The organism is Amycolatopsis viridis (assembly GCF_011758765.1).
GTDB classification, from domain to species: Bacteria; Actinomycetota; Actinomycetes; order Mycobacteriales; family Pseudonocardiaceae; genus Amycolatopsis_E; species Amycolatopsis_E viridis.
Map to the genome: position 1 here is coordinate 5,225,149 of NZ_JAANOU010000001.1, position 55,499 is coordinate 5,280,647.

Genomic DNA, 55,499 nt, shown 5'->3' on the forward strand with positions numbered 1-55,499 from the left:
CCGGCGTCATGTTGCTCCGCCGCAACCCGTGCAGCGAACCGGCCGCCGACGGCAGGTCCGGGGTGCGTTCGCCGTCCAGGTACGGCAGCAACGTCAGGCCCCCGGCCCCCGGCAGCGCGGACAACGCCAGCCGGTCCAGGCCCGCCAGGTCGGTGCCCAGCATGCCGGCCGCCGCGGTCAGCACGCGCGCCGCGTTCAGCGTGCACGCCAGCGGCAGGAACCGGCCCGTGGCGTCCGCGAACCCGGCGACCAGGCCGGACGCGTCCGCCGGTGCCGTCCCGCTCACACCGAACACCGTCCCGCTCGTGCCCAGCGACACCACCACGTCCCCGTCACCGAGGCCCAGTGCCAGTGCCGCGGCCATGTTGTCGCCGGTGCCCGCGGACACCAGCGCACCTGCGGGAGTGCGTCCCGCCGCCTCCGCCGGACCCAGCACCCGCGGCAGCTCCGGGTCGCGGCCACCGAAGGCGTGCTTGAGGATGTCCCGGCGGTACACCCCGCCAGCGGGCGAGAAGTAGCCGGTGCCCGACGCGTCACCGCGGTCGGTGACCGCGTCACCACCGGTCAGGCGCCAGGTCAGCCAGTCGTGCGGCAGCAGCACGCGCGCGACCCGGTCGGCCAGCTCGGGCTCGTGCTCCGCCAGCCACCGCAGCTTGGTGACCGTGAAGCTGGCGACCGGCACCGACCCGACCGCCTCCGCCCACGCGGCCGGCCCGCCCAGCTCCCGCACCAGCTCCCCGGCCGCCCGGCTGGACCGCGTGTCGTTCCACAGCAGCGCCGGGCGCACGACCTCGCCGTCCTCGTCGACGGTCACCATGCCGTGCTGCTGACCGCCGACACCGAGCGCCGCGACCCCGTCCAGCAGCCCGTCGCTCGCCTCGGTGAACGCCCGCCACCACTCGCGCGGGTCGACCTCGGTCGCGTCGGGGTGGGCCGCCCGGCCGGCGCGGACCACGGCGCCGGTCCCGGCGTCGCAGACGACGATCTTCGTGGACTGCGTGGAGGAGTCGATCCCGGCCACGAGTGTGGGCTTGCCCGTCATGCGTCCTCCCGGAGTGCGGCAACCAGCACTTGCACACTCAACACGAAATCCGGTGACTAGAGAGCCCGTACCCGCCGGATGGCGGCCGGGAGCGCGGCGACGATGCCGGACGCCGACACCGGCACCCCGCGCGCCGCGAACTCGCCGGCGAGCGAGTGCACGTGTGCGGCGCACCCCGCGGCCAGCCACGGATCCAGGCCGCCGGCCAGGAGCGAACCGATCAGGCCGGACAGCACGTCGCCGGACCCGGCGGTGGCCAGCCACGATCCGCGCGCCACGTTCACCAGCACCCGCCCGTCCGGGTCGGCGATGATGGTGACGTTGCCCTTGAGCAGCACCACCGCATCGAACTTCGCCGCGGCCTCACGCACCGACGCCACGCGGTCCTCGCCCGGGGGGCGTCCCATCAGCCGTTCGAACTCGCCCGCGTGCGGGGTCAGCACCAGCGGCGTGCCGGGGTCGCGGGCGTCCAGCACGTCCGGCCGGTGGGCCATCAGCGTGGTCGCGTCGGCGTCCGCGCAGACCGGCACCCCGGCGCCGAGCACGTGGGTGAGCACGTCGTGCCCCTCGCGACCGGTGCCGATCCCCGGCCCGACCACCCACGCCTGCACGCGTCCGGCGTCGGTCACCGACCCGGTGGCGATGACCTCCGGCCACCGGGACCGCACCACGTCGGCCGCCGGGCCGGCGTAGCGCACCATGCCGGACGTAGCCAGCACCGCGGACCCGGTCGCCAGCACCGCCGCCCCCGGGTAGGTTGCCGAACCGGCGGCGACACCCGTCACGCCCTGGCTGTACTTGTTGTCCTCCGGGCCGGGCACCGGCCAGGCGAGACCGACGTCGACGGCGTCCAGCTGCCGCAGGTCCGGGTCGTCGAGCTCCAGCCCGATGTCGACGAGCTCGACCCGCCCGCAGCGGGACGGGTTGAGCACGTGCACCGGCTTGCGTGCGCCGAACGTCACCGTCCGGGTGGCCGTGACCGCCTCGCCCGGCACCGCCCCCGTGTCCGGCTCGACACCGCTGGGCAGGTCGACCGCCAGCACCGGCGCGGCGATGCGCGCGACCAGCTCGGCCGCGTCCGGACGCAGACCGCCGTGCGCGGACAGGCCGACGATGCCGTCGATCACCAGGTCGGCGGACGCCAGCACGGCCGGACCGTCCTCGGCAGACACCACCCGGCCCCGCGCGCGGCGCAGCGCGGCCAGCCCCGCGGCGTGCGCCTTCCCCGGCTGGAGCAGGATCGCGGTGACGCTCACGTTGCGCCGCCGCAGGAACGCGCCGGCCCACAACGCGTCACCGCCGTTGTTGCCCGCCCCGACCAGAAGCGCCACACGGCGGCCGGACACCTTCCCGGTGTGCTCGGTCAGCATCTCGGCAGCGTGCACGGAGACCGCGAACGCGGCCTTGCGCATCAGCGTCCCGTCCGGGGTGACGGCCAGCAGCCGTTCCTCGGCCGCGCGGATCCGGTCCGTCTTCCAGAAGCCTCGCATCGCTCGAATCTAGCGGCGCGCAGCGCCTCCGGTGCGGTTGGTCTACTCGACCGTCACCGACTTCGCCAGATTCCGCGGCTTGTCGACGTCGTACCCACGGGAGCGCGCGATCTCGGCCGACAGCACCTGCAACGGCACCGTCGAGACCAGCGGCTGCAACAGTGTCGGCACCGCCGGGACCTCGATCAGCTCGTCGGCGAACGGGCGCACCGTGTCGTCGCCCTCCTCGGCGATCACGATGGTGCGCGCGCCGCGGGCCTGGATCTCGCTGATGTTGGACACCAGCTTGGCGTGCAGCACCGCGCGGCCCTTCGGCGACGGCATGACGACGACGACCGGCAGGCCCTCCTCGATCAGCGCGATCGGGCCGTGCTTGAGCTCACCGGCGGCGAACGCCTCGGCGTGCATGTACGCCAGCTCCTTGAGCTTGAGCGCACCCTCCAGCGCGACCGGGTAACCGACGTGCCTGCCGAGGAACAGCACCGCTTTCGAGTCGGCGATACCGCGGCTCACCGCACGCACCTGGTCCACAGTGGACAGCACCTTGTGCACGGCGGCCGGCATGGCCTCCAGCTCGGCGAACTCACGCGCCACCTCGTCCGGGTACTTGGTGCCCCGCGCCTGCGCGAGCGCGAGGCCGACGAGGTAGTTCGCCGCGATCTGCGACAGGAACGTCTTCGTCGCGGCGACACCGACCTCCGGGCCGGCGTGCGTGTAGAGCACGGCGTCGGACTCGCGCGGGATCTGGGCACCATTGGTGTTGCACACCGCCAGCACGCGAGCCTTCTGGTCGCGGGCGTGGCGGATCGCCTCCAGCGTGTCGGCCGTCTCGCCGGACTGCGACACGGCCACGACCAGTGTGTCGCGGTCCAGCACCGGGTCCCGGTAGCGGAACTCGCTGGCCAGCTCGACCTCGACCGGCAGGCGGCACCAGTGCTCGATGGCGTACTTCGCGACCAGCCCGGAGTGGTAGGCCGAACCGCAGGCCACCACGAACACCTTGTCGACCTCACGCAGGTCCTGGTCGGACAGGCGCTGCTCGTCGAGCACGACGCGACCGCGGTCGAAGTGCCCGCGCAGCGTGTTCGCGAGCGCCTCCGGCTGCTCCTCGATCTCCTTGAGCATGAAGTAGTCGTGGCCGCCCTTTTCCGCGGCGGAGAGGTCCCAGTCGACCGTGAACGGCTTGCCCTGGGCGGGTTCACCGGCGAAGTCGGAGATGTCGTAGCCGTCCCGCGTGATGACCACGACCTGGTCCTGGCCCAGCTCCACGGCCTCGCGGGTGTGCTCGATGAACGCCGACACGTCGGAGGCGACGAAGTGCTCACGCTCGCCGACACCCACGACCAGCGGGGACGACCGGCGGGCCGCGACGATCATGTCCGGCTCGTCGGCGTGGGTCACGACCAGCGTGAACGCACCCTCCAACCGGCGGCAGACCGCGCGGACGCTGGCCGGCAGGTCACCGGCGGTGGGGCCGTCGGCGTAGGCACGGGCCACCAGGTGGGCGGCGGTCTCGGTGTCGGTGTCGCTGGTCATCTCGACACCGTCGGACTCCAGTTCGGCGCGCAGGGCGGCGAAGTTCTCGATGATCCCGTTGTGCACCACGGCGACGCGCTGCGTGGCGTCGCGGTGCGGGTGCGAGTTGCGGTCGATCGGCGCGCCGTGCGTGGCCCAGCGGGTGTGGCCCATGCCCGCGGTGCCGGCGAACCGGCCGAGACCGGTGTCGGCGAGGGCGCCCTCCAGGTTGGCCAGGCGGCCCGCCTTGCGTTCGACGGTCAGCGCTCCCGTGCCGTCCAGCACGGCCACACCGGCCGAGTCGTAGCCCCGGTACTCCATCCGGCGAAGCCCGCCGAGCACGACGTCCAGCGCCTGCCGGTGACCGACATATCCCACGATTCCGCACACACCACCAGCCTAACGAGGGATGCGCGTGCCGCTCCCCCGGCTCGTCTCCGCCTCGGTGAAACCGCGCTTCCGATGGATGTTGCGCGGCCGGGGCGGGGCGGGCTGCCCTAAGCTGCCGACCATGGTCAGCAAGCCCAAGGAGCTGCTCGAAGAGCTGTCGCACGCGGGACCGCACGAGGTGCTGCGCGGCAACCTCGCGCTCGCCGGATTGCCGGGTGTGGTGTTCACCCCACGAACCGGCCTGAACCTGCCGGCGGTGGCGTTCGGCCACGGGTGGCTCCAGCCGCCGGGCCGGTACCGGGGGCTGCTGAGCCACCTGGCGAGCTGGGGCGTGGTCGCGGCCGCACCGGCGACGCAGCAGGGTCCGCTGCCGTCGCACCGCCTGCTGGCCGCCGACCTGCGCACCACGCTCGACGTGCTCACCGGGGTGCGACTGGGGCAGGGCGACCTCAGCGTCGACGCCGAGCGGCTCGGGCTGGCGGGGCACTCCACCGGCGGCGGCGCGGCGGTGCTGGCCGCCGCTTCGCGAGGTGTCCGGGCGGTGGCGACGTTCGCCGCCGCGCAGACCCTGCCGTCGGCGAGCGCGGCAGCGGTGAAGGTCACCGCACCGGGGCTGCACCTGGCCGTCGACGGCGACCTGGTGGCCCCCGCCGGCGGCAACGCCGAGGCGATCGCCCACGCCTGGGGCGGACCGGTCCAGTTCCGCAAAGTCGACAAGTCGACTCACCTCGGGCTGACCGAGGGCAGTCACTGGAGCCAGCGGCTGCTGCACGGCAAGCCGAACCACCGGACGCAGGTGCTGGTCCGCGCACTGTTCACGGCGTTCTTCCTGACGCACCTCACCGGGACCGACAAGTACCGCCCCCTGCTGGAGTCGGACGTGAAACGCGCGCCGATCGGCTTCGAGCGCGGCCCGGAGCCGGTGGCCGCCTAGACAAGGCGATCGCTGACCGCTCGCCACGCAGTCACGGCGGCCCCTGGCCCCTCGATGAGCAGGCGTGGCGAGCGCTTGGCCGCTCGCCCGAAGGCGCGGCGGCCCGTGACGCACCTGGGTGGCCCGGTCCGGGCTCCCGCCAGGGTGGCCGGCTGCGCCGTGGTGAGCCCGGCTGGTGGGACCGTGCGCTGCGCCCGGTACCGGGCGGAGTGCCCGTGCCCGCGGGTACGCGGCAGGCGTGCCCAGGGCACGACCCGCGAAACGTGGTCAGCCACCCGAGCGTGGCCGGGCCAGCCGCCCACCACGCGCCCCGGCGAACCGCGGACCCGGCTGGCGGCGGACGCGAGGGCACGCCCCCTGGGCGGGGTCCGCGGGAACGGGTCAGCCGAGCCAGTCCTTGGTCGAGTAGTCGTCCTCGGCGTCCTCCATGCGGGCGTGGCGGCCTCGGCGGGCCGGTGGCCGGGGCGGGGACGCGTGCCGGTTGGTCGGCTCGGTGGACATCTCCGGATCTTCGAAGGCCATGCCGAGCGCGGCGTTGGGATCGGGCTTCTCCCGCAGTTCCCAGCCCGCGGCGGTCTTGGCGCGGGCGGCCTGCTCGACCAGGCGTTGCACGGTGGCAGCGGCCGCCGCCGTGAGGTCGCCGGTGCGGGTCCGGCTGTCCGCGAGGCTCGCTGCGACGCGGCGGCTGATCAGGTCCTGCCGGGCGACCCGCTCGGCGGCGATCGCGTCGAGCTTGGCCTGGAACTCACTCACCTCCGGCTCTCCTCGTCGTCCAGGGAGCCGTTGATGCGGCCACCGGAGTGGGCGGTGCCGAAGATGCCACCGTCGATGCGGTAGGCGCGGGACGTCCGTTCGTGGTCGTCGCTGTCCTGGTTGCCACCGGCCGCGGGCAGGCCGCCGAGCATGCTCATCGCGCTCGGATCGCCCGGCACGCCGCTGCCGACCGGATCGAGCCCCGGCGCGGCACCGAGAGTGGCACCGGATTCCGCAGGTGCCGTGGAGTGGCTCAGCGAGCCGGTGTGCCCGAGCCCCCCGCTGGTCGAGATCCCGTCCGTGACACCACCGAGCTCGTGCACCGGGGCGGTCCGATCGGGGCCGCCACCGAAGCCGTGACCGGTCGGCGTCGGGACGGCCGCCGCGGCAACCGAATCGGGCGGAACGCCGAGACCACCACCGCCAGCGGGAGACGGTCCGGGACCGCCGGGCCCGGGCAACGGCCGGGTTGCAGCAGCCTCGCCACCGGCGTCCGCAGCTGTGACGTCCACAGCCTCGGCGGCGCTCACAGCACCACCAGTGGCACCCTCCCCGGAGTCTGCGGCACCAGCAGCGCGCCGGGCACCGACCAGGCCAGGCACCTCGTACGAGTCGCGCGCGCCGCCACCACCAGCGGCACCAATCCCCGGATCCGCGGCGCCGGCAGCCCCTGCCCGGCCGGGCACGTCATCCGAGCCACCACTCACGGGGTGCGCGACGCCAGCGGCATCCCCAGCCCCCACTGGGCCACGCACGTCGAACCCGCCGCCGGTGCCCGGATCTGCGCCATCAGCAGCGCCCCAGGCCCCCACTCGGCCGGTAACCCCGCCAGCGTCCACCGTCCCGGCCGCCCCGTCGGCGGCCGGGAAACCGCCAGGGGTGCTGACGTCGTGCGCACCGGCGACGCCGAGCGGCGGCTGACCCGTGCCGTTGACGACACCGCCCGGCCCCGCGCGGTACGCAGCCTCGGTCAGGCGGCCGCCACGCGGGTCGGCCGGCCCGGCGGCGGGGTCCGGCTTCTCGCCGAGGGTGTACGTGGTGGGGGTGGCCGTGCCGTCGTCGACGGTGACCACCGTGGGACCGGTCTCGCCTCCCGGGCGTTCCGCCGTGATGTGCAGGGCACCGTCGTCGATGTGGATCTTGCCGTCGGCGCCGGGCGTGTAGGCGGGGCGGACCGGGTCGGCCGCGCCCCAGTCGAGCTGGTAGTCCTTCGCCACGCCGGGACCGGAGTCGATCTTGATGTTCATCCGGCCGGTCCGGTCCGGCTCGGTCATCTCCAGCGTGCTGTCGCCCCGCTGAACCGTCAGCGTGTCCAGCTCGTCCGCCGCCGCCGGAGCGGTCACCGGTGGGATCACCGGTGGCGGAGCGGCCGGCACGGCCGGTGGCGGAGTCGTGGGCGGCGCGACCGGCGGCGCACCCGCACCGCCGCCGCCCCCGCCAGCCGTGCCACCGCCGTTGCCCATCCCAGGTCCTGATCCGGGGGAACCCCGCCCGGAACCACCGCCGGAACCGCCGCCGGATCGGGGCGGCGCAGCCTCGCCGACTCCCGCGAACGGGTTGTCCGGCACCTTCTGCAGTTCGGTGTTCAGCGCCGACCACTGGCTCGCCACGGCGACGCGCGTGTTTTCGCACATCGCCTGCAACTCGCCCACCAGCCCGGCGAACCAGCCGCAGAATTCGGCCAGCCAGCTCTTCGCCCAGGCCTGCACCGCGTCCAGCAGCTCGTCCGACAACCCGAAGTAGGCAGAGCTGACCAGCTGAGCGGCCAGCGGCGACTGCTGACCGGCCAAGAACGGGATGAAGTGCCTGAAATCGTCCGCGCTCGCGTTGCGGCCCAGCTGGGCGATCCGCACGAGCCGGTCGGTGTCCTGCGCCGTGAGACCCTGCTCCGGCGGCCACGACTGGAACGAATACTGCAACACCCAGGATGCCTTGTCCCGGCACGACCCGGCGATCGCAGCGACCGTCCGGTTGATCACGTCGGCCGCGTGGTCGAGCGCCTGCTCGACCACCTTGACCCCGTCCCCGAACTTCGCCCAGGACGCCGCCGCGGCGTTCTTCCCATCGCCGTCCCACTGACCGAACAGGCCTTGCACCGCCGAGTTCTGCGCCGGCGCGGCGTCGGCCACCGACTCCCGCACCTGCACGATCTCACCCGCCCCGGCGGTGAACTTGTCGAACGGGATGTCGCGCTGCTCGTCGTACCGGTCGATCAGCTCCTGGAGCCGGAACTCGGGCAGGCCCGGCGCGGCGACCGCCCGTGCCGCGCTGTACACCGGCAGCCAGGTGCGGAAACAGTCCAGCCCAGGCACTCCGGTGTCCAGGATCTCGTTCGAATTCCGTGCCCCCGGGCTCGTTTCCGACCCCTTGAGCGAGTCGAGCCGCGCCTTGCCGTCGTCGACCGCGCGCTGCTGCTCCTCGCGCAACGCGGTCATGTTCGCGTCGTGGCGGCCCTGCGCCTCGGAGTAGGCGTCATAGGCGAAGGGGCCGTCCTTCAGGTCCCGCTCGGTGAAGCCGAACCGGTCCGCAAAGGACTTCAGCAGCTCCTGCTTCTCGTTCTTGTTCTGGAACCCGTAGACCACCGGGTCGACGTTGTCGATCGCGTCGAAGTAGCGCACGAGGAGGGTCCGTTTGGTGTCGTCGTCGATCTTCGGATCGTCGACGAGCTGCCTCACCTCCTGGATCGTCGGCAGCCGCTCCGCCATCAGCTCGCCGCCTTCCGGACGTCCGACCCGGACTGATCGTCCGCCCCGTGGTAGGACTTGCCCGCGCCGGCCAGCCGGTCGGCGAACTCACCCGACGCGCGCACGTAGCTGTCCACACAGGCCACCAGGCGCTGCACACCCGCCTGGTAGCCCGCGAAGGACTCGTGGTGCTTGCGGCCGAAGTCCTCGGCCCGGATCTGCACGTCCTTGAGGTTGGGCAGCGTGTACTTCAGCTGCGACCCGGGCTCGTCCCGGACCGTTCCCGCCGCGGCGGTCACCTGCTGCGGATCCACCTCGTACCCGGCCACGACCACTCCCCCTCGCTCGGCGTCGTGCACCGAATGTACCGAGCGGGTACGACAGTTCGCAGTCAGTTCAGGAGACGGACGACACGACTCCGGCCAGCCGGTCGGCCGCGGCCTGCGCGATCTCCTGCGCCGGTGCCTCGACCATCACGCGCACCAGCTGCTCGGTGCCGGAGGGCCGCAACAGGACGCGGCCCTCGTCGCCCAGCTCGGCCTCCACGGCCTCGACCGCCTCGCGCACCACGTCGGACTTCGCGACCGTCGCCTTGTCCGAGACACGCACGTTGACCAGCACCTGCGGCAGCTTGCGCATCACCCCGGCGAGCTCGGCCAGCGGCTTGCCGGTCGAGGCGACCCGGCTCATCACGCGCAGCGCCGTGAGCAGGCCGTCGCCGGTGGTGGCGAGCGCGGGGAACACGACGTGACCGGACTGCTCGCCGCCCAGCGCGTAACCACCGGAGCGGAGCTCCTCCAGCACGTACCGGTCGCCGACCGCGGTCGTGCGCAACGTGACGCGGTGGTCCCGCATGGCCAGGTGCAGGCCGAGGTTGCTCATCACCGTCGCGACCAGTGTGTCGTGCGCGAGCTCGCCGGCCTCGGCCATCGCGAGTGCCAGGATCGCCATGATCTGGTCGCCGTCCACCAGCTCGCCCGAGGCGTCCACCGCCAGGCAGCGGTCGGCGTCGCCGTCGTGCGCGATGCCCAGGTCGGCGCCGTGCTCGACCACCATCGCCTGCAGCACCTCCGGGTGCGTGGACCCGCACCCGTCGTTGATGTTGATGCCATCCGGCTCGGCGTGGACGGCGATGACCTCGGCCCCGGCCTTGCGGTAGACCTCGGGCGCGGCGAACGACGCCGCACCGTTGGCGCAGTCGACGACGATGCGCAGGCCGGTCAGCGGGTGCGGGGTGGCGGCCAGCAGGTGGTCGGTGTAGCGGTCGACGGCATCCGGGACGTCGCTGACCCGGCCGATGCCGGCACCGGTCGGGCGGGGCGCGTCGCTGGTCAGTCCGGCTTCGATCTCGTCCTCGATACCGTCCGGCAGCTTGTGCCCGCCGGAGGCGAACAGCTTGATCCCGTTGTCCGGCATGGGGTTGTGCGACGCGGAGATCATCACGCCGAGGTCGGCCTCCAGCGCGCCCACCAGGTAGGCGACGGCGGGGGTCGGCTGGATCCCGACGCGCAGCACATCCGCGCCGGCCGAGGCGAGCCCGGCCACCACGGCGGCCTCCAGCATCTCGCCGCTCGCGCGGGGGTCGCGGCCGACGACCGCGACCGGGCGGTGCGAGCGGTCGTGCGCGGCGAGCACGCGGGCCGCGCTGGCCGCCACGGACAACGCCAGCTCGGGCGTCAGCTCCCCGTTGGCCAGACCACGAACCCCGTCGGTGCCGAAAAGGCGAGCCATCTCATCCTCTCCTCGAGCCGAGCAACCCCGACAACCTAGCGTCCTGGAGCGTCGACGGTAGCGCTCCCCCACACCGTCGCCGGAGGGGTGCATCGCGCTGGCCGAACGCGGTTTTCGCACGTTACATAATGCGCCCGCCTGTCACATGGGCGGGAACGACGAAGGCGCCCACCCGGAACGGATGGGCGCCTTCGAAACGGCCTGGGCGCAGGTCAGCGCTTGCTGTACTGCGGAGCCTTGCGGGCCTTCTTGAGGCCGTACTTCTTGCGCTCGGTGGCCCGCGCGTCCCGGGTGAGGAACCCGGCCTTCTTCAGCGCGGGACGGTCGTCGGCGTCGACCTCGACCAGGGCGCGGGCGATCGCCAGGCGCAGCGCGCCGGCCTGACCCGAGATGCCGCCACCGGTGAGGTTGCCGAAGATGTCGAACGAGTCCGGCTTCTCGACGGTCACCAGCGGCTCGCGGATGAGCTGCTGGTGGACCTTGTTCGGGAAGTACTCCTCGAGGCTGCGCCCGTTGAGCTTGAACTTGCCGGTGCCGGGGACGAGCCGCACGCGGACGACGGCCTCCTTGCGACGGCCGACGGTCTGGGCGGAGCCACCGGCAGCGCGCGACGGCCGCGGCGCGGCCGGCGTCTCGCTGGTCACGACCGCCTCGGTGGCCTCGGGGGCCGCGGGGGCCTCGGTCTCGGTGCTGGTCACAGACACTTCCTCACTCACTTGGCGACCTGCGCGATCTTGGTGATCTGGAACGGCTGCGGCTGCTGCGCGGCGTGCGGGTGCTGCGGGCCGGCATAGACCTTCAGCTTCTTCGCCTGAGCGCGACCGAGCTTGTTCTTCGGCAGCATCCCCTTGACGACCTTCTCCAGCAGCCGGTCCGGCCGGGTGTCGAGAAGCTCGCCGAAGGAGCGCTTGCGCAGACCGCCGGGGTAACCGCTGTGCCGGTACGCGAACTTCTGGTCGCGCTTGTTACCGGTCAGCCGGACCTTCTCGGCGTTCACGATGATGACGAAGTCACCGGTGTCCACGTGAGGTGCATACGTGGGCTTGTGCTTGCCGCGCAGCAGCGTAGCGACCTCGGTCGCGAGCCGGCCGAGCACGACATCCTCGGCATCGATCACATGCCAGGCACGGGTGACATCGCCAGGCTTAGGGCTGTACGTGGGCAAGGGTCTACCTCGTGGTCAACGGTGCGTTTGGGGTCGAGTGCGTACCCAGCGCGGACGCTTGCTGCACGCACAACGACATATAAAGATACCCGCCGGGTTCGGCGACCTTGTAGGCGGGGTGTCCCCGGCCTACATACTAGGGTTACGCGGAGTCGACGACGTCGACAACACGGCAATCACCTGGAGGGGACCATCCGCGTGTCCGCGCGTGCGAAAACCAGCCTACCGAGGTTCATCGCCGTGCTCGCCACGGTGGGCCTGCTCACCGGGTGCGGCAGCGCCCAGGCCGGCAGCCCGGTCGCCAACGGCGAGGACGCGGCCGCCTACGTCAGCGCGAAGTTCGACGACACGCTGAACGCCCTGTCCGACCAGTTCGACGCCAACGACAGCCGCAAGACGCGGCTGGACCAGGTCGTGCGGTTCGACCAGAAGCGGCTGAACGCGACGGTCACCGCGGTGCAGCTGGGGCACCCCCCGGCCCGGCTGAGCCGCAACCACTCGAACCTGGACTCGAACTCGTACCTGGACGTCTACCACCCCGCCCACAGCTCGGTCGAGTACATGCTGCTGGGACCGGTGTACGCGAGCCTCGCGCCGACGCCGTGGGTGCAGCTGCCCTACCCCGAGGTCGCGTACAGCGAGTGCGTCTGGGCCGGCGCACAGACGGTGTGCAAGATGCTGGGGGCCGTGCAGGACTCGGTGCAGGCCGGAGGGGCCGCGAAGAGTGCCAACCGCAAACCCGACGGCAGCGTCGAGCTCGTCGCCGAGGTCACCCTGACGGCGTTCATCCACAACGACGTGGTGACCTTCCCGGCGGCGATCGCGAACGAGCTCACGCCCGAGATGCGCAACCAGACGCTGCGGACCCGGGTCGCGCTCGACCCGGGCGGCAAGCTCACCGAGATCCAGATGGCGGGCAAGATCAGCGGCAACGGGCACGAACTGGAGATCGACTACCACTACCGGCTCGACGGCACCCCGAGCGACGTCGACCTGCCCAAGATCCCCGACCCGTCGCAGGTCACCGTGCTCTCGGACAGCGCCGCGGTGGACGACTTCTACGACCGCCTGGGCGACATCCAGGAGCAGGGCAAGTGAGCGCGCACGAACCGGGACCGGCTCCCGTGGGTGCTCACCTGCGCACGGGTAACGGCAGGTGGGACGGGGCGGGGATGGCGGGCACGGGCCGGAACCGCAGTTCCCGGCGAGTGGGGTGAACGCTCGATGAACCAGCCGGAGCGGCCGAACCAAAACAGGTGGAGCACGCCGGGGACTCCGCAGACCGGGGGTGCCCACGGGTCGCCGAACACACCCGGGCAGCAAGGTGGTGCGCCGCACGGCCAGGCCACACCGCCCGCGCAGCCCGGCACCTACCCGGTGCCGGGGCAGGCGGGGCCTGCCGGATCGCCGCCCGCCGGGCAGCCGGCGGCTTGGGGCCGACCGGTTCAGCCGAGCGGCGCATCCGGCTCCGGCAGCGGACCGGTGCCCCAGCCGTGGAGCCAGACCGGCCCGCCGGGCACCACCAGCGGACCCCTACCCCAGCCCTGGAGCCAGACCGGCCCGCCGGGCACCACCAGCGGACCCCTACCCCAGCCCTGGAGCCAGACCGGCCCGCCGGGCACCACCAGCGGACCCCTACCCCAGCCCTGGAGCCAGACCGGCCCGCCGGGCACCACCAGCGGACCCGTACCCCAGCCCTGGGGCCATGCGGGGCGTGCCCCTGGCCAGGTCGGCGACCCGCGCAGCGGGCCGCTTCCGCAACCCTGGAACCAGGCGAGCCCGCCGCCCTGGGCGCCGCCCGCCACCCCGGCCCAGCAGCCTCCAGCCGGGGCAGGTGAGCAGCCGTGGCAGTCGACCTACAGCGGGTTCGGCGCGTTCGACGAGCGGAAGCCGAAGCGCTCGCGCAAGCCGGTCCTCATCGGCGTGGTGGTCGTCGTTCTGCTCGCCCTGGGCGGCGTCGGCGCGTGGCTGCTCGGCGCCTTCCAGGGTGACACCCTCGACCAGGCCGCGGTGCAGGACGGGGTCGCGCAGATCCTGCACGAGGACTTCGGCGAAGGCGATGTCGCGAACGTCCAGTGCCCCGACGACCAGCCGGTGAAGACGGGCACCACCTTCGACTGCGGGGTGACCGTCGCGGGGCAGCCGAAGAAGGTGACGGTTCGCGTCCTCAACGAACAGGCTCAGTACGAAGTGGGCATGCCGCGCTGACGACGAAGGGCCCCGGCGCGAGCCGGGGCCCTTTCGCAGAGCGGAAATCAGCCGCCGAACATCCTCGTGACACCTTTGTCCGTGTCCTGGTAGCCGTCCGCGATCTGCGGCAGCGCGGTGGCGATTCGAGCCAGCAGACCCTTCAGGTCCTCCAGTGCGACGTTCCAGTCGTGCTGGCACCTCAGGTAGGCATCGGTCGCCTCACCCCACCACGTGTCGGTCAGCGGCTTGATGTCCGACTTCAGCTTCTCGAACAGGTTTTCCAGCTCACCACCGGTCTTGTTGCAGTCCTCCGCCGCCTGGTGGATGGTGGCGTAATCGACCTTGATCGGGCCCGACATGATTGTCCTTTCTGGTCAGGGAAGTCTCAACGGGAATGACGACGCACAGGCCGGGATCACATGCCCTCGAGAGCGGCCTGGAGCGGGCTCAACTTCTGCTGAACTTCCTCGTCATGCTGCTCGTACTTGATACCGGACTTCTTCAACAACTCTGCGATATCGTCGAGCACGCTGTTCAACTTGCTCCCCTTCTCGCCGAACGCGTCCATGACCTCGGTGAAGACCTTGGCCGCACGCCCGGTCCAGCCCGCGTGGGTGGCCTCGATGTTGCGGGCCAGCTGCATCAGGTTCTGGTCCATGGCCAGCTTGGTCTCGGAGATCTTCAGGTGCGCATCCGCGAACTGTGCCGGGTCGCCGGCGAATCCGTCCATCAGGAGATACCCCCTTCGTCGTGGTGTCGTCCGCAAGGGCCCCAACCGCCTGCGGACCTCCGACGATGACCTTGCCACGGCCGGTTCCGCCTTGTCCTGGGCTACGGGGAAGTAGTTGCGAGAGTGAATGCCAAGCTCACCCGGTCGAGTGGGAAAGATCCACTCTCATCCGCTGATGTTCAGCGTGCTGATCACCTGGGTACAAGCCGCGTTAACCCGCTCACGCGCGGGTTCATTCGCGTACACGCATCCCACGTTCACCTGGACATTGCCGTGGGCGAGGGCATACCAGTCGATCGCCACGTTCCGGTCCGGCAGGGTCTGGTGGTAGAAGACCACCTTCCGGCCGGCGTAGGTCGCCGCCGGGTCGAATCCGGAGTACTGCGCGGGATTCTGCTGAACCTGCGCGCGCAACTCGGACACGAGCCGGCCCGGATCCGCGGACGCGTCGTAGGACAGCGGATGTTCCTGCACCGACACCGCGTCGAACTGCTGCGGCGCGTCGTCCGGCTTGATCAACGTCTCCCGCCACTCGGCAGAACCGCCCGTCTGCGTCCAGTCCTGCGGTGCCGTGAACTGGTAGTGGTACTGCGCGACGACCTTCCCGGGCGGGGGCTGCTGGTCCCCGTCGGCGTGCAGCACCAGCAGCAGTCCGGCCACCGCCGCGACGACGAGCACCACCGCACCACCGGCGATCCACGGCAGCTTCCGCTTCCGCGCGGACGGCGGCGCGGGAATCCCGGCCGGCGGTGTCGGCGGGCGGGGCGGCCGCGGCGGTCCGGGCGGCGGGCGGCGCACACCCTGCGGCCCCTGGCGCGACAGGGCCGGACCGCTGAACCCGCCCGGCGGTGTCGGCGGGCGGGGCGTGAAACCGGGGCGCGGCGCGTTCGGGTTGCGCACCACCTCGGTGCGCTGGTCCGCGAGCTGCCGCACCGGGACCCGCGGCAGGGGCGCGGACGGGCGCTCCGGCGCCTTCTGCACAGCCAGCAGCGCACCACGCGCCACCACCGTTTCCGGCTGGTCCAGAGTGGTCGGCACGACCCCGGTGCGTTCGTGGATCAACCGCGAGATCATCGGGATCCGGCTCGACCCGCCGACCAGGAAGATCGCGGTGAGCTGCTTCGGGCGCAGCCCGGCGTCCTCGATCGCGGCGCAGGTCAGCTCGACCGCCCGGCCCAGCGGGGCGGCCACCAGCCGCTCCAGGTCCTCGCGGGTGACGTGCGCGTCCGCGAAGGGCGGCGGCATGGGCACATCCGTGTACGCGTGCCGGGAAAGCGTTTCCTTCGCGCCGCGGACGTCCTGCCGCAACACGCGCCGGCGGCGCCGCTCGGTCAGTTCCCGGCCTTCGACGAGCTGCCGCCACGCCGACGGGTCCACAGAGGACACCAGACCACCCACGTGCTCGAGCAGCAACTGGTCGACGTCGGCACCGCCGAAGCTCGGGTCGCCGCGCGTGGCGAGCACCTGGAAGCCGCGGTTGCCGGAGACCCGGCTCACCACGCTCACGTCGACGGTGCCGCCGCCGAGGTCCAGCACGGCCAGCGTCGCGCCCGGACGGGTGCTGATCTCGACCGTGCGGTCGGAGTTGATCTCCTCCGGCGCGAACGTGGCGGCGTGGAACACCGCGGCCGCGACCGGTTCCGGCACCAGCGTGACCTCGCGGGCCAGCCCGCTCGCGGCCTGACGCAGGAGCCGGGTGCGCACCGCACCCCACTCCGCCGGGTGCGTCAGCACGAGCAGATCGACCTCGGCGTTGCTCGCCAGCCGCCGCGCCTCGGCGACAGCCCGGCCCAGCACCGCGCGCACCACGTCGGTGACCCGCAGGACGCGATCACCGAGCAGCAGCTCACCCTCGTCGATGCGGCGCTTCGGGTTCGGCTCGTACCGCGACGGGTCCATCGCCGCCTGCCGGTCCGCCTCCTGACCGACGAACACCGTGCCGTCCGGCGCGGCGTACACCGCCGACGACATGAGCGGCTGCCCGTCGACCACGACCACCTGCGGCGGCCGGCCGTTCAACGCGGCCACCACACACGTGCTCGACGTCCCGAAATCCACGGCGACACGCAGGGTCACGAGACGCCCCCGCGGCGCGCGAGCACCCGAGCCGGGCCGTGGCCCTGGTACCCGTGACGGTCCGGCCCGGGCCGGACCCCTTCGATCACTCCGGCTGGATCCACGACACCTGCATCAACTGCTTGCCGACCTTGCGGCTCACCAGCACACCACGGCCCGGCGGCATCGCGGACGGCTTGACGTTGCCCAGCAGCTGGCCCTCGTCCTTGCTGCCGTTCATGACCAGACCCGGAGCCACGATCTCCTTGAGCTTGCCGATGATCGGGTCGTAGGAGGACCGGGAGGCACCACCCGTGCGCCGCACCACGACCATGTGCAGGCCGACGTCCTTGGCCTGGGCCAGGAACTCCGACAACGGCTTGAGCGGGTTGGACGTCTGCGTGGCCACCAGGTCGTAGTCGTCGACCACGATGAACAGCTCCGGACCCTTCCACCACGACCGGTTGCGCAGCTGCTCCTGCGTCACGTCCGGCCCGGGCAGCCGGCGGGTCATCGAGCCGACGATGTCCTTGACCATGCCTTCCAGCTGGTTCGACGAAACCGCGTAACCGAGCAGGTGATCGCCCTCGACGAACCCGAGCATCGTGCGCCGGTAGTCGACCAGCACGATGACCGCTTCCTTGGCCGTGTACCGCTCGGTGATGCCGCGGGTGATCTGCCGCAGCAGGTTCGTCTTGCCGGACTCGCCGTCGGCGAACGCGAGGAAGTGCGGGTCGGCGTCGAAGTCCAGGTACACCGGCGCGAGCTCGTTCTCGTTGATGCCGATCGGGATGAGCCGCGTGTGCCGCTGCTTGTCCATGGACAGCACGTCCGCGTAGGACACCATCTCCGGCAGCAGCCGCACCTGCGGCGCCGGCCGGCCGGGCCAGGCCGCCCGGATCTTGGCGACCGCGTCAGCCACCCCCGCACCGATGGTCTCCGGATCGCTGGACCCGTCGATGCGCGGCAGGCCGATCAGCATGTGCAGCCGGTCCCGGGTGAGACCGCGGCCGGGCCGCCCCTCGGGCACGTTCACCGCGACCCGGCGGTCGATGTCCGACTCGCTCGGATCACCGAGGCGCAGCTCGAACCGCGTACCCAGCATGTCCTTGATCGCCGGGCGGATGTCGGCCCACCGGTTCGCCGAGACGATCACGTGCACGCCGTAGGCCAGGCCGCGCTGGGCCAGCGCGGTGATCTGCGGCTCCAGCTCCTCGAAGTCGTCACGCAGCGCGCGCCAGCCGTCGACGATCAGGAACGCGTCCCCGAACGGGTCCTGCTCCGGCGTGATCTCGCCGCGGCGCTTGCGGTTGCGGAAGTCGCTCATCGAGTCGATTCCCAGCTGGCCGAACAGACCCTCGCGCTCGTTGGCGAGCGCGTTGAGCTCGGCCACGATGCGGCGGGCCTTGTCCGGCTCGCGCCGGGCCACCGCCACGCCGCCCACGTGCGGCAGCTCGGACAGACCGGCGAGGGTGCCACCACCGAGGTCGATGCAGTAGAACTGCGCCTCCTCCGGGGTGTTGGCCAGCGACAGCGACATGATCAGCGTGCGCAGCAGGGTGGACTTACCCGACTGCGGGCCACCGACGATGACACCGTGCCCGGCGGCACCGGAGAAGTCCGCCCACAACGGGTCGCGCCGCTGCTCGAACGGCCGGTCCACGATGCCGATCGGCACCTGCAGCTTGCCGTTGCCGAAGAAGCCCACCGGGGACAGGCCACGGTCGTCGGTCGGGTTCAGGTTCGGCAGCAGGGTGTCCAGCGAGTTCGACTCGTTCAGCGGCGGCAGCCACACCTCGTGCGCCGGCGGGCCCTGGCCGACCAGGCGGTCGACGATGACCTCCAGCTCGGTGGGCTCGTTGCCCTCCTGCTGCTGCGGCTGCTTCGGGGCGTCCGCGCGCGCCGCCTCGGGCTCCGGAGCCGGCGGCAGTTCGACGTAGTCCGGGACGAACAGCTGCGGCCGCTTGTCCGCGCGGACCACGTTCGCCACCGGCCCGGCCGCCTGCATCCCCGCCGGCCGGTAGGGACCGGACACGTAGGACGCCTTGAAGCGGACCATCGTGTTCGTGTCGTACTTGAGGTAACCGGAACCCGGGATCGACGGCAGCTCGAACGCGTCCGGCACCCCGATCGCGGCGCGGGACTCCGCCGCGGAAAAGGTCTTCAGGCCGATCCGGTAGGACAGGAACGTGTCCAGACCACGCAGCTTGCCCTCCTCCAGGCGCTGCGAAGCGAGCAGCATGTGCATCTGCAGCGACCGGCCGACGCGGCCGATCTGCAGGAAGATGTCGATGAAGTCCGGCTTCGCCGTCAGCATCTCGGAGAACTCGTCGATGCAGATGAACAGTGCCGGCATCGGGTCGAGGTCGGCACCGTTCTCGCGCGCCTTCTCGTAGTCCCAGACGTTCTTGTAGTTGCCCTTGGCGAGCACTTCCTGGCGCCGCGCGACCTCGCCGGCGATCGCGTCCTTCATCCGGTCGACCAGCGTCAGGTCACCGGCCAGGTTGGTGATGGTCGCCGCGACGTGCGGCGCCTTGTCCAGGCCGAGGAACGTCGCGCCGCCCTTGAAGTCGACCAGGATCATGTTCAGCGTCGTGCTGGAGTGCGTGGCCAGCAGGCCGAGCACCAGCGTGCGCAGGAACTCCGACTTGCCGGAACCGGTGGCACCGATGCACAGGCCGTGCGGCCCCATGCCCTCCATCGCCGCTTCCTTGATGTCCAGCTCCACGGGCTGACCGAACTCGCCGATCCCGAACGGGACCCGGTAGCGGTCGCGCACCGGGCGCGGGCGCCACGCCTGCTGCACGTCGAACGTCATCGGGTCGCCCGGGATGCCGAGCAGCTCCAGCAGCGTCGGGTTGGACAGCAACGGCTCGTCGTCGCCGGCCTCCTGCGCCGCACCGCCGACGCGGTACGGCGCGAGCTTGCGGGCCAGCGCCTCGCACTCCACCGCGCTCAGGCTGTCCGGCTTGCCGAACCACTCGATGCCACCGCCGCTGCGCGCGCCGACCCGCTCCTTCTCCACCACCAGGCGCAGGCCGCGGCGCGCGGTGAGGTTGCCCAGCGAGTCCGACAGGTCGATCAGGGTGACCCCGACGAGGCCCTCCTCGAGGATGATCTGCTCCTCGCGGGTGATCTCGGCGTCGTCGAGCACGATCACGATGTGCGGCTGGTCCGGCGACGGCGTGGCGTTGCGGGAGAACCGCGGCCGGTCGCGCAGCTCGGCGTCCAGCCACTGCTCGATCTGCGCCAGCGAGCCGGCCATCATCCGCAGCTGGCCGATGCCGTCGGACAGCTCCGGGTGCTGGACGTGCGGCAACCACTTCGCCCATTCCCACTCGGCCTTCGCGCGACCGGTGGTGGCGAACGCCAGCAGCACGTCGTCGCAGCTGTGGAAGGTGACCAGCTGGGCCAGCATCGCCCTGGTCAGCCCCCGGGTCAGCTCCTTGTCGCCGCTCACGCTGACCGCCGCGAAGCCGCGCAGCGTGATCTGGGTGGGCAGGTCCGGGACGATCGAGTGGGCGCGCACGAACCGGCGCAGCGCGAGGGTGGCGATCGGCTCCAGCTCGTCAACCGGGCCGGTCTGCGGCGGGACCAGGCGCGTGGCCAGCCGGTGCGAGCTGCGGCCCACGCGCAGGTGCAGGAAGTCCTGGTCGTTCTGACGGCGCTCCCACATCCGGCGGCTCGCGGCCAGCGACCACAGCGCCTGCGGGTCCGGGTGCACCCACTCCAGCGAGGCGCGCTGATCGGCCATCGCCTCGCGGGCGCGCTCCCGCATCTGGCCGAGGTACCGCAGGTAGTCCTTGCGGTCCTCGTTCATCTCGGCCTTCTTGGCGCCGCCGCTCTTGCCGCCGCCGGCGAACATGCCGCCCATCGACATGAGCATCATCAGCGGGAACATCAGGGTCAGCGGGCTGCGCGCAGCGGCCCCGCCGGTGGTGAACAGGACCACGACCATGCCCAGCGTGGCCACGATCATGACCACGGGCATCATCTTCTGGACGATGTTGCCCGGGATCGTGCGGGGCACCTCCGGTGGCGGCTCGAGGTGGACCTCACCGCCCGGTGGACGCGGTGCAGCAAGCCGTGGTGACCTCTTGAACTGCAGCGTGCTCACCGAAGGGTCCCCTCTTCACACTCGATGTCGCCTGCTCCGCCAGGGCCCACACGGTAGCGAACACCAGCCCTGTCCAGGGCCGAGACCGCCCAGCCCGGCACCGATCGCCCGAATCCACCCCCGCGGCAGAGCCAGGTGCAGTAATACTAGGACCGCCCACCGACAGTCCGGAACGATCCGCGGGCACGCGTCGGGCAGGATTCACAGGCAGCGGCTGCCGCGGACGAGGGTGTTCGGTATAAGTAGCCCGCAGCATTCTCTCGGGTAGGGGGCAGGCAAGTGGCAACGGGCACGACGGTGTTCAGCAGGGTGACGGTGGTCGCGCCCAGCACCAGGATCGACGTGGCGCTGCCCGCCGACGTCGCGGTCGCCGACCTCATGCCGATGCTGCTCGAGATGGCCCGGGAAACCTCCCCCGACGGTGGCGCCCGGCACGGCGGCTGGGCGCTGGCGAAGCTGGGTGACGCCCCGCTCGACCCTAGCCGCACGCTCGCCTCGCTCGGCATCGTCGACGGTGACCTGCTCCAGCTGCGCAAGCGCAGCGACAACCCGCCGCCGCCGCTGTACGACGACGTGGTCGACGCGATCGCCGACGCGCAGCCGGACACGTTCCGGCCGTGGACAACGGAAACGGCACGGCGCATCGGGCACATCGCGGGCGGGCTGGCCCTGTTCACCGCGGCCCTGGCGTTGTTCACGGGCGGGCCGCTGTTCGGCGGCAACGGCCTGGCCGCCGCGCTCACCGCCGGTGTCGCCGCGATCGCCTGCCTCGCCGTCGGCGCGACCCTGGCCAAGGCGTACCAGGCCGAGGCGACCGGCGTGGTGATCGCCGCCGCGGGCGGGCTGCCGTTCGCGTTCGTCGCCGGCTTCTACGCCGTGCCCGGCCTGACCGTGCGCGCCAACCTGCTCCTGGCCAGTGGTCTGGTGGTGATCCTGGCCGCCGTCGCGATCATGATCATGGGGGCGGGCATCACCACGTTCATCGCCGCCGCCACGGCCGGGGTGATCGGGGTGGTCGCGTTCACCGTCGCGACCCTGATCGCCCACCCGGCCCCGGGCGTCGCCGCGGGGACCGCCGCCGGCGCGCTGGCGCTGATCTCCCTGCTGCCTCGCGCGACGATCTGGCTGGCCAAGCTGCCGCTGCCGCACGTGCCCAGCACCGCTGAGGAACTCAAAGAGGACACCGCGTTCCCCGACTACACCGAGATCGAGCGGCGCACGGCGCTGGCACACAAGTACATGACCGGCCTGCTGATCGGTTGCGGCGGCGCGACCGCGGTCGCAGCGATCATCACCGCCAGCGCGCCGGGCGTGTGGGGCATCCTCACCGCCGCCGTCGCGACGATGGTGCTGCTGCTGCGTGCCCGCTCCTACGCCAACGGCAGCCAGGCCGTCGCGTTGCTGACCACCGGCATCGTCTCCGGTGCGGGCATCCTGATCGGCTGGCTGGGCACGCAGAGCCCGGCGGGCCGCCTCCTGTGGGTGTTCGGGGTGCTGGTCATCGTCGGTGCGGGTGCGCTGGTGGTCGGCGTGGTGTTCCCGAACCAGCGGTTCTCGCCGCCGTTGCGCCGCACCGTCGAGATCTTCGAGGCCGTCTGCATCGCCACCGTGCTGCCCCTCGCGCTGGCCGTCATGAACCTGTACGCCACGCTGCGGCACATCTCGTTCTGAGCATGACTCGAGGGGGAACTCGCGTGCGGAGACTCGGGGCGCCCGGGCGGACGGTCACCGTCCTGCTCGCGGCGTCGATCGGCCTCCTGGGGACCAGTTCGGCCGGGGCGCAGACGGGCGGCACCGGCTCCGGCGGTTCCTGGGCGGTGCCGCCCCCGTTCGTCGCCGGCTACCTGCCGAACGACAACGGCGGCCGCAACGGCTTCGACTACCAGCCCAAGAACGCGTGCGTGACCCGCGACCTCGGGCAGAAGAACGTCGTCCTGCGGGAGAAGCCGTGGGGTCAGCAGTACCTGCAGATCGAAGAGGCCCAGCAGATCGCGCGGGCGAGGAGCGGTTCCGCCGGCGGCGGGATCCGGGTGGCCGTGATCGACACCGGCGTGACGCGGCACCCGTACCTGCCCCGGCTGGAGGGCGGCGGGGATTACGTCGTGGCGGGCGACAACGGCCTGAACGACTGCGACGGCCACGGCACCGAGGTGGCCGGGATCATCGCCGCGCAGACCCCGCAGGACCAGATCGGGTTCACCGGCGTCGCCCCGGACGCCACGATCGTGTCGATCCGGCAGTCCAGCCAGAACTACTCGAAGCCCAACACCGCGGGCGGCACCAGCGGCCAGCAGACCGGCGGCCGCCAGCAGAACGACGTCAACGGCGCGGGCACCACGGCCTCGCTCGCGCAGGCGATCGTGCGAGCAGTCAACCTGCACGTCAACGTCATCAACATGTCGGTGGACAACTGCCGCCCGGCGGACGGCGCGATCACCGACGGCGAACGGGCCGTGCAGGCAGCGGTCCGCTACGCCGTGGACCAGAACGTGGTGGTGGTCGCCGCGGCGGGCAACACCTCCGAAACGTGCCCGCAGAACGACCAGCCCGACCCGAACAGACCGCGATCCATCGTGACACCGCCCTGGTTCTCCGACGACGTCCTGTCCGTGGCGGCGATCGACGAGACCGGCGGGGTCGCACCGTTTTCGGTGCACGGGCCGTGGGTGAGCGTCGCCGCGCCGGGCACCAACATCATCTCGCTGGACCCGTCGAAGGGGTCGGACCAGCTGGCGAACCAGACGATCGAGAACGACAAGGCCACCCCGATCCAGGGCACCAGCTTCGCGGCGCCGTACGTGGCCGGGGTGGCCGCGCTGGTGGCCGCGCAGTACCCCGGGCTCTCGGCGCGGCAGATCATGAACCGGATCCGGGTGACGGCGCAGCACCCGGGTGCCCAGGACGGACGGGACAACTTCACCGGCTACGGCGTGGTGAACCCGGTGGCGGCGCTCACCGCGATCGTGCCGTCCGAGGAGAACGTGGCCGCCCACGCCCCGCGGCAGCTGCCGTCCGGGCTGCCCGACGCGTCACCGAAGAACTGGACGCCGATGGTCGTCGCGCTGGCCGGCACCGGCGGCGGCCTCGTCGTGCTGCTGGTGGTGATGTTCGTGATGCGGACGATCCGCCGCACCCGCGAAGCCACACCACCAACGAAGTGACCTGGGTGGTCATCCCGCCAAGGCGACGCTAGGCACCCTTGGCCATCCCGGAGCCTGCCCGTCCGGCGAGGACTCTTTTGATCTTTCCCGGCCTTCGGGCCGGGGCGACTCACGGCGCTCCGTGGTCAGGTCTGGCGCGCGGCCACGCTCGTTGCGTTGCCGGGTGGCAGTTGGCGAGATGAACGCGCCTGCGAGCGGCTTGTCTATTGTGGACTAGTTGCCCGCGGCTCGTTGCTGCTGGGCCGGGAAGCTGCCCGCGTCGGGTGCGATCGGGACCGAGTCGTAGCTCCGCTGCGCGTCCTGCACGTTGAGGGATGCGCCGGTCGGCAGCAGGCGCACGATGGCGTCCGGGGCTGGCCGCGGGTCGGTCAGGCCCAGGGCGTTCGCGGTGTTCGCGTCGGGCACTCCGTAGCGCAGGCCGCGGTCGGTCACCAGGGAGATCGGTCCCGTGGCGAAGGACTGCTTCGACGTCGCCGAGCGGATGACGGCTCCGCGGCCCGGTGGCAGGTAGAAGTTGTCGATCTTCAGACCGTCCGGGCTCGGCTGTCCGATCTGGATCAGTTTCGCGTCGGCGGGGACCGGGAGCTGCGTGCCCATGTACACCGCGGTGTGCTGGTCCTCCGTCGTCGGGTCGCCGGGGTTCACCACGTTCCAGCCGAGGCACGTCACCGGGGTCTGCGTCGGGTCCAGGACCGTCGGGATCGTGTTCGGCATGGTGTCGACCTTGAGCGCATCGGCGTCACCGGACTGGATCTGGCGGATCGCGGTGATCGTGTTCGGCGGCAGTTCCTGCGGCCGGGGCGCCGCGGCCGAGCTGCCCGAGAAGCGGATCAGATCCGCGACCGCGGGCGAGACGCGCTGGATCCCGTTCTGCAGCACCACGTAGCTGGTGCGGGTGCCGTCGGAGAACGAGACGACGAACACGTCACCCACCGCGAGCCCGGCCGCGCCCAGCGGCTGGAACTGCGACGGGCTGCCCTTGCCGGGGATCGCGGGCGGCGTGAACGGCGTCACCTGCGGGATGGCGTTCAGCAGGCCGATCGAGATGCGCCGCGCGTTCTGCGGGTTCAGGCCGAGTGCCGTGTAGACGCCCGCGCGCGCCGGGTCGAGCTCGGCCCGGACGGTGTTCGCGTTCGGCTGGTTCGGGTTCCGCGCCAGGCGGTAGATCAGGTACGGCTTGTCGTTGTCGCCGACGGCGAGGACGGCCTCGTCGTCGCCCAGCTCGCGTCCGGGGTTCGGCACTCCGGCGAGCACCGTCGTCGCGTTCGTAGCCTGCTGCAACGCGAGCTGGCTGGGCAGGTCGGAGCGGATGGTCAGCCGGTCGCACACCGCCCAGTCGTCGGAAACCCGCTGCGACGTGGTCGGCAGCAGCTGCGGACCGTCCACAATGCCCGTCAGCCGCCCGCGCGGGATGTCCTTGAGCTGGTCGTCCGGAACCACCGACGGCTGCACCGCCGCGGTCGCCGCACCGCCGTTGCGCCCCTGCTGCGCCATGAGCAGCAGGCGCGCCGAGGCCAGGTTGAAGGTCGGGACGAGCTGCTTCGGGTTTCCGGTCACGACGTAGATCGCGCCGGACTCCTCACCGATCACGATGTTGCCCGACCCCGGCACCGCGGGGCTCGGGCTGATCAATCCGAAGACCACGAAGCCGACGATCCCGAGCAGCGCCAGGAGGAAGCCGACGATCGTCGCCCGGCCGTGCGTCCGCATCGGATCGTGGAGCATCACCGAGTCCCGCCGGACCAGCGCGGACTGCATCCGGCGCAGCACGAACTGGTAGGCGTGAACCTGGGATTTCGTTGTCGGTGTTGACGGCATTCTCGACCTGCTGCTCCCCGAGTCGCGGTACGGTTCCGCAGGATAGCGGTACGGGAACAGGGGCGGTGCGGGTTTCTCCCAACTCCGGCTAGGGTCAGGTTCCCGGCCGACCGGCTTGCCGGGATCGCTGTAGGTACGAGGGGAAGAACGAGCGGATGTCCGTCACCACTCCGCCACGTCCGGGCGGGCCCCCGGGTCCGCCGCCGCCGGGAGGTCGACCGCCGGGCCCGCCGCCGCACCAGGGGAGACCGGGCGGACCCGCCGGACCGCGCATCCCGCAGGGACCTGGAGGACCGGGTGGACCGGGCGGCCCCGGCGGTCGCGGCCCCGGTGGACCGGGTGGCCCCGGTGGCCCCGGTGGGCCGGGCGGTGGACCGGGAGGGACACCACCCGCGCAGCCGCCGGCGCCGGTCGCTCCCCCGGTTCGCCGCCGCGTCCGGAACACCCGGCTCGGGCCGGTTCCGGTGGCGAACCTCGTGGTGCTCGAAATCGGCCTGGCGGTCGGGCTGATCCTCGTCGCCATCAACCAGTCGCTGCTCTACGTCGGCGTCGGGGTGCTCGCCGCCGCGCTGATCGTCGCGGTGCTGCGCTGGCGCGGTCAGTGGTTCACCCAATGGGTCGGACTGACACTGCGTTATTCGTTCCGCGGCCACGACCGGGTGGCGACGCCGCCCGCGCCCGACACCCACGAGGCCGCCCCGGGCGAGGTGTCCGTCACCGGACCCGACGACGTGCGCGTCAGCCTGCTGCGGCTCGTCGTGCCGGACCTCGTGGTCGCCCACGGCAAGGACCACGAGCTGCAGGAGGTCGGGCTCGCCTGGCACGAGGGCACCTGGACCGCCGTGCTGCTGGTGGAGCCCGCGCCCGCGCTGATCACCCAGGCCGGTGGCGCACCGAGCCTGCCGCTGTCGGCGCTGGCACCGTGCCTGGAGGACCGGGGGGTGGTGCTGGACTCCATCCAGATGATCTGGCACTGCTACCCGGGCAGCGCCGCGCTGCCCGCCGACTCCCCCGCGCTCACGTCCTACCTGGAGGTCCTCGGACCGCTCCCAGCGGCGGCGCGCCGCACGACGTGGGTCGCCATCCGGCTGGACCCGCGGCGCTGCCCGACGGCGATCCGGGAGCGCGGCGGCGGCGTGGTCGGTGCCCACCGCGCCCTGATCGGCGCGTTGTCCCGCGTGCGCAACGCCCTGGAGTCGCAGGGGGTGCCGACGCGCCCGCTGAACCCGGACGAGCTGCTGCGGGCCGGGATCTCGGCCGCCGAGCTGACGGCGGCGGTCGCCGGCGGGTCGGCGGTCAACCTGAAGGAGAACTGGACCAGCGCGACCGCGGCCGGCATCGGGCACGCCAGCTACGCGATCACCGGCTGGCCGAAGGGCCGGGTCACGGCCACGCTGAACGCGTTGACCAGCGTGCGGACCCTGTCCTCGACGGTGGCGCTGTCCATGTCACCGTCGGACGACGAGGGCAAGATCGGGCTGCGCGGTGTGGTGCGGTTGAGCGCGCGTAGCCCGCGTGAACTGGACGCCGCCGACGAGCGGCTGAACGCCATCGCCGAGCGCATCGGGGTGTCGCTGACCCCGCTCCGGGGAGTTCAGGTCGGCGGTCTCGCCGCCACCATGCCGATGGGAGGCACCGCATGAGCCTGCGGCTTCGTGACCCGGGCCGGAACACCGGGGTGGCGCCGGAGTTCGTGGTCGACCCGGCACTGCTGGACGCGATCAGCCCGTCCGGCGATCGCGGCGGGATCGTGGTCGGCTCGGGTCTGAAGGGCGAGCCGCTGACGATCTCGGCTCTGCGTGCCGCGCCCACCCGGATCGTGCTGGTGGGCGGTCTCTACCTGGCGCGCCAGGTCGCGCTGCGGGCGGTCGCCGTCGGAGCGTGGGTGACCATCGCGACCGGACGGCCCGCGGCCTGGCAGGTGCTGCCGAAGGCGGCCGGGAACCAGCCGAACGGACAGCCGTCGCCGCTGGTGACGATCCGCCGGCTGTCCCCGGTCGAGCTGCCGCGCCCGTCCGAGGACGCCCCCCTGCTGGTGGTCACCGACGGCGGGCCGACGCCCCAGGACCTGTTCCCGCCGCGCTCCCCCTGGCACACGACGATGTACGTGCTGCCGTACCTGCACCCCCAGGCGACGACGATCGCCAACGCGGCGGACGTGGTGCTGATGCAGCGGCTGCCGGTCGGACAGGCCGAGCTGGCGGCCCGCATCTGGCGACTGCCGCCGCAGATGATGCGCCAGCTGACCACGCTGAAGGACGACCAGGTGGTGGCGCTGGGCCAGAACCTGTGGCGCCCGCTGCGGCTGGTCACCACACCGAAGGAGCAGCAGCTGCTCGGCCCCGTCCGCCGCGGCGACTGACCCACCGGGCCCGCCGCCCAGCGACCGCTGCGTTGCCCGTGGCGGTGGAAGAAGCTCTCCACAGGCGAGCTCCAACCTGTGGACAACTCCTGTGGATTGTGGATAACCCTAGGAAGCCTCGGAGGCCGCGCGCATGTTGCGGGTCTGCTCCGCTCGCGCGGCCAGCTCCTCGTCAGCCGGGTAGTCGACCCCGATCAGGGTCAGCCCGTGTGCCGGGGCCACCGCGCTGTCCCGCACCCCCCCGCTCAGCAGCTCGGCGGGCCAGGACACCGGTCGACGGCCGTCGCCGACCAGGAGCATGGCCCCGACCAGGCTGCGCACCATCGAGTGGCAGAACGCATCGGCAGACACCGACGCCTCCACGACGTGCGTGTCGATTCGCCGCCAGGTGAACCGCTGCAACTCGCGGATCGTCGTGCCCCCCGCGCGCTGCTTGCAGAACGCGGCGAAATCGCGCAGGCCCAGCAGCTTCTCCGACGCCTCGTTCATCGCCGTCAGCGACAGGGGCCGTCCCCACCCCAGCGTGTCGAAGCGGTGCAGCGGGTCGACGCCCCACGGCGCGTCCGATACCCGGTACCGGTAGTGCCGCCGGATCGCGGAGAACCGGGCGTCGAATCCGGTCGGCGCCACCCGGGCGTCGAGCACCCGGACATCCCCCGGCAGGAACCGGTTCCACCGGTGCCGCATGCGCTCCAGGTCCGGGATACCGCGGGCATCCACCGCCAGGCGTCCGGACGGCGCGGACAGCGGCACCACGTCCACGTGCACGACCTGCCCGGTGGCGTGCACCCCGGCATCCGTGCGCCCCGCCACGACCACCGGCTTCGGCACCGCGGCGCCGGGCGGCTGCTTCGCGAGCGCGTCCTCGAGCAGGCCCTGGACCGTCCGGCGGCCAGGCTGCCGGGCCCAGCCCGAGAACGCCGTGCCGTCGTAGCTGACGTCCAGGCGCAGACGAACGAGCCCGCCCTCCCCGGAGGGAGCAGCGGGCTCGTTGCCTGGACCGAACTCAGCCGTCAGGACTCGTCCTTCTTGTCCTCGGCCGGGGTCTCCTCAGCGGCACCCTCGGCCGGCTCGGCGGTCGCCTCGGTGGTGGCCGACACGGGCGCCTCGGCGTCCTGGTCGGTCACCTCCGCGGCGGTCTCCTCGGCCTTGGTGTCCTCAGCCGCGGGCGACGCCTCGGCCGAGTCCTTGGCGAACTTGGTCCTGCGCGCCTTCTCGGCCTCCGAGGTGACGGTCTTCTCGGACACCAGCTCGATGACCGCCATCGGGGCGTTGTCGCCCTTGCGCGGCAGCGTCTTGGTGATCCGGGTGTAACCGCCCTCGCGGTCGGCGAAGAACGGGCCGATCTCGGCGATCAGCTTGTGAACCACGTCCTTGTCGCGGATCACGCGCTGGATCTGCCGCCGGTTGTGCAGGTCACCGCGCTTCGCCTTGGTGATCAGCTTCTCGGCGAGCGGCCGCATCCGGCGGGCCTTGGCCTCGGTCGTGGTGATCTTGCCGTGCTCGAACAGCGACGTGGCGAGGTTCGCCAGCATCAGCCGCTCGTGGGCCGCGGATCCACCGAGACGGGGGCCCTTCGTGGGGGTGGGCATTGCTTCTCCTCGTAAATCCGGCCGCTTTCAGGCCGGCGCCCGCCCCGCACGCATCACCGAGCGGGGCGGGCCGCCGTCCTTACAGCTGCTCCGTCTCTGCGTAGTCCTGGCCGTCGTCGTGGCCGTTGTCCGACAGACCGCCGACACCCTCGGCGGACCAGCTCTCGCCGCCCTCGTAGGACGCGGCAGCCGCGGTCGGGTCGAACCCGGGCGGGCTGTCCTTCAGCGAAAGGCCGAGACCGACGAGCTTCATCTTGACCTCGTCGATCGACTTCGCACCGAAGTTGCGGATGTCGAGCAGGTCGGCCTCGCTGCGCGAGACCAGCTCGCCGACCGTGTGGATGCCCTCGCGCTTGAGGCAGTTGTACGACCGGACGGTCAGGTCCAGGTCCTCGATCGGCATCGCGTAGGCGGCGATGGTGTCCGCCTCCTGCGGCGACGGCCCGATCTCGATGCCCTCGGCGTCGACGTTGAGCTCCCGGGCCAGGCCGAACAGCTCGACCAGCGTCTTGCCGGCGGAGGCGACGGCGTCACGCGGGGTGATCGACGGCTTGGTCTCGACGTCCAGGATCAGCTTGTCGAAGTCGGTGCGCTGCTCGACACGGGTCGCCTCGACCTTGTAGGTGACCTTCAGCACCGGCGAGTAGATCGAGTCGACCGGGATCCGGCCGATCTCGGCACCCGACTGCTTGTTCTGCTGAGCAGGCACGTAACCGCGGCCGCGCTCGACGACCAGTTCGATCTCCAGCTTGCCCTTGCCGTTCAGCGAGGCGATGTGCAGATCCTGGTTGTGCACGGTGACACCGGCGGGCGGGACGATGTCCGCCGCGGTGACCTCACCGGGGCCCTGCTTGCGCAGGTACATGGTGACCGGCTCGTCCTCCTCGGAGGACACGACCAGTTCCTTGAGGTTCAGGATGATGTCGGTGACGTCTTCCTTCACCCCGGGGACCGTGGTGAACTCGTGCAGCACGCCGTCGATGCGGATGCTGGTGACCGCCGCGCCCGGGATGGACGACAGCAGCGTGCGCCGCAGCGAGTTGCCGAGCGTGTAACCGAACCCGGGCTCCAGCGGCTCGATGGTGAACCGGGACCGGGTCTCGTTGATCGGCTCCTCGCTGAGGGCCGGTCGCTGGGAAATCAGCACTTTCTTCTCTTCCTTTCCTGCCGGCGCCCGCCATATGACGCCGAAAGGGATGGCGAAGCGGCGGCGCGCGGGTGCGCGCCGCCGCTGCCGATCACTTCGAGTAGTACTCGACGATCAGCTGTTCCTGGACCGGAACGTCGATCTGCGCCCGCTCGGGGAGCTGGTGCACCAGGATGCGCAGGTTCGACGGCACGACCTGCAGCCAGCCGGGGATCGGCCGGTCGCCGAAGGACTCCTTCGCGGCCACGAAGGGCAGCATCTGGAGCGACTTCGGCCGCACGTCGATGATGTCGAACTTCTCGACCTGGTAGCTGGGGATGGTCACCTTCACGCCGTTGACGGTGAAGTGACCGTGCGCCACCAGCTGACGCGCCTGACGGCGGGTCCGGGCCAGGCCGGCCCTGTACACGACGTTGTCCAGGCGCGACTCGAGGATCTGCAGCAGGTTCTCACCGGTCTTGCCGGGGCGCCGTGCGGCCTCCTTGTAGTAGCGGCTGAACTGCCGCTCCAGGACACCGTAGGTGTAGCGAGCCTTCTGCTTCTCCTGCAGCTGGAGCAGGTACTCGGACTCCTTGACCCGGCCGCGGCCGTGCTGGCCGGGCGGGTACGGGCGGCGCTCGAAAGCCTGGTCGCCGCCGACGAGGTCAACCTTGAGGCGCCGCGAGATGCGAGTCGCGGGGCCGGTGTAGCGAGCCATCTGTTGTTACTCCTCCCCGTTCCTCAGACCCGGCGCCGCTTGGGCGGGCGGCAGCCGTTGTGAGGCTGCGGGGTCACGTCCTGGATGGTGCCGACCTCGAGACCGGCGGCCTGCAGCGAACGGATCGCCGTCTCCCGGCCGGAACCCGGGCCCTTGACGAACACGTCGACCTTCTTCATCCCGTGCTCGGCCGCCTTGCGGGCCGCGTTCTCGGCGGCCATCTGGGCGGCGAACGGGGTGGACTTGCGGGAGCCCTTGAAGCCGACGTGGCCGGACGAGGCCCACGAGATCACCGCACCGTTCGGGTCGGTGATCGACACGATGGTGTTGTTGAAGGTGCTCTTGATGTGCGCGTGGCCGTGGGCCACGTTCTTCTTTTCCTTCCGCCGGACCTTCTTGGCCCCGGCGCGAGCCTTGGGTGGCATGTGGGTGGTGTCTCCTGCCTAACGCGAGTTGTCGGTCTGTGCGGCGGCCGCGGCGGCCTCGCGGGCCTCCTGCTGGCCACGCCGGATCAGCGAACCGGCGTCGGTGTAGAGCTGGCGAAGCGCCATCGGGCGGGCATACAGGGCCTTCGGCGAGACGCACGAATTGTTGCGGCGGCGCATCTGCCCGGCGCCGATCCGCACGACCTTCTTGCCCTGGACGCTCACTTCTTGCCAGCCTTCTTCTTGCCGGCGACCGTCTTCTTCGGACCCTTGCGGGTGCGGGCGTTGGTCTTGGTCCGCTGACCGCGGACGGGCAGACCGCGGCGCCACCGCAGGCCCTCGTAGCAGCCGATCTCGATCTTGCGACGGATGTCGGCCTGCACCTCGCGGCGGAGGTCACCCTCGACCTTGAAGTTCTCTTCGATGTGGTCCCGCAGCTTGACGAGGTCGTCGTCGGTGAGGTCGCGGACCCGGGTGTCCGGGTTCAGCGACGTCGCCGCGATGAGCTCCTTCGAGCGGGTACGACCGATGCCGTAGATGTAGGTCAGCGCGATCTCCAACCGCTTCTCGCGGGGGAGGTCGACGCCGGCGAGTCGTGCCATGGCGCTTGATGCTCCTTGTCGGTGTTCGTCGCTCCAGGTGTTCTCCCCGCCCGGTTCCGGGACCGACTCGCACGTCGTCCGGTGCACTTGCGTGCCCGGTGTCCCGGCCCCGGCCTGGAGTCCGGGGGTCGGCCGGTTCGCTCACGCGACCCGGCAGGTGCGGGGAGGGTGTTCAGCTGTCCGTCCGCTCTGCGTGTGCAGGCGGTGATCAGCCCTGCCGCTGCTTGTGCCGCAGGTTCTCGCAGATCACCATGATCCGGCCGTGGCGGCGGATCACCTTGCACTTGTCGCAGATCTTCTTGACGCTCGGCTGGACCTTCACGTCTCCTGCTTCCTTATGCGTTGCTCACCGTGTCACTTGTAGCGGTAGACAATGCGCCCGCGAGACAGGTCGTACGGCGACAACTCGACGACAACCCGGTCCTCCGGGAGGATGCGGATGTAGTGCTGCCGCATCTTGCCGCTGATGTGCGCCAGGACCTTGTGACCGTTCTCCAACTCGACTCGGAACATCGCGTTGGGGAGTGGCTCGATGACCCGACCCTCGACCTCGATGGCCCCGTCTTTCTTAGCCATGTCCTCCGCGTTTCGTGACTTGGTAGAGAGCGTTCGGCTTCTCTCGGTGTAAGCGCACACGCCACACCGACCCCTGAGAACCCGAGCATTTACGAGCACGTTGGAACCGGCGTGATGAGTACGCCGACTAGACAGTGTACGCAGCCGGTGTCGCACCTCGCGAGGCGGGGTGGGATGTGGTAGGCGACGTCACCCCTACGATACCCCGCGCAGCCCCCGACGGGGGGAAACCGCAGGTCAGGCGTCTTCGGGGAGGGTGAGGACGCGCGGACCGTCCTCGGTGACCGCGACCGTGTGCTCCCAGTGGGCGGCACGTGAGCCGTCCGCGGTCACGACGGTCCAGCCGTCCTCGAGCTCGACCGTCTCGGCGCTGCCGCCGGTCAGCATCGGCTCGATCGCCAGGGCCATGCCGGGCTTGAGCCGCGGCCCCTTGCCGGGCTTGCCGACGTTCGGCAGGAACGGCTCCATGTGCATCTCGGTGCCGATGCCGTGCCCGCCGTACTCGACGATCTGGCCGTAGTCGATGCCGTCGGCCGCGGCCGACGTCTCCGCCGAGGTCTGCACCGCGTGCGAGATGTCGGTGAGCCGTGCACCGGGCACCGCGGCCTCGATGCCGGCGAGCATCGCCGCGCGGGTGGCCGCGGAGAGGGCCTGGTCGGCCGGTGCGATCGTGCCGATGGCCAGGGTCACGGCGGAGTCGCCGTGCCAGCCGTCGAGGATGGCGCCGCAGTCGACCGACAGCAGGTCGCCGTCGGCGAGCACCGTCGACGAGGCGGGGATGCCGTGCACGATCTGCTCGTTCACCGAGGCGCAGATGGAGGCCGGGAACCCGTGGTAGCCCTTGAACGAGGGCACCGCCCCGGCCGCCCGGATGGTCTGCTCGGCGATCTCGTCGAGGTCGGCCGTGCTGACACCGGGCTTGGCGGCCTCGGCGACCGCCGCGAGGGTGCGGGCCACGACGATCCCGGCGGCCCGCATCGCGTCGAGTTCGCCCGGCGTCTTGATCTCGATGCCGCGATGGCGGCGGAGCACGGAAGGCACCAGGTTCACGCGCGCGCGTCGAGGGCGTTCACGATCCGCGAGGACACCTCGTCGACCTCGCCGACACCGTCCACCTTGACCAGGATGTCCCGGTAGTAGTCGAGCAGCGGGGCGGTCTCCGACTGGTAGACCTGCTGCCGGCGGCGGATGACCTCTTCGGTGTCGTCCGTGCGGCCGCGGCCGAGCAGGCGCTCGACCAGCACGTCCTCCGGCACGTCCAGCTGGATCACGGCGTCGAGCTCGCTGCCCGACTCCGCCAGCATCTCGCCGAGGACCTCGGCCTGCTTGGTGTTGCGCGGAAAGCCGTCCAGCAGGAAGCCGGCCTTGACGTCGGAGTCGGCCAGGCGCTCGCGGACCATCTCGTTCGTGACACTGTCCGGGACCAGCTCGCCGGAGTCGAGGTAGCGCTTCGCCTCCTCGCCCAGCGGCGTCTGCTCCGCGACGTGGGCGCGGAAGAGATCACCGGTCGAGATGTGCGGGATGGAGAGCCGCTGCGACAGCGCTACCGCCTGAGTTCCCTTTCCTGCTCCGGGCGGGCCGACAAGAACCAGGCGCGTCATCGCAAGAACCCTTCGTAATTCCGCTGCATCAGCTGGCTTTCGATCTGCTTCACCGTGTCCAGTCCGACGCCGACCATGATCAGTACGGCGGTACCGCCGAACGGGAAGTTCTGGTTGTTGCCCTCCTGCGTGATCGACAGGAAGAAGTTCGGCAGGATCGCGATGATGCCGAGGTAGAGCGACCCGGGGAAGGTGATGCGGCTGAGCACGAAGCTCAGGTACTCGGCGGTCGGCCGGCCGGGCCGGATGCCCGGGATGAAGCCGCCGAACTTCTTCATCTCCTCCGCGCGCTCGTCCACGTTGAACGTGATGGTGATGTAGAAGTACGTGAAGAAGATGATCAGCGCGAAGTACAGCAGGATGTGCACCCAGTTGGACTGGCTGACCAGGTAGGTCTTCACGAACGCTTGCCACCCCGACCCGCTCGTCGGGTCACCGAACAGCCGGCTGATCAGGTCGGGCAGGTACAGCAGCGACGAAGCGAAGATGACCGGGATGACGCCGGCCTGGTTCACCTTGATCGGCAGGTAGGTCGACGTGCCGCCGTACATCCGGCGGCCGATCATCCGCTTGGCGTACTGCACCGGGATCCGGCGCTGGCCCTGCTCGACGAAGATGACGCTGGCGATGATCACCAGGCCGAACACGCACACCAGCGCGAACACGATGCCGCCCTGGCCGCTGATGATGGCGCCACCCTCGGCGGGGATCCGGGCCGCGATGTTCAGGAAGATCAGCACCGACATGCCGTTGCCGACGCCGCGCTCGGTGATGAGCTCGCCCAGCCACATCATGATCGCGGTACCCGCCGTCATCGTGACGACGATCAGCGCCAGCGAGAAGATGCTGTTGTCCGGGATGATCGCCTCGGCGCAATCGGGGAACAGCAGGCGGCGGTCGGCGAGCGCCACGACACCGGTCGCCTGCAGGATCGCCAGCGCGATGGTGAGGTACCGGGTGTACTGGGTCAGCTTGTTCTGGCCGGACTGGCCTTCCTTCTTCAGCTCCTCGAACCGCGGGATGACGACGGTGAGCAGCTGGATGATGATGCTGGCCGTGATGTACGGCATGATGCCGGTCGAGAAGATCGACAGTTGCAGGAGCGCCCCGCCGCTGAACAGGTTCAGCAGGGAGTAGATGCCCGACTGGTCGGCACCCGCCTGGCAAGCCTGCACATTGGGATAGGAGACCCCGGGCGCCGGCGTGACCGCACCGATCCGGTAAACGGCCACGATCAACAGCGTGAACAGGATCTTCTTGCGCAGGTCCGGCGTGGTGAGAGCCGAGCGAAAGGCGCTGAGCACGCGGGGGACCTCCTCGGCGTCGCCGGTGGGTGTCACCGGCGATCGGCTTGGCCGGCACAGGGCCGGCAGGAACACCATGTCGCTGGCAAGCCAGCAGCGCTCCGGGGCACGAATTACCCCGCAGCGCGTTCGTCCGACTCTAACAGCCGGGCGTTGCAGGCCTGTGAGGTAGGCCGTGTTATGCGGTAGCGCGGCCGGCGCTCCGGCCATCCGGAGCAGCACGGCTTCCGCCGGACGCGGGCGGTGGAAGCACGGCGCGAGCCGGTTCCGGCCGGGAACACCGCCCCGGCGGCTACCGGTCGCCGCGCGGGAACCCGGGCGACGGCTGATAGGGCTGGTAGCCCCCGCCGCCGGGTGGCTGCGGCCCGCGCCGGTTCGGGTCGACCGTGGGCCATTGGGGCGGGGCGGCGAACGGCGGCTGGTAACCCTGCGGCGCCGGAACGCCGTACCGCGGAGTGGTCACGTCGTACCGGGGTGCGCGGCGGCCCTGGAGCGCAGCCAGGACCGCCGCCACGATGCTCGCCACCGCAGCGCCCCCGACGAGCCAGAACCCGAGCCCGAAGCTGTCCGCCGTCCCGAAATCACTGATCCCGGCGGCCGCGCCCGTCGGCCGGAAGCTCTCGTGCAGGCTGACCCCCTGCAGGGCGATCCCCAGGGCCGTGGCCACCAGGAACGCCGATCCCACCGCCGTCAGCAGCGCCGCAGCGAACTTCCGGCCCGGCGGCGACACCCGCCCGGCCGCGGCCAGCCCCACCACGGCGGCGACGAGCAGCAGCAGGCCGGCCACGGCCAGCGGGTAGCCGTTGCGCACCGGACTGCCGACCGTGCCGGCCGGGGCTCCGGGGCGGACCGCCTCCGCCGACAACCCCCAGCCGGTCGCCGCGATCGTCAACTGGGTCTCGCCCTGGAACAGCAGTGAGCCCTGGAACAGCGGCAGGAACGAACCCGTCACGGCCGCGGCGGCGCACAGCAGCGCCAGCACCGCCCCGGCGACCCGGCTGCCCTGCCGGCCGCTCGGCGCCGGTGGACGAACCGCGGGTGGCCCCGGAACCGACATCATCCGATGGTGACACCCGGCCCGGCCAAAAGGAACGGCCCGCCGGTCACGAAGACCGGCGGGCCGTGCCCGTAGAACAGGTCAGAGCTCGGTGGCCGAGCCGCCGGCCGCCTCGAGCTTCTCCTTCGCGGACGAGGAGAACTTGTCGGCGCTGACGTTCAGCTTCACGCCGTTCAGGTCACCGTTGCCGAGGACCTTCACGAGCTCGTTCTTGCGGACCAGTCCGCGCGCGACCAGCTGCTCCTTGGTGACGTCGCCGCCGTCCGGGAAGGCCCGGGCGATGTCACCGACGTTCACCGGCTGGTACTCGGTGCGGAAGCGGTTCTTGAACCCACGCAGCTTCGGCAGCCGCATGTGGATGGGCATCTGCCCACCCTCGAAACCGGCGGGCACGTTCTTCCGGGCCTTGGTGCCCTTCGTACCGCGACCGGCGGTCTTGCCCTTCGAACCCTCACCACGACCGACGCGGATCTTGTCCCGCTTCGCGCCCGGGGCCGGGCGCAGGTGGTGGATCTTGATGGCCGTCATGCCTGGACCTCCTCAACAGTCACGAGGTGGCGGACGGTGTGGATCAGACCGCGGACCTCCGGGGTGTCCTCGCGCACCACGGACTGCCGGATCTTGCGCAGCCCGAGGGTCCGCAGGGACTCCCGGTGGTTGTGCTTGGTGCCGATCTTGCTCTTGACCTGGGTCACCTTGAGCTGAGCCATGTCAGACCCCCTGTCCCGCGCGCTGACGCAGCATCCGGGCCGGAGCGACGTCCTCGAGCGGCAGACCGCGACGAGCCGCCACCTCCTCCGGGCGCTGGAGACCCTTCAGGGCCGCCACCGTCGCGTGCACGATGTTGATCGCGTTGTCGGAGCCGAGCGACTTCGACAGCACGTCGTGCACGCCCGCGCACTCCAGCACCGCACGCACCGGGCCACCGGCGATGACACCGGTACCGGCGCTGGCGGGGCGGAGCAGGACCACACCAGCGGCCTCCTCACCCTGGATCGGGTGCGGGATGGTGCCGGCGATCCGGGGCACGCGGAAGAAGTTCTTCTTCGCTTCCTCGACGCCCTTGGCGATGGCCGCGGGAACTTCCTTGGCCTTGCCGTAGCCGACACCGACCTGACCGTCGCCGTCACCCACGACCACGAGGGCGGTGAAGCTGAAGCGACGACCACCCTTCACGACCTTGGCGACGCGGTTGATCGCGACGACGCGCTCGAGGTGCGGGGTCTTCTCCTGGCCGGCCCCGCCACGGCCACCGTCGCGACGGTCGCGGCGGTCACGACGGTCGCGGTCGTTGCCGCCCGGACCGCCCTGCCCACCGGACTGCCGTGTACGTCCCGGCATCAGGCTTTCCTTCCATTCGCGAGCATGTGCATGGTTCTCAGAACTCCAACCCCGCCTCGCGAGCGGCGTCGGCCAGCGCGGCGATCCGGCCGTGGTAGCGGTTGCCACCGCGGTCGAACACGACGCTGGAGATGCCCGCACCCTTCGCACGGGCGGCCACGAGCTCGCCGACCTTGGCGGCCTTGGCCTTCTTGTCGCCCTCGAGCGCACGCACGTCGGCCTCGAGGCTCGACGCCGACGCCAGGGTGTGCCCGGCCACGTCGTCGATCACCTGGACCGTGATGTGCCGCGAGGACCGGTGGATGACCAGCCGGGGCCGCACAGCGGTCCCGCCGACCTTCTTGCGAAGCCGGAAGTGACGGCGCGCCTTCGCGACGCGGCGCCGGGTCGAGATGTCCTTGCCGACCGGCTTCCGCTTCTTCGTCGACGGCTGAGCCGTCAATGTGCTCTGCGTTTCGCTCATCACTACTTACCCGTCTTTCCGACCTTGCGACGGATGCGCTCACCCTCGTAGCGCAGCCCCTTGCCCTTGTACGGGTCCGGACGGCGAAGCCGGCGGATCACCGCGGCGATCTGGCCGACCTTCTGCTTGTCGATACCGGACACCGAGAACCGGGTCGGGGTCTCGACCTTGAAGGTGATGCCTTCCGGCGCCTCGATCAGCACGGGGTGGCTGTAGCCGAGGGCGAACTCGAGGTCGCTGCCCTTGGCCTGGACGCGGTAACCGACACCGTGGATCTCGAGCTTCTTCTCGTATCCCTCGGTGACACCCACGACCAGGTTGTTGACCAGCGTGCGGGTCAGCCCGTGCAGGGCACGGCTCTCCCGCTCGTCGTCCGGGCGCTTCACCAGCAGCGCACCGTCCTCACCGCGCTCGACCCTGATCGGCTCGGCGACAGTGTGGGAAAGGGTCCCCTTGGGCCCCTTCACCGAGATGTTCTGGCCGTCGATGGTCACCTCGACCCCGGAAGGGACGGTGATCGGCTGCTTACCGATGCGCGACATGCCTGCTCTCCCTTCCGTTACCAGACGTAGGCGAGGACTTCCCCGCCCACACCGTTGCGCTTGGCCTGCCGGTCGGTCTGAAGGCCGCCCGACGTCGAGATGATCGCGATGCCCAGCCCGCCCAGCACGCTCGGCAGCTCGGTCGACTTGGCGTACACCCGCAGACCCGGCTTGGACACCCGGCGCAGACCGGCGATGCTGCGCTCGCGGTTGCGGCCGTACTTCAGTTCCACGATGAGGTTCTTGTGCTTCTCACCCGGCTCGTCCCGGTAGCCCGAGATGTAACCCTCGCGCTTCAGGATCTCGGCGATGTTCGCCTTGAGCTTCGAGTGGGGCACCACGACCTCGTCGTGGTACGCCGAGTTGGCGTTGCGCAGACGTGTCAGGAAGTCTGCGATGGGGTCGGTCATCGTCATGGTGACCTTCAACCTTTCTCGCCTGGTTCCCCCTGCTCAGAGGGCCTGTGGCGAAGTGGGAGCTTCTGTCGTTCCTACCAGCTGGACTTGGACACACCGGGCAGCTCGCCCGCGTGCGCCATCTCGCGCAGGCAAACCCGGCACAGTCCGAACTTGCGGAACACCGAGTGGGGCCGGCCGCACCTGTTGCAGCGCGTGTAGGCACGCACCTTGAACTTCGGCTTGCGGGCCGCCTTGGCGATCAGAGCCTTCTTGGCCATCAGTTCTCCTTGAACGGGAAGCCGAGCTTGCGGAGCAGCGCGCGGCCCTCGTCGTCGGTGGTAGCGGTGGTGACAACGGTGACGTCCATGCCGCGCGGGCGGTCGATGGAGTCCGGGTCGATCTCGTGGAACATCGACTGCTCGTTGAGACCGAAGGTGTAGTTGCCGTTGCCGTCGAACTGCTTGGCCGACAGCCCGCGGAAGTCACGGATACGCGGCAGCGCGATCGTCAGCAGCCGGTCCAGGAACTCCCACATGCGGTCGCCGCGCAGGGTCACGCGCGCACCGATCGGCTGGCCCTCACGCAGCTTGAACTGCGCGATGGACTTGCGCGCCCGGCGCACCTCGGGCTTCTGACCGGTGATGGCCGCCAGGTCGCGGATCGCACCGTCGATCAGCTTGCTGTCCCGCGCGGCGTCGCCGACACCCATGTTGACGACGACCTTGACCACGCCCGGGATCTGGTGGACGTTCTCGTAGCCGAACTCGCTGCGGAGCTCGCCCTTGATCTCTTCGCGGTACCGCGTCTTCAACCGCGGCACGATCTTCTCTGCGGTCGTCATCAGATGTCCTTACCGGTCCGGCGCGAGATGCGAACCTTCTTGCCGTCCTCGCCGATGCGGTAACCCACGCGGGTCGGCTTGCCGTCGGAGTCCACGACCATCACGTTCGAAACGTGGATCGGGGCCTCCTGGGTCACGATGCCGCCGGACTGCGCGCCGCGCTGGGTCTGCGAGATCCGGGTGTGCTTCTTGATCCGGTTCACGCCCTCGACCAGCACCCGCTGACGCTCCGGGTAGGCCTTGATGACCTTGCCCTTGGCGCCCTTGTCCTTGCCGGCGATGACGACGACCGTGTCGCCCTTCTTCACCTTCATCAGAGCACCTCCGGCGCCAGCGAGATGATCTTCATGAACTTGCGGTCACGCAGCTCGCGGCCGACCGGGCCGAAGATGCGGGTGCCACGCGGCTCGTTGTCGTTCTTGATGAGCACCGCGGCGTTCTCGTCGAACTTGATGTAGGAGCCGTCCGGGCGACGCCGCTCCTTCGTCGTGCGGACGACGACGGCCTTGACCACGTCACCCTTCTTCACCCCGGCAGCCGGGATGGCGTCCTTGACGGTGGCGACGATGATGTCGCCGATACCCGCGTAGCGCCGTCCCGAGCCACCGAGCACGCGGATGCAGAGGATCTCCTTGGCACCCGTGTTGTCGGCGACTCGCAGCCGCGACTCCTGCTGGATCACGTCAACTCCTGTATGTCGCGCCGGTTCTCAGCTGACTGAGCCTGGCGGAACGGAGGAGGCCCGAAATGGGCCTCCGATTACTTGGCCTTCTCCACGATCCGCACGAGCCGCCACCGCTTGGTGGCCGAGGTCGGGCGGGTCTCCATGAGGATCACGCGGTCACCGATGCCGGCGGTGTTCTCCTCGTCGTGCGCCTTCACCTTGCTGGTGGTGCGCAGGACCTTGCCGTACCGGCGGTGCTTCTTGCGGTCCTCGAGCTCGACCACGATCGTCTTGTCCATCTTGTCCGAGACGACGTAGCCCTCACGGACCTTGCGGTAGTTGCGATCGGTCGCGGAAAACACAGCGCTCTGGTCCGTGCCCGCGAGCTCTGGGGTCTGCTCACTCATCAGGCAGCACCTTCTTCATTCTCGGCGTCGGGGGAAACGGACAGACCGAGCTCGCGCTCCCGCATGACCGTGTAGATCCGAGCGATGTCGGCACGGACGGTGCGGAGGCGGCGGTTGTTGTCCAGCTGCCCGGTAGCCATCTGGAAGCGGAGGTTGAACAGCTCCTCCTTGGCCTCCTTCAGGCGCAGCACGAGCTCCTCGTTGGTGAGCTCACGCAGCTCTGCGGCGGCGACACCAGCCTGCGCCATCAGAACTCACCACCTTCACGGGTCACGATGCGGCACTTCATGGGCAGCTTGTGGATCGCGCGGCGCAGCGCCTCCCGAGCCTGGGCCTCGTTCGGGAAGCTCAGCTCGAACATGACGCGGCCCGGCTTGACGTTCGCAACCCACCACTCGGGCGAGCCCTTACCGGAACCCATGCGGGTTTCGGCCGGCTTCTTGGTGAGCGGGCGGTCCGGGAAGATGTTGATCCACACCTTGCCGCCACGCTTGATGTGCCGGGTGATGGCGATACGAGCGGACTCGATCTGCCGGTTGGTCACGTAGTGGTGCTCAAGCGCCTGGATGCCGTACTCACCGAAAGTGACCTTCGTGCCGCCCTTGGCGGCACCGGCGCGCTTCGGCGAGTGCTGCTTGCGGTGCTTGACCTTGCGTGGGACGAGCACGCCTCAGCCCTCCGTCTTCTCGGCCGCGTCCGGCGAGCCCTGCGCGGGCGCCTCGCTGGTCGCGACATCCGTGTCGGCCTTCGCGGCGGCAGCGGCGCGGCCGGCTTCGGTCGAGGTCGGCGTCGTGCCCTGGGCGCCGGACCGGCGCGGGCGCGACGGACGCTCCCGGCGCGGACGCTCGTTGGCGGCCGCGGCGTCCCGCTCGGCCTTGGCCTTGAGGCCGCCGACCAGGTCGCCCTTGTAGATCCACACCTTCACGCCGATGCGGCCGAAGGTGGTGCGGGCCTCGAAGAAGCCGTAGTCGATGTCCGCGCGCAGCGTGTGCAGCGGGACCCGGCCGTCGCGGTAGTGCTCCGACCGCGACATCTCAGCACCGCCGAGACGGCCGCTGCACTGCACGCGGATGCCCTTGACCTGCGACGAACGCATGGTCGTCTGGATCGCCTTGCGCATCGCGCGGCGGAACGCCACGCGGTTGGACAGCTGCTCGGCAACACCCTGCGCGACGAGCTGGGCGTCGGCCTCGGGGTTCTTCACCTCGAGGATGTTCAGCTGCACCTGCTTGCCGGTCAGCTTCTCCAGCGAGCCGCGGATCCGGTCGGCCTCCGCGCCGCGGCGGCCGATCACGATGCCCGGGCGCGCGGTGTGGATGTCGACGCGCACGCGGTCACGGGTGCGCTCGATCTCGACCTTGGAGATGCCGGCGCGCTCCATGCCGGTGGAGAGCAGCTTGCGGATCTTGACGTCCTCGGCCACGTACTCCGCGTACTGCTTGTCGGCGTACCAGCGCGACTTCCAGTCCGTGGTGATTCCCAGCCGGAAGCCGTGCGGGTTGATCTTCTGGCCCACTAGCGGCCACCTGCCTTCTTCTTACCGCTCTTCTTGGCCTCGGGACGCGACTCCACCTCGACCGTGATGTGGCTGGTCCGCTTGCGGATCCGGTACGCACGGCCCTGGGCGCGCGGCTGGATGCGCTTGAGGGTCGGGCCCTCGTCGGCGTACGCGTTCTTCACGAACAGCGTGTCCGGGTCCAGGTTGAGGTTGTTCTCGGCGTTGGCCACGGCGCTGGCGAGCACCTTCGCCACCGGCTGGCTCGCCGCGTACGGCGAGAACCGGAGCACGGCGAGGGCTTCGGCGGCGCTAAGACCCTTGATGAGCTCGATCACCCGGCGCACCTTCGTCGGCGAGTCCCGGACGAAGCGAGCCCGCGCCACGGCCACCTGGGCCGGAGCGGTTTCTGGGGCTGTCATCGCTTGCTTTCCCTAACTCTCGTGTGCCCGCTCAGCGGCGGCGCGACTTCCGGTCATCCTTGACGTGACCCTTGAAGGTCCGCGTCGGAGCGAACTCACCCAGCTTGTGGCCGACCATGGCCTCGCTGACGAACACCGGCACGTGCTTGCGGCCGTCGTGCACCGCGATGGTGTGACCCAGCATGTCCGGGATGATCGTGGACCGGCGGGACCAGGTCTTGATCACCGTCTTCTTGCCCGACTCGTTGAGCGCGTCCACCTTCTTGAGCAGGTGGTCGTCCACGAACGGGCCCTTCTTCAGGCTACGCGGCATGTTGTCTTACCTCCCTGCTCAGCGCTTCTTGCCGGTACGCCGGCGGCGGACGATCAGTGCGTCGGACGGCTTGCGACGGCGGGTGCGGCCCTCCGGCTTGCCGTTCGGGTTGACCGGGTGGCGACCACCCGAGGTCTTGCCCTCACCACCACCGTGCGGGTGGTCGACCGGGTTCATGACGACACCACGGACGGTCGGGCGCTTGCCACGCCAGCGGTTGCGGCCCGCCTTGCCCCAGTTGATGTTCTGGTGCTCGGAGTTGCCGACCTCGCCGACGGTGGCGCGGTTGCGCACGTCCACGTTGCGGATTTCGCCCGAGGGCATCCGCAGCTGGGCGTACGGGCCGTCCTTGGCCACCAGCTGCACGCGGGCGCCGGCGGAGCGGGCGATCTTCGCGCCGCCGCCGGGGCGGAGCTCGATCGCGTGCACCACGGTGCCGACCGGGATGTTGCGCAGCGGCAGGTTGTTGCCCGGCTTGATGTCGGCGCGCGGGCCGGCCTCGACCTTGTCGCCCTGCTTCAGCTTGTCCGGCGCGATGATGTAGCGCTTCTCGCCGTCGGCGTAGTGCAGCAGCGCGATGCGGGCGGACCGGTTGGGGTCGTACTCGATGTGCGCGACCTTGGCCGGGATGCCGTCCTTGTCGTTGCGCCGGAAGTCGATGACCCGGTAGGCCCGCTTGTGGCCGCCACCCTTGTGCCGGGTGGTGATCTTGCCCGAGGAGTTGCGGCCACCGCTCTTGCTCAGCGGGCGAAGCAGCGACTTCTCCGGCTCCGACCGGGTGATCTCGGCGAAGTCCGACACGCTCGAGCCACGGCGGCCCGGGGTGGTCGGCTTGTACTTACGAATACCCATGACAGCTTCCGTCCCTTACGCGGCGGGTCCGCCGAAGATCTCGATCGGCTTGCTCTCGGCGGACAGCGTCACGACGGCGCGCTTGACGGCCTTGCGCTTGCCGAAGCCGTAGCGGGTCCGCTTGCGCTTGCCCTGCCGGTTCAGCGTGTTCACGCTGACCACCTTGACGCCGAAGATCTGCTCGACGGCGATCTTGATCTGCGTCTTGTTGGCGTCCGGCCGGACCTCGAACGTGTACTTGTGGTCCTCGAGGAGCCCGTAGGACTTCTCGGAGATCACCGGCGCGAGCACGATGTCACGAGGGTCCGGGATGGCAACGCTGCTCACTGCGCTTCACTCCCTTCAGCTGTGTCATCGGTGGCCCGCACAGTGTTGGAGCCTCCGGCGCCGGCGGGCGCAGAAGCCTTGGCCGCCTTGCCCTTGACCGGGCCGGCGATGAAGGCGTCGTACGCGGCCTTGGTGAACACCACGTCGTCGTTGACCAGCACGTCGTAAGTGTTGAGCTGGTCGGGGTTGATCAGGTGCACGTTCGGCAGGTTGCGGGCGGACAGCCAGCCCTGCTCGTCCTCGCGGTGCAGCACGACCAGCAGGCGCTTGGCCTGGGTCACGGCGGCGAGGGCCTTCTTCGCCTCCTTGGTGTTGGGCTTCTCACCCGACACCAGCTCGGTGATGACGTGCACCTGGCCGGCGCGCGCCCGGTCGGAGAGGGCACCGCGGAGGGCGGCGGCCTTCATCTTCTTCGGGGTGCGCTGCGTGTAGTCGCGCGGCGTGGGGCCGTGGACGGTGCCACCGCCGGCGAACTGCGGGGCGCGGGTCGAACCCTGGCGGGCGCGGCCGGTGCCCTTCTGGCGGTACGGCTTCTTGCCGCCACCGGAGACCTCGCCGCGGGTCTTCGTGTCGTGCGTGCCCTGGCGCGCGGCGGCCAGCTGGCCCACCACGACCTGGTGCATCAACGGCACGTTGGCCTGGACGTCGAAGATCTCCGCGGGGAGCTCGACGGTGCCCTCGGCACTACCGGCCGGGGTCTTCAACTCGACGCTGGTCATGCGGTCGCACCACCCTTCGCGGCGGTCTTGACGAAGACGAGGCCGCCCTTGGGACCGGGGACGGCGCCCTTGATCAGCAGCAGGCCCTCTTCGGCGCGCACGTCGTGGATCGTCAGGCCCTGGGTCGTGACCTTGGCGCCACCCATGCGGCCGGCCATCCGCAGGCCCTTGAACACACGGCCCGGGGTGGCGCAGCCACCGATCGAACCGGGGGCGCGGTGCTTGGCCTGGTTACCGTGGCTGGCGCCCTGGCCCTTGAAGCCGTGGCGCTTCATGACACCGGCGTAGCCCTTGCCCTTGCTGGTGCCCGTGACGTCGACGCGGGAGCCCGCGGGGAACACCTCGGCGGTGATCTCCTGGCCCACCTCGTAGCTGTCGACGTCGGTCGTGCGCAGCTCGGCGAGGTACCGCCGCGGGGTCACGCCCGCCTTCTGGAAGTGGCCGGTCTCCGGCTTGTTGACCTTGCGCGGGTCCACGGCGCCGAACGCCAGCTGCACGGCCTGGTAGCCGTCGTTGTCCTGGGTACGGATCTGGGTCACCACGTTCGGCCCGGCCTGGACGACGGTCACCGGGACGATCCGGTTGTCCTCGCCGAAGACCTGGGTCATGCCGAGCTTGGTGCCCAGGATGCCCTTTACTTGCCTGTCAGACATGAGTCTCTTATCTCCGCCGCTCGCCCAACGCTTACTGGATGTTGACGTCGACGCTCGCCGGGAGGTCGATGCGCATGAGCGCGTCGACCGTCTTCGGCGTCGGGTCGAGGATGTCGATCAGCCGCTTGTGCGTGCGCATCTCGAAGTGCTCGCGCGAGTCCTTGTACTTGTGCGGCGAGCGGATGACGCAGTAAACGTTCTTCTCGGTGGGCAGCGGCACAGGTCCGACGACCGAGGCGCCGGTGCGCGTCACCGTCTCGACGATCTTGCGCGCGCTGGCATCGATCGCCTCGTGGTCGTAGGCCTTGAGCCTGATGCGGATCTTCTGTCCCGCCATGTTCGCAGCTCGTTCCTTCGTCTTGTGCCGCTATCTCTACCCGCGCTTTCGCGCCGGTTTCCGCACGTCAACGCCCTCGCGTCCGATCCACGCGGTCGGGCGTGTCGCGCCCGCTGCGCAGACTGATCCCGCAGGAGGATCGTCGTCGTGCCGGTTGGTCTTCACCGCGAGACGGCCGTGCCGGCCATCTGACGCGCCCGCGGTCTCCCCTGGGAAACCCACGGACCAAGGCCACTCGCGCCGGGGCGGCCGATTTCTCTGCAGATATCGGCCGCCCCGCAACGAGCAACTCAACTAGTGTCGCACACGTGCTTTCGCAACCCGGCCCCGGGGTGCTATAGCGCCCCGGGGCCGGTACGAAATCACTTGATGATCTTGGTGACCTGGCCCGCGCCGACGGTCCGGCCACCCTCGCGGATGGCGAACCGCAGACCCTCGTCCATGGCGACCGGCTGGATGAGCGACACCTTGATCTCGGTGTTGTCACCCGGCATGACCATCTCGGTGCCCTCGGGGAGGGTCACGACGCCGGTCACGTCGGTCGTCCGGAAGTAGAACTGCGGGCGGTAGTTGTTGAAGAACGGCGTGTGACGGCCACCCTCGTCCTTGGACAGGATGTAGACCGAGCCCTCGAACTCCGTGTGCGGAGTCGTGGTGCCGGGCTTCACGACGACCTGGCCGCGCTCGACGTCCTCGCGCTTGATACCACGCAGGAGCAGACCGACGTTGTCACCGGCCTGGCCCGAGTCGAGCAGCTTGCGGAACATCTCGACACCGGTGACAGTCGTCTTCTGCGACTTCTCCTTGATGCCGACGATCTCGACCTCTTCGTTGACGTTGATCTGGCCGCGCTCCACGCGACCGGTCACGACGGTGCCGCGGCCGGTGATGGTGAAGACGTCCTCGATCGGCATCAGGAACGGCTTGTCGAGGTCACGCACCGGGTCCGGCACGTTGTCGTCGACGGCCTGCATGAGCTCCAGGACCGACTCCGACCACTTCGGGTCACCCTCGAGGGCCTTGAGGCCGGAGACCTTGACCACGGGGGCGTCGTCGCCGGGGAACTCCTGCGAGGACAGCAGCTCGCGGACCTCCAGCTCGACGAGCTCGAGGATCTCCTCGTCGTCGACCATGTCGGCCTTGTTGAGCGCCACGACGATGTAGGGCACACCGACCTGGCGGGCGAGCAGCACGTGCTCACGCGTCTGCGGCATCGGGCCGTCGGTCGCGGCGACCACCAGGATCGCGCCGTCCATCTGGGCGGCACCGGTGATCATGTTCTTGATGTAGTCCGCGTGACCGGGGGCGTCCACGTGGGCGTAGTGGCGCTTCTCGGTCTGGTACTCGACGTGCGAGATGTTGATCGTGATACCGCGCTGCTTCTCTTCCGGCGCGTTGTCGATCTGGTCGAACGCCCGGGACTCGTTGAGCTCCGGGTACTTGTCGTGCAGAACCTTGGTGATCGCCGCGGTCAGCGTGGTCTTGCCGTGGTCGACGTGACCGATGGTCCCGATGTTGACGTGCGGCTTGCTCCGCTCGAACTTCGCCTTCGCCACTGGAATGTCCTCCTGGACTCTTGCTTTGCTTCACCGCCGGCGTGGCAGCCGAACGGCGATCGATCTGGTCGGTTGTGCGGACCCTAGGGGAGGCCCCTGTGCGCGCCCGCGTTGGGTGCTGTGGGGTTTACTCCCCCGTCGCCTTCGCGATGATCTCCTTCGCGACGTTCGAGGGAACCTCGGCGTAGGAGTCGAACGTCATCGAGTAGTTCGCCCGACCCTGGGTACGAGACCGCAGGTCGCCGACGTACCCGAACATCTCGGACAGCGGAACCAGTGCCTTCACGACTCGGGTGCCTGCCCGCTCGTCCATGGCCTGGATCTGGCCACGGCGAGAGTTGAGGTCGCCGATGACGTCACCCATGTAGTCCTCGGGGGTGGTCACCTCGACGGCCATGACCGGCTCCAGCAGAACCGGGCTGGCCTGGCGCGCGGCCTCCTTGAGCGCCATCGAACCGGCGATCTTGAAGGCCATTTCCGACGAGTCGACCTCGTGGTAAGCGCCGTCCAACAGGGTCACCTTCAGCCCGACCAGCGGGTAACCGGCGAGGACACCGTACTGCATGGCGTCCTGGGCACCGGCGTCCACCGACGGGATGTACTCGCGCGGCACGCGGCCACCGGTGACCTTGTTGTCGAACTCGTAGAGGGCGCCGTCACCGGTGGACAGCGGCTCCAGCTTGATGATCACGCGCGCGAACTGGCCGGAACCACCGGTCTGCTTCTTGTGCGTGTACTCGTACTTCTCGACCGTGCGGCGGATCGTCTCGCGGTAGGCGACCTGCGGCTTACCGATGTTCGCCTCGACCTTGTAGTCGGACTTCATTCGGTTGACCAGCACCTCGAGGTGCAGCTCGCCCATGCCCGCGATGATCGTCTGGCCGGTCTCCTCGTCCAGCTGGACCTGGAAGGTGGGGTCCTCCTCGGCCAGCTTCTGGATCGCGGTCGACAGCTTCTCCTGGTCGGCCTTCGTCTTGGGCTCGATGGCCACCTTGATGACCGGCTCGGGGAAGGTCATCGACTCGAGAACGATCGGGTTCTGCGGGTCGCACAGGGTGTCACCGGTCGTGGTGTCCTTCAGGCCGATGACCGCGTAGATGTGGCCGGCCTGGGCCTCGTCGACCGGGTTCTCCTTGTTGGAGTGCATCTGGAAGAGCTTCCCGATGCGCTCCTTGCGCTCCTTGGTCGAGTTGATGACCTGCGCGCCGGCGGCGACCTTGCCCGAGTACACCCGGACGTAGGTCAGCTTGCCGAAGAACGGGTGCGCAGCGATCTTGAACGCCAGGGCCGCGAACGGCTCGTCGACGGAGGGCTTCCGCGAGGCCGGGGTCTCACCGTCGGTGAGGGTGCCCTCGACGGCCGGGACGTCCAGCGGCGACGGCAGGTAGTCGATCACCGCGTCGAGCATGGGCTGCACGCCCTTGTTCTTGAACGCGGAACCGCACAGCACCGGGTACGCCTCGCGGGCGACCGTCAGCTTCCGGATACCGGCCTTGATGTCGTCCTCGGACAGCTCCTCGCCGCCGAAGTACTTCTCCATCAGGGCGTCGTCGGTCTCCGCGACGGCCTCGATCAGCTTGTCGCGGTACTCGGCGGCCTTGTCGGCGAGGTCGGCCGGGATGTCCTCGACCTCGTAGTCCTCGCCCTTCTTGACCTCGCCCCGCCAGGTCAGCGCCTTCATGCGGACCAGGTCGATGACGCCCTGGAAGTCGCTCTCGGCACCGATCGGCAGCTGGATGACCAGCGGGCGCGCACCGAGGCGCTCCTCGATGGTGCGCACGGTGAAGTAGAAGTCCGCGCCCAGCTTGTCCATCTTGTTGACGAAGCAGATGCGCGGGACCTCGTACTTGTCGGCCTGGCGCCAGACCTGCTCGGACTGGGGCTCGACGCCCTCCTTGCCGTCGAAGACGGCGACCGCACCGTCGAGCACCCGCAGCGAACGCTCCACCTCGACGGTGAAGTCGACGTGGCCGGGGGTGTCGATGATGTTGATCTGGTGGTCGGCCCAGAAGGTGGTGGTAGCAGCCGAGGTGATGGTGATACCCCGCTTCTGCTCCTCCTCCATCCAGTCCATCGTCGCGGCGCCGTCGTGCACCTCGCCGATCTTGTAGTTGATCCCGGTGTAGAACAGGATCCGCTCGGTGGTGGTGGTCTTACCGGCGTCGATGTGAGCCATGATGCCGATGTTGCGGACCTTGTTCAGGTCGGTCAGCACGTCGCGTGCCACTGCACTGTTCCCCTGTCTCGAAGCTTGGGGCCCGGCCTGGCTTGTCTCGGCAGCCGGGCTACGTTCACCACCGGTAGTGGGCGAACGCCTTGTTGGACTCGGCCATCTTGTGGGTGTCCTCGCGGCGCTTCACGCTGGCCCCGAGGCCGTTGCTCGCGTCGAGCAGCTCGTTCTGCAGACGCTCGATCATGGTCTTCTCGCGGCGGGCCCGGGAGAAGCTGACGATCCAGCGCAGCGCAAGGGTGGTCGAGCGGCCGGGCTTGACCTCGATCGGCACCTGGTAGGTGGCACCACCGACGCGGCGGCTCTTCACCTCGATGCTCGGCTTCACGTTGTCCAGCGCACGCTTGAGCGTGACGACGGGGTCCGTGCCGGTCTTCTCCCGGGCACCTTCCAGCGCGCCGTACACGATGCGCTCGGCCAGCGATCGCTTGCCGTCGGTCAACACCTTGTTGATCAGCTGGGTGACCAGCGGGGAACCGTAGACCGGGTCGGAGATCAGCGGCCGCTTCGGGGCCGGACCCTTGCGGGGCATTAGCTCTTCTCCTTCTTCGCGCCGTACCGGCTGCGCGCCTGCTTGCGGTTCTTCACACCCTGGGTGTCGAGCGAACCGCGGATGATCTTGTAGCGAACGCCGGGCAGGTCCTTCACACGACCACCACGCACGAGCACCATCGAGTGCTCCTGCAGGTTGTGGCCCTCGCCCGGGATGTAGGCGGTGACCTCGATGCCGCTGGTCAGCTTCACACGCGCGACCTTGCGCAGCGCCGAGTTCGGCTTCTTGGGCGTCGTGGTGTACACGCGAGTGCACACGCCACGCCGCTGCGGACTCCCCTTGAGGGCCGCGGTCTTCTGCTTGGCAGCCTTGTCCTGGCGGCCCTTGCGGACCAGCTGCTGGATCGTGGGCAATGGACCAGCCTTCTGTCGCGTCTTGCTTGTTCCGTCTTTGTTTCTCCCCGGCCCCCGAGGTCGGGCGTGTCGGCCCGCGTCTGGGCCTTCCGGCCGTTAACGTTCCCTCGGATTTTCCGCGGAGCTCCGCTTCGCCGCGGCCGTCGCCACGATGCCGGAGCATCCCCGCTTGGCCGAAAAGCACGCAGAGCGGCCCGACACATGCCGGGCACAGTCGTCAAAGATACCCGCCCGTGTACAAGGGGACGACCCGGGGGTCGCTTCCGGCACGAGGAGGGCGCAGATGGCGCTGTCCCAGCTTATCCGATCGAACCCGCCCGCGGGGCTCGCCGGAGATCATGTTCCACCGCGCACCTGCGTGGAGGTCAACGCACGACGAGCCGCCACCATTCCCCCGACCAGGGGTCCAGCAGGGATTTTCGGAGAATTCGCCCACCCGGTCGGCGCCTGCCGCCATGCTGGAGCCACGCGACCCCGGAGTCGCGCGACATCGTGGGGAGGTTCGTCGTGTCACCCGAGTTCGATCGGCTCGTGGCCCAGTTCGAGCAGTTCCGGTCCCGGTTGCGGCAAGCCGACGAGCGGTTCGCCGCCGTCGGCCGGATGAGTCAGGAACTGGCCGGGCTGGAGGTGGTCGCCACCTCACCCGACCGCGCGGTCACGGTGGTCGCCGGCCCGTCCGGCGCGATCAAGGACATCCGGCTCACCGAGCAGGCGATGCGCCGCCCGGCGCAGGCGCTGTCCACCGCGCTGATGGCCACCCTGCGGCAGGCCGTCGCGGAGGCCGCGCGGCGACAGGCCGGGATCGTGGAGAGCGCGGTCGGCGGCGAGATGAACCTCACCGACCAGGTGCTCGAGACCCAGGCCCAGCTGTTCGGGACCACCGTCGAGGAGCTGCGCGCCACGATCGGGCAGGGCACCCCCGCACCCGCCTCCCCGGCTCCGCAGGCGGAGGCTGCGCCTGCGGATCCGGCTCCGGCGCGCCGTCCCGGCCAGGAGGAAGGCGAAGACCTCTCACAGGAGGACTTCTTCGACGACAAGCCGTCACCCGCTCCCCCGCCCCCGCCCGAGGACCACCAGGACGACGACTTCCTCGGCCTCGACGAGGAGGACCGGTGAGCGCGGGCAGCTACTCGGTCGATCCCGCCGCGCTGACCAGGTACTCCGGCGAACTCGACGCCAACCGGGCCGCGGTCGCGCAGGTCACCGGCAAGGTCGGCCAGGCCGATGTGGGCGACAAGTCGTGGGGCCTGGTCGGGTTGTTCGTCAAGCACCAGTACACCGAGCTGCTGACCGATCTGAAGGACCTGCTCAAGGACATGGAGAACGGTCTCGGCTCCGCCTCGGCCAAGATCGCGGACGCCGCCCGGGCGTACCGGGAGGCGGACGACACCCACCGGCGTGCCCTGGCCGAGATCGCCGAGCAACTGGACGACGTCATCGTGCGTGATCTGAATGGCTGAGGGGGAAGTCGTGGCGGACCCGCTGGGCGCCATCGAGATCGAGCCCGAAAAGACCTACGGCGAGAAGTTCGCCGAGGCGCTGCCGGTCGCCGGCGCCGCGATCAAGACGTTCGACAGCGCCGCGAAGACGTTCGAGGACGGCAACTTCCAGTTCGCCGAAATCCGCAACGTGGCCGCGGAGGGCGGCAACTTCATCCAGTCCTGCATGGACGTCAAGGAGATCGCCACCGACCCGATCGGGTGGCTCGTCGGTGAGGGCCTGGACTTCCTGGTGTCGGTGTGCGGACCGCTGCAGGACGCGATCCACTTCGTGAGCGGCGACGGCGAAGAGCTGTCCCGGGCCGCGGACAACTTCAACTCGATCGCCGAGGGACTCGAGCAATTCGGTTCGCTGTTCGCCGACCAGGCGGAGACCGCGTTGTCCGGCTGGGAAGGCCAGGCGGCGAACACGGCCGCGGACAAGCTGGGGCAGTTCGCGGGCGGCGTCGGCGGGGTAGCCGCGCAGGCCGGGAACATCGCCCAGCTGCTGCAGATCTCGAGCATGGTGATGACCGTCGTCGAGGAGTTCGTGAAGGGCCTGCTCACCGAGCTCATCACGTGGCTGGTGATGATCTGGATTCCCGCGCTGGCCTCGGCGATCGTCACCTGCGGCGCATCCACCGCGGCCGCGGGTGCCGCGACCACCGTCCGGGTCACCCAGGCCGGCGGCCGCGCGACCCGGCAGATCGGCAAGCTCCAGCAGATCCTCGACCGGATCAGGGAGATCCTCGCCGACCTGAAGACCTTCGTCACCGACGTGCGTGGAGTAGCCGGGAGGGCGCTGGACGCGAGGCGCGTGGAGACCGCCGCGCGAGGCGTGGTCGGTGAGCGTCTGCACGACGGGTTCGGCAGGTCCGTGCTGCGCAAGGTGGGCCAGACGTCCGCGGACCAAGTGAAGCTGACCAAGATTCCCGAGCACTTCGACGGTGTGAGCAAGGCCGTCGAGTACGGCGGCGTCGGCGAGAAGTCCACGACCGAGGAGACGAAGCGGGACCTGGACTTCTGACCCCGCCGCGTCCCACCGCCACCAGCCAACTCACCGCCCCCACCGGCAAACACGGTGCCCGCACCGGCAAACACGCCGCCCGGGACGGCAAACACGCCGGCGATCACCGGCACCGGCGTGTTGGCCGCTCCCGGCGGCGTGTTGGCCGCTCCCGGCCGCGTGTTGGCCGCTCCCGGCCGCGTGTTGGCCGCTCCCGGCGGCGTGTTGGCTGGTTCGGGTGGCGTGTTGGCCGTCCGGGGGCCGAGTTGAACACCGGTAGTGCATGATCCGGTACCGATGGTGCGTTTTTTCCACCCGGGGAGGGACCGGATGCCCTACGGCAGCCACGGCGATCTGATCGACCACCTGCAACGCAAACTCGGCGAGGTCGAGCAGCGCAAGCGTGCCGGCGCGCAGCGGATGGCGGCGCTCAGCCAGATGAAGGACCAGCTGAGCGCCCTGTCGGTCACGGTGTCGTCGCCGGACCGGTCCGTCACGGTCGTCGCGGGAGCCGGCGGCGGTGTGCAGTCGGTCCGCGTCAGCCAGGACGCACTGGACGGTAGCGCGATCCAGCTGTCGTCCACGATCACCAGCACCATCCACGAGGCGGTCGCCGCGGCCGCCCGGCAGCAGGCGGCGATCGTTCAGGAGGCGCTCGGCGGGCAGAGCACCGTGCTGGAATCGGTGCTCCAGACGCAGGCCGAGGCGTTCGGCACGACGGTCGCCGATCTCAAGGCGAAGCTGGCCGACGAGCGTCCGGTCGCCCCGCCACGCCCGATCGACCAGGGCGCGGACTTCGCCGAGGAGGACTTCCTCGACGAACGGCCGGAGGAACGCCCCGCTCAACCGGCGCCCCGGCGGGAAGCGGGCGACGAGGACTACATCGACCCGTTCGGGGCCGCGTGATGACCGGCGGGTTCCAGGTCGACGTCGACGCCCTCCGCACGACGGCGGCGCAGGCGAGCGGCCTCACCGGGAAGGTGTCGGAGCTGCAGCAAGCAGCGGCCGAGGCGGACGTGCCGCCGGTGTCGTGGGGCCTGCTCGGTGCACCCGTGCACGCGTTCTACGAGCAGATGCTCAGCCGGCTGAAAGACCACCTGAGGGAGATGTCCGACGGCTACACCTCGATCGGCGCGAAACTGACCGGCGCGGCTGACGCCTACCGCGGGATGGACGACGAGGTGGTGGGCGCGTTCGGCGACCTCGGCGAACAGCTCGAGGAGACCGGCACCGGACCGGAGGTGAACTGACGTGCCCACGAACGCGGAGGCGCTGGCCGAGAACTTCGGCTCCGGCTACGACGCCGAAGAGACCCAGGAGAAGATCGACGACACCGCGCCGGTCAAGCTGTACTCGGGCGCCGCCGACACGATCGAGGCCGGGTTCCGGCTCGGCGAGGACCTGGCGCAGG

Annotated in this window: 66 protein-coding genes (2 of these 66 only partly in view); 13 read left to right on the top strand and 53 right to left on the bottom strand. The window is 70.2% G+C overall.

Annotated features, from left to right (window positions below; genetic code table 11):
* The 3 genes in view from xylB to glmS are tightly spaced (at most 56 nt apart) and all read right to left on the bottom strand, a layout consistent with a single transcriptional unit that may run on beyond the window.
* On the bottom strand, positions 1–1,042 hold the 5' portion of the coding sequence (gene xylB / locus FHX46_RS25825; protein WP_167120071.1) for a xylulokinase. The gene continues 398 nt to the left of window position 1, outside the view; the window shows 1,042 of its 1,440 coding nt (coding positions 1–1,042); the start codon lies at positions 1,040–1,042; the stop codon falls past the left edge of the window.
* A gap of 56 nt (positions 1,043–1,098) precedes the next feature.
* The gene (locus FHX46_RS25830) at positions 1,099–2,532 is read right to left on the bottom strand and encodes an NAD(P)H-hydrate dehydratase (protein ID WP_167120074.1); all 1,434 of its coding nucleotides are present in this window, start codon (positions 2,530–2,532) and stop codon (positions 1,099–1,101) included.
* Between the two features lie 42 nt (positions 2,533–2,574).
* Positions 2,575–4,437, bottom strand: coding sequence for a glutamine--fructose-6-phosphate transaminase (isomerizing) (gene glmS, locus FHX46_RS25835; RefSeq protein WP_167120077.1), 1,863 nt, complete (start codon positions 4,435–4,437; stop codon positions 2,575–2,577).
* A gap of 121 nt (positions 4,438–4,558) precedes the next feature.
* On the opposite strand from glmS, the gene FHX46_RS25840 reads away from it, so the two are divergent.
* The gene (locus FHX46_RS25840) at positions 4,559–5,371 is read left to right on the top strand and encodes a dienelactone hydrolase family protein (RefSeq protein WP_167120080.1); all 813 of its coding nucleotides are present in this window, start codon (positions 4,559–4,561) and stop codon (positions 5,369–5,371) included.
* A gap of 381 nt (positions 5,372–5,752) precedes the next feature.
* Here the strand turns inward: FHX46_RS25840 and FHX46_RS25845 are convergent, their stop codons facing one another.
* The 6 genes from FHX46_RS25845 to rplM form a co-directional block, all read right to left on the bottom strand.
* Positions 5,753–6,124 carry a hypothetical protein gene (locus tag FHX46_RS25845; RefSeq protein WP_167120083.1) on the bottom strand — a complete coding sequence of 124 codons (372 nt, stop codon included), beginning with the start codon at positions 6,122–6,124 and terminating at the stop codon, positions 5,753–5,755.
* Positions 6,121–8,829, bottom strand: coding sequence for a hypothetical protein (locus FHX46_RS25850; protein WP_167120087.1), 2,709 nt, complete (start codon positions 8,827–8,829; stop codon positions 6,121–6,123). Before FHX46_RS25850 ends, FHX46_RS25845 begins: the two co-directional genes overlap by 4 nt.
* The gene (locus FHX46_RS25855) at positions 8,829–9,137 is read right to left on the bottom strand and encodes a hypothetical protein (RefSeq protein WP_313886247.1); all 309 of its coding nucleotides are present in this window, start codon (positions 9,135–9,137) and stop codon (positions 8,829–8,831) included. Before FHX46_RS25855 ends, FHX46_RS25850 begins: the two co-directional genes overlap by 1 nt.
* 67 nt (positions 9,138–9,204) lie before the next feature.
* Entirely contained in the window at positions 9,205–10,539 is a 1,335-nt protein-coding gene (gene glmM / locus FHX46_RS25860; RefSeq protein ID WP_167120089.1) for a phosphoglucosamine mutase, read from the bottom strand.
* Positions 10,540–10,751: 212 nt separating this feature from the next.
* The gene (rpsI, locus tag FHX46_RS25865) at positions 10,752–11,237 is read right to left on the bottom strand and encodes a 30S ribosomal protein S9 (protein WP_167120092.1); all 486 of its coding nucleotides are present in this window, start codon (positions 11,235–11,237) and stop codon (positions 10,752–10,754) included.
* A 14-nt stretch (positions 11,238–11,251) separates the two neighbouring features.
* Positions 11,252–11,704, bottom strand: a complete 453-nt coding sequence (gene rplM / locus FHX46_RS25870) for a 50S ribosomal protein L13 (RefSeq protein ID WP_017986650.1) — start codon at positions 11,702–11,704, stop codon at positions 11,252–11,254.
* A 240-nt stretch (positions 11,705–11,944) separates the two neighbouring features.
* On the opposite strand from rplM, the gene FHX46_RS25875 reads away from it, so the two are divergent.
* Positions 11,945–12,802: a hypothetical protein gene (locus FHX46_RS25875; RefSeq protein WP_167120095.1), complete on the top strand. Its 858-nt coding sequence runs from the start codon at positions 11,945–11,947 to the stop codon at positions 12,800–12,802.
* A 347-nt stretch (positions 12,803–13,149) separates the two neighbouring features.
* Here FHX46_RS25875 and FHX46_RS29085 read toward each other — a convergent pair whose 3' ends face one another.
* Positions 13,150–13,380 carry a hypothetical protein gene (locus tag FHX46_RS29085; RefSeq protein ID WP_313886248.1) on the bottom strand — a complete coding sequence of 77 codons (231 nt, stop codon included), beginning with the start codon at positions 13,378–13,380 and terminating at the stop codon, positions 13,150–13,152.
* A gap of 247 nt (positions 13,381–13,627) precedes the next feature.
* Between FHX46_RS29085 and FHX46_RS29090 the strand changes: the two genes are divergently transcribed.
* Entirely contained in the window at positions 13,628–13,912 is a 285-nt protein-coding gene (locus tag FHX46_RS29090; RefSeq protein ID WP_313886249.1) for a DUF4333 domain-containing protein, read from the top strand.
* 47 nt (positions 13,913–13,959) lie between these two features.
* Here the strand turns inward: FHX46_RS29090 and FHX46_RS25885 are convergent, their stop codons facing one another.
* From FHX46_RS25885 to eccCa, 4 genes are all read right to left on the bottom strand, one after another.
* A complete protein-coding gene (locus tag FHX46_RS25885) occupies positions 13,960–14,253 on the bottom strand; it encodes a WXG100 family type VII secretion target (protein WP_167120102.1) in 294 nt (97 codons plus the stop codon).
* A 56-nt stretch (positions 14,254–14,309) separates the two neighbouring features.
* Complete coding sequence (locus FHX46_RS25890; RefSeq protein WP_243871340.1) at positions 14,310–14,624, bottom strand: WXG100 family type VII secretion target; 315 nt, start codon at positions 14,622–14,624, stop codon at positions 14,310–14,312.
* A gap of 165 nt (positions 14,625–14,789) precedes the next feature.
* The gene (locus FHX46_RS25895; protein ID WP_167120105.1) at positions 14,790–16,700 is read right to left on the bottom strand and encodes a type VII secretion-associated protein; all 1,911 of its coding nucleotides are present in this window, start codon (positions 16,698–16,700) and stop codon (positions 14,790–14,792) included.
* Positions 16,701–16,785: 85 nt separating this feature from the next.
* On the bottom strand, positions 16,786–20,796 hold the full coding sequence (gene eccCa / locus FHX46_RS25900; protein ID WP_167120108.1) for a type VII secretion protein EccCa: 4,011 nt from the start codon (positions 20,794–20,796) through the stop codon (positions 16,786–16,788).
* A 279-nt stretch (positions 20,797–21,075) separates the two neighbouring features.
* Here eccCa and eccD point away from each other — a divergent pair, with 279 nt between their 5' ends.
* Both eccD and mycP read left to right on the top strand, forming a co-directional pair.
* Positions 21,076–22,467: a type VII secretion integral membrane protein EccD gene (gene eccD, locus FHX46_RS25905; protein WP_167120111.1), complete on the top strand. Its 1,392-nt coding sequence runs from the start codon at positions 21,076–21,078 to the stop codon at positions 22,465–22,467.
* Between the two features lie 23 nt (positions 22,468–22,490).
* Entirely contained in the window at positions 22,491–23,957 is a 1,467-nt protein-coding gene (gene mycP, locus FHX46_RS25910; RefSeq protein ID WP_390622641.1) for a type VII secretion-associated serine protease mycosin, read from the top strand.
* Positions 23,958–24,170: 213 nt separating this feature from the next.
* Here the strand turns inward: mycP and eccB are convergent, their stop codons facing one another.
* Positions 24,171–25,775, bottom strand: coding sequence for a type VII secretion protein EccB (eccB, locus tag FHX46_RS25915; protein WP_167120117.1), 1,605 nt, complete (start codon positions 25,773–25,775; stop codon positions 24,171–24,173).
* A gap of 464 nt (positions 25,776–26,239) precedes the next feature.
* On the opposite strand from eccB, the gene eccE reads away from it, so the two are divergent.
* Complete coding sequence (gene eccE, locus FHX46_RS25920) at positions 26,240–27,418, top strand: type VII secretion protein EccE (protein ID WP_167121683.1); 1,179 nt, start codon at positions 26,240–26,242, stop codon at positions 27,416–27,418.
* The gene (locus FHX46_RS25925) at positions 27,415–28,137 is read left to right on the top strand and encodes a hypothetical protein (protein WP_167120120.1); all 723 of its coding nucleotides are present in this window, start codon (positions 27,415–27,417) and stop codon (positions 28,135–28,137) included. The genes eccE and FHX46_RS25925 overlap by 4 nt, the downstream gene beginning before the upstream one ends.
* A gap of 108 nt (positions 28,138–28,245) precedes the next feature.
* On the opposite strand, the gene truA is transcribed toward FHX46_RS25925, so the two are convergent.
* The 38 genes from truA to rpsL form a co-directional block, all read right to left on the bottom strand.
* Positions 28,246–29,082 (bottom strand): tRNA pseudouridine(38-40) synthase TruA, encoded by an 837-nt coding sequence (gene truA, locus FHX46_RS25930; protein ID WP_208401782.1) that lies wholly within the window; start codon positions 29,080–29,082, stop codon positions 28,246–28,248.
* A 68-nt stretch (positions 29,083–29,150) separates the two neighbouring features.
* Positions 29,151–29,729 (bottom strand): 50S ribosomal protein L17, encoded by a 579-nt coding sequence (gene rplQ, locus FHX46_RS25935; protein ID WP_167120123.1) that lies wholly within the window; start codon positions 29,727–29,729, stop codon positions 29,151–29,153.
* A 79-nt stretch (positions 29,730–29,808) separates the two neighbouring features.
* On the bottom strand, positions 29,809–30,876 hold the full coding sequence (locus tag FHX46_RS25940) for a DNA-directed RNA polymerase subunit alpha (protein ID WP_167120126.1): 1,068 nt from the start codon (positions 30,874–30,876) through the stop codon (positions 29,809–29,811).
* Positions 30,877–30,967: 91 nt separating this feature from the next.
* The gene (rpsD, locus tag FHX46_RS25945; RefSeq protein WP_017986634.1) at positions 30,968–31,573 is read right to left on the bottom strand and encodes a 30S ribosomal protein S4; all 606 of its coding nucleotides are present in this window, start codon (positions 31,571–31,573) and stop codon (positions 30,968–30,970) included.
* Between the two features lie 23 nt (positions 31,574–31,596).
* Positions 31,597–31,998, bottom strand: coding sequence for a 30S ribosomal protein S11 (gene rpsK / locus FHX46_RS25950; RefSeq protein WP_017986633.1), 402 nt, complete (start codon positions 31,996–31,998; stop codon positions 31,597–31,599).
* A gap of 18 nt (positions 31,999–32,016) precedes the next feature.
* The gene (locus tag FHX46_RS25955) at positions 32,017–32,223 is read right to left on the bottom strand and encodes a hypothetical protein (protein ID WP_167120129.1); all 207 of its coding nucleotides are present in this window, start codon (positions 32,221–32,223) and stop codon (positions 32,017–32,019) included.
* On the bottom strand, positions 32,220–32,600 hold the full coding sequence (rpsM, locus tag FHX46_RS25960; protein ID WP_017986631.1) for a 30S ribosomal protein S13: 381 nt from the start codon (positions 32,598–32,600) through the stop codon (positions 32,220–32,222). The genes FHX46_RS25955 and rpsM overlap by 4 nt, the downstream gene beginning before the upstream one ends.
* Before the next feature lie 208 nt (positions 32,601–32,808).
* Entirely contained in the window at positions 32,809–32,922 is a 114-nt protein-coding gene (gene rpmJ / locus FHX46_RS25965) for a 50S ribosomal protein L36 (protein WP_004558882.1), read from the bottom strand.
* A 32-nt stretch (positions 32,923–32,954) separates the two neighbouring features.
* Complete coding sequence (infA, locus tag FHX46_RS25970; protein ID WP_005443304.1) at positions 32,955–33,176, bottom strand: translation initiation factor IF-1; 222 nt, start codon at positions 33,174–33,176, stop codon at positions 32,955–32,957.
* Between the two features lie 237 nt (positions 33,177–33,413).
* Entirely contained in the window at positions 33,414–34,226 is an 813-nt protein-coding gene (gene map / locus FHX46_RS25975) for a type I methionyl aminopeptidase (protein WP_313886250.1), read from the bottom strand.
* Positions 34,223–34,777 (bottom strand): adenylate kinase, encoded by a 555-nt coding sequence (locus FHX46_RS25980; protein ID WP_167120132.1) that lies wholly within the window; start codon positions 34,775–34,777, stop codon positions 34,223–34,225. Before FHX46_RS25980 ends, map begins: the two co-directional genes overlap by 4 nt.
* A complete protein-coding gene (gene secY, locus FHX46_RS25985) occupies positions 34,774–36,081 on the bottom strand; it encodes a preprotein translocase subunit SecY (RefSeq protein WP_167121686.1) in 1,308 nt (435 codons plus the stop codon). The genes FHX46_RS25980 and secY overlap by 4 nt, the downstream gene beginning before the upstream one ends.
* 292 nt (positions 36,082–36,373) lie before the next feature.
* Positions 36,374–37,138 carry a hypothetical protein gene (locus FHX46_RS25990; protein ID WP_167120135.1) on the bottom strand — a complete coding sequence of 255 codons (765 nt, stop codon included), beginning with the start codon at positions 37,136–37,138 and terminating at the stop codon, positions 36,374–36,376.
* 81 nt (positions 37,139–37,219) lie between these two features.
* Complete coding sequence (rplO, locus tag FHX46_RS25995; protein WP_167120138.1) at positions 37,220–37,666, bottom strand: 50S ribosomal protein L15; 447 nt, start codon at positions 37,664–37,666, stop codon at positions 37,220–37,222.
* Positions 37,663–37,848 carry a 50S ribosomal protein L30 gene (gene rpmD / locus FHX46_RS26000; protein ID WP_017986623.1) on the bottom strand — a complete coding sequence of 62 codons (186 nt, stop codon included), beginning with the start codon at positions 37,846–37,848 and terminating at the stop codon, positions 37,663–37,665. Before rpmD ends, rplO begins: the two co-directional genes overlap by 4 nt.
* Position 37,849: 1 nt before the next feature.
* Positions 37,850–38,479 carry a 30S ribosomal protein S5 gene (gene rpsE, locus FHX46_RS26005; protein WP_167100487.1) on the bottom strand — a complete coding sequence of 210 codons (630 nt, stop codon included), beginning with the start codon at positions 38,477–38,479 and terminating at the stop codon, positions 37,850–37,852.
* A 37-nt stretch (positions 38,480–38,516) separates the two neighbouring features.
* Positions 38,517–38,942 (bottom strand): 50S ribosomal protein L18, encoded by a 426-nt coding sequence (rplR, locus tag FHX46_RS26010; protein WP_167120141.1) that lies wholly within the window; start codon positions 38,940–38,942, stop codon positions 38,517–38,519.
* Positions 38,943–38,944: 2 nt separating this feature from the next.
* Positions 38,945–39,484: a 50S ribosomal protein L6 gene (gene rplF / locus FHX46_RS26015; RefSeq protein WP_167100493.1), complete on the bottom strand. Its 540-nt coding sequence runs from the start codon at positions 39,482–39,484 to the stop codon at positions 38,945–38,947.
* 17 nt (positions 39,485–39,501) lie between these two features.
* On the bottom strand, positions 39,502–39,900 hold the full coding sequence (gene rpsH / locus FHX46_RS26020; RefSeq protein ID WP_020417564.1) for a 30S ribosomal protein S8: 399 nt from the start codon (positions 39,898–39,900) through the stop codon (positions 39,502–39,504).
* 74 nt (positions 39,901–39,974) lie between these two features.
* A complete protein-coding gene (locus FHX46_RS26025; protein WP_091505019.1) occupies positions 39,975–40,160 on the bottom strand; it encodes a type Z 30S ribosomal protein S14 in 186 nt (61 codons plus the stop codon).
* Positions 40,160–40,723, bottom strand: a complete 564-nt coding sequence (gene rplE, locus FHX46_RS26030; RefSeq protein WP_017986617.1) for a 50S ribosomal protein L5 — start codon at positions 40,721–40,723, stop codon at positions 40,160–40,162. The genes FHX46_RS26025 and rplE overlap by 1 nt, the downstream gene beginning before the upstream one ends.
* Positions 40,723–41,037, bottom strand: a complete 315-nt coding sequence (rplX, locus tag FHX46_RS26035) for a 50S ribosomal protein L24 (RefSeq protein WP_017986616.1) — start codon at positions 41,035–41,037, stop codon at positions 40,723–40,725. Before rplX ends, rplE begins: the two co-directional genes overlap by 1 nt.
* Positions 41,037–41,405 carry a 50S ribosomal protein L14 gene (gene rplN / locus FHX46_RS26040; protein ID WP_017986615.1) on the bottom strand — a complete coding sequence of 123 codons (369 nt, stop codon included), beginning with the start codon at positions 41,403–41,405 and terminating at the stop codon, positions 41,037–41,039. The genes rplX and rplN overlap by 1 nt, the downstream gene beginning before the upstream one ends.
* A 77-nt stretch (positions 41,406–41,482) precedes the next feature.
* Entirely contained in the window at positions 41,483–41,794 is a 312-nt protein-coding gene (gene rpsQ / locus FHX46_RS26045) for a 30S ribosomal protein S17 (protein WP_208400287.1), read from the bottom strand.
* Positions 41,794–42,042 (bottom strand): 50S ribosomal protein L29, encoded by a 249-nt coding sequence (gene rpmC / locus FHX46_RS26050; protein WP_017986613.1) that lies wholly within the window; start codon positions 42,040–42,042, stop codon positions 41,794–41,796. Before rpmC ends, rpsQ begins: the two co-directional genes overlap by 1 nt.
* Entirely contained in the window at positions 42,042–42,461 is a 420-nt protein-coding gene (gene rplP / locus FHX46_RS26055) for a 50S ribosomal protein L16 (protein WP_017986612.1), read from the bottom strand. Before rplP ends, rpmC begins: the two co-directional genes overlap by 1 nt.
* A gap of 3 nt (positions 42,462–42,464) precedes the next feature.
* Positions 42,465–43,310, bottom strand: a complete 846-nt coding sequence (gene rpsC, locus FHX46_RS26060; protein ID WP_167100496.1) for a 30S ribosomal protein S3 — start codon at positions 43,308–43,310, stop codon at positions 42,465–42,467.
* A complete protein-coding gene (rplV, locus tag FHX46_RS26065; protein WP_026153758.1) occupies positions 43,310–43,711 on the bottom strand; it encodes a 50S ribosomal protein L22 in 402 nt (133 codons plus the stop codon). The genes rpsC and rplV overlap by 1 nt, the downstream gene beginning before the upstream one ends.
* 31 nt (positions 43,712–43,742) lie before the next feature.
* Positions 43,743–44,024: a 30S ribosomal protein S19 gene (gene rpsS / locus FHX46_RS26070; RefSeq protein ID WP_017986609.1), complete on the bottom strand. Its 282-nt coding sequence runs from the start codon at positions 44,022–44,024 to the stop codon at positions 43,743–43,745.
* 18 nt (positions 44,025–44,042) lie between these two features.
* On the bottom strand, positions 44,043–44,876 hold the full coding sequence (rplB, locus tag FHX46_RS26075) for a 50S ribosomal protein L2 (protein WP_167100499.1): 834 nt from the start codon (positions 44,874–44,876) through the stop codon (positions 44,043–44,045).
* A gap of 15 nt (positions 44,877–44,891) precedes the next feature.
* The gene (rplW, locus tag FHX46_RS26080) at positions 44,892–45,203 is read right to left on the bottom strand and encodes a 50S ribosomal protein L23 (RefSeq protein WP_167100502.1); all 312 of its coding nucleotides are present in this window, start codon (positions 45,201–45,203) and stop codon (positions 44,892–44,894) included.
* The gene (gene rplD, locus FHX46_RS26085) at positions 45,200–45,922 is read right to left on the bottom strand and encodes a 50S ribosomal protein L4 (protein ID WP_167120144.1); all 723 of its coding nucleotides are present in this window, start codon (positions 45,920–45,922) and stop codon (positions 45,200–45,202) included. The genes rplW and rplD overlap by 4 nt, the downstream gene beginning before the upstream one ends.
* The gene (gene rplC, locus FHX46_RS26090) at positions 45,919–46,575 is read right to left on the bottom strand and encodes a 50S ribosomal protein L3 (RefSeq protein ID WP_167120146.1); all 657 of its coding nucleotides are present in this window, start codon (positions 46,573–46,575) and stop codon (positions 45,919–45,921) included. Before rplC ends, rplD begins: the two co-directional genes overlap by 4 nt.
* Positions 46,576–46,606: 31 nt before the next feature.
* Positions 46,607–46,912 (bottom strand): 30S ribosomal protein S10, encoded by a 306-nt coding sequence (gene rpsJ / locus FHX46_RS26095; RefSeq protein ID WP_003883485.1) that lies wholly within the window; start codon positions 46,910–46,912, stop codon positions 46,607–46,609.
* A gap of 362 nt (positions 46,913–47,274) precedes the next feature.
* Positions 47,275–48,468 (bottom strand): elongation factor Tu, encoded by a 1,194-nt coding sequence (gene tuf, locus FHX46_RS26100; protein ID WP_167100511.1) that lies wholly within the window; start codon positions 48,466–48,468, stop codon positions 47,275–47,277.
* A 127-nt stretch (positions 48,469–48,595) separates the two neighbouring features.
* Positions 48,596–50,695, bottom strand: coding sequence for an elongation factor G (gene fusA, locus FHX46_RS26105; RefSeq protein WP_167120149.1), 2,100 nt, complete (start codon positions 50,693–50,695; stop codon positions 48,596–48,598).
* Positions 50,696–50,759: 64 nt separating this feature from the next.
* Positions 50,760–51,230, bottom strand: a complete 471-nt coding sequence (gene rpsG / locus FHX46_RS26110) for a 30S ribosomal protein S7 (protein ID WP_017986602.1) — start codon at positions 51,228–51,230, stop codon at positions 50,760–50,762.
* Entirely contained in the window at positions 51,230–51,604 is a 375-nt protein-coding gene (rpsL, locus tag FHX46_RS26115; protein WP_003102113.1) for a 30S ribosomal protein S12, read from the bottom strand. Before rpsL ends, rpsG begins: the two co-directional genes overlap by 1 nt.
* Before the next feature lie 507 nt (positions 51,605–52,111).
* On the opposite strand from rpsL, the gene FHX46_RS28665 reads away from it, so the two are divergent.
* The 6 genes from FHX46_RS28665 to FHX46_RS26145 all read left to right on the top strand — a co-directional run.
* Positions 52,112–52,720 carry a YbaB/EbfC family nucleoid-associated protein gene (locus tag FHX46_RS28665; protein ID WP_167120152.1) on the top strand — a complete coding sequence of 203 codons (609 nt, stop codon included), beginning with the start codon at positions 52,112–52,114 and terminating at the stop codon, positions 52,718–52,720.
* On the top strand, positions 52,717–53,064 hold the full coding sequence (locus FHX46_RS26125; RefSeq protein WP_313886251.1) for a hypothetical protein: 348 nt from the start codon (positions 52,717–52,719) through the stop codon (positions 53,062–53,064). Before FHX46_RS28665 ends, FHX46_RS26125 begins: the two co-directional genes overlap by 4 nt.
* Positions 53,057–54,109, top strand: coding sequence for a WXG100 family type VII secretion target (locus FHX46_RS26130; protein ID WP_167120155.1), 1,053 nt, complete (start codon positions 53,057–53,059; stop codon positions 54,107–54,109). Before FHX46_RS26125 ends, FHX46_RS26130 begins: the two co-directional genes overlap by 8 nt.
* A gap of 309 nt (positions 54,110–54,418) precedes the next feature.
* Positions 54,419–54,994: a YbaB/EbfC family nucleoid-associated protein gene (locus tag FHX46_RS26135; RefSeq protein ID WP_167120158.1), complete on the top strand. Its 576-nt coding sequence runs from the start codon at positions 54,419–54,421 to the stop codon at positions 54,992–54,994.
* The gene (locus FHX46_RS26140; protein WP_167120161.1) at positions 54,994–55,338 is read left to right on the top strand and encodes a WXG100 family type VII secretion target; all 345 of its coding nucleotides are present in this window, start codon (positions 54,994–54,996) and stop codon (positions 55,336–55,338) included. The genes FHX46_RS26135 and FHX46_RS26140 overlap by 1 nt, the downstream gene beginning before the upstream one ends.
* Position 55,339: 1 nt before the next feature.
* Positions 55,340–55,499, top strand: partial view of a WXG100 family type VII secretion target gene (locus FHX46_RS26145; protein ID WP_167120164.1) — the beginning only. The gene runs 1,151 nt beyond the window's last position; the window shows 160 of its 1,311 coding nt (coding positions 1–160); its start codon is at positions 55,340–55,342; the stop codon falls past the right edge of the window.

Coding starts and splice junctions, on each gene's coding strand:
- FHX46_RS25830 (WP_167120074.1), bottom strand. CDS start 2,532: ATGCGAGGCTTCTGGAAGACGGACCGGATCCGCGCGGCCGAGGAACGG.
- FHX46_RS25840 (WP_167120080.1), top strand. CDS start 4,559: ATGGTCAGCAAGCCCAAGGAGCTGCTCGAAGAGCTGTCGCACGCGGGA.
- FHX46_RS25850 (WP_167120087.1), bottom strand. CDS start 8,829: ATGGCGGAGCGGCTGCCGACGATCCAGGAGGTGAGGCAGCTCGTCGAC.
- glmM (WP_167120089.1), bottom strand. CDS start 10,539: ATGGCTCGCCTTTTCGGCACCGACGGGGTTCGTGGTCTGGCCAACGGG.
- FHX46_RS25885 (WP_167120102.1), bottom strand. CDS start 14,253: ATGTCGGGCCCGATCAAGGTCGATTACGCCACCATCCACCAGGCGGCG.
- FHX46_RS25890 (WP_243871340.1), bottom strand. CDS start 14,624: ATGGACGGATTCGCCGGCGACCCGGCACAGTTCGCGGATGCGCACCTG.
- eccB (WP_167120117.1), bottom strand. CDS start 25,775: ATGCCGTCAACACCGACAACGAAATCCCAGGTTCACGCCTACCAGTTC.
- FHX46_RS25925 (WP_167120120.1), top strand. CDS start 27,415: ATGAGCCTGCGGCTTCGTGACCCGGGCCGGAACACCGGGGTGGCGCCG.
- rplQ (WP_167120123.1), bottom strand. CDS start 29,729: ATGCCCACCCCCACGAAGGGCCCCCGTCTCGGTGGATCCGCGGCCCAC.
- rpsD (WP_017986634.1), bottom strand. CDS start 31,573: ATGGCTCGCTACACCGGCCCCGCGACTCGCATCTCGCGGCGCCTCAAG.
- rpsK (WP_017986633.1), bottom strand. CDS start 31,998: ATGCCACCCAAGGCTCGCGCCGGGGCCAAGAAGGTCCGGCGGAAGGAA.
- rpsM (WP_017986631.1), bottom strand. CDS start 32,600: ATGGCACGACTCGCCGGCGTCGACCTCCCCCGCGAGAAGCGGTTGGAG.
- infA (WP_005443304.1), bottom strand. CDS start 33,176: ATGGCTAAGAAAGACGGGGCCATCGAGGTCGAGGGTCGGGTCATCGAG.
- FHX46_RS25980 (WP_167120132.1), bottom strand. CDS start 34,777: ATGACGCGCCTGGTTCTTGTCGGCCCGCCCGGAGCAGGAAAGGGAACT.
- FHX46_RS25990 (WP_167120135.1), bottom strand. CDS start 37,138: ATGTCGGTTCCGGGGCCACCCGCGGTTCGTCCACCGGCGCCGAGCGGC.
- rplO (WP_167120138.1), bottom strand. CDS start 37,666: ATGACGGCCATCAAGATCCACCACCTGCGCCCGGCCCCGGGCGCGAAG.
- rpmD (WP_017986623.1), bottom strand. CDS start 37,848: ATGGCTCAGCTCAAGGTGACCCAGGTCAAGAGCAAGATCGGCACCAAG.
- rpsE (WP_167100487.1), bottom strand. CDS start 38,479: ATGCCGGGACGTACACGGCAGTCCGGTGGGCAGGGCGGTCCGGGCGGC.
- rplR (WP_167120141.1), bottom strand. CDS start 38,942: ATGAGCGAAACGCAGAGCACATTGACGGCTCAGCCGTCGACGAAGAAG.
- rplF (WP_167100493.1), bottom strand. CDS start 39,484: ATGTCGCGCATCGGTAAGCAGCCGATCACCGTCCCTTCCGGGGTCGAG.
- rpsH (WP_020417564.1), bottom strand. CDS start 39,900: ATGACGATGACCGACCCCATCGCAGACTTCCTGACACGTCTGCGCAAC.
- FHX46_RS26025 (WP_091505019.1), bottom strand. CDS start 40,160: ATGGCCAAGAAGGCTCTGATCGCCAAGGCGGCCCGCAAGCCGAAGTTC.
- rplE (WP_017986617.1), bottom strand. CDS start 40,723: ATGACGACCGCAGAGAAGATCGTGCCGCGGTTGAAGACGCGGTACCGC.
- rplX (WP_017986616.1), bottom strand. CDS start 41,037: ATGAAGGTGAAGAAGGGCGACACGGTCGTCGTCATCGCCGGCAAGGAC.
- rpsQ (WP_208400287.1), bottom strand. CDS start 41,794: ATGAGTGAGCAGACCCCAGAGCTCGCGGGCACGGACCAGAGCGCTGTG.
- rpmC (WP_017986613.1), bottom strand. CDS start 42,042: ATGGCGCAGGCTGGTGTCGCCGCCGCAGAGCTGCGTGAGCTCACCAAC.
- rplV (WP_026153758.1), bottom strand. CDS start 43,711: ATGACAGCCCCAGAAACCGCTCCGGCCCAGGTGGCCGTGGCGCGGGCT.
- rpsS (WP_017986609.1), bottom strand. CDS start 44,024: ATGCCGCGTAGCCTGAAGAAGGGCCCGTTCGTGGACGACCACCTGCTC.
- rplB (WP_167100499.1), bottom strand. CDS start 44,876: ATGGGTATTCGTAAGTACAAGCCGACCACCCCGGGCCGCCGTGGCTCG.
- rplD (WP_167120144.1), bottom strand. CDS start 45,922: ATGACCAGCGTCGAGTTGAAGACCCCGGCCGGTAGTGCCGAGGGCACC.
- rplC (WP_167120146.1), bottom strand. CDS start 46,575: ATGTCTGACAGGCAAGTAAAGGGCATCCTGGGCACCAAGCTCGGCATG.
- rpsJ (WP_003883485.1), bottom strand. CDS start 46,912: ATGGCGGGACAGAAGATCCGCATCAGGCTCAAGGCCTACGACCACGAG.
- rpsG (WP_017986602.1), bottom strand. CDS start 51,230: ATGCCCCGCAAGGGTCCGGCCCCGAAGCGGCCGCTGATCTCCGACCCG.
- FHX46_RS26130 (WP_167120155.1), top strand. CDS start 53,057: ATGGCTGAGGGGGAAGTCGTGGCGGACCCGCTGGGCGCCATCGAGATC.
- FHX46_RS26135 (WP_167120158.1), top strand. CDS start 54,419: ATGCCCTACGGCAGCCACGGCGATCTGATCGACCACCTGCAACGCAAA.
- FHX46_RS26140 (WP_167120161.1), top strand. CDS start 54,994: ATGACCGGCGGGTTCCAGGTCGACGTCGACGCCCTCCGCACGACGGCG.